We start from the raw sequence: 54,237 nt of genomic DNA, 5'->3' as shown, positions 1-54,237 counted from the left end.
GAAACATCCATGCGTTCAGCTTAATTATTAATATGTCCAGGATTCTGGGTACATATCACCTGAGGATGGTTCTTTTTTATTTTCTTAATTGGTGAGTGAGTTGGTAACTGGATTCTAAAATTTCGTTTTGACGGCGGTCGTCTTTTTGGAGAAGTCCAAGATACAACAAGTCGATTAAGAATAAGGAGTCGTTTCGGCTGGTAATCGCAGCAGAACGAATAATATTCTCATGTCGAGGGACCTTTAAGCTATACGTGCTGAGGGAATCCAGTTGATTGTTTCCTAAAGCGGTAATCGAAACGGTTGGAATTCCTCTAGAATTTGCAATTTCAAAGGCGCTTGTAACTTCTTTGGTTTGGGCCGAATAGCTCACCCCAATGACAAGATCCTCCGGTGTCGCGCTACCCAGGCTGGCTAATTGAATATGCGAATCGGTATGGTACAGGATGTTTTTACCAATCCGGCTTAATTTAAAATAAAGGTCACTGCAGACCATTCCAGATGCCCCTACCCCAAAGGTATAAATTTTACGCGCATTTTTCATGAGGTCGATGACTTTATCCAACACGATATCATCCACAAGTTCCAAGGTCATTTCATAAGAACGAGTGACCGTACTAATTAATTTGGATTGAATGGTTTTGATGGAATCATCTTTTTCGATTTGCTCATCAATTGTTTGAGCATTTTTTTGAGCAAGGTTTACTTTGAAACGAGAATAAGAGCGGTATCCAATCTTTTTAATGTATTTACTAATAGAAGAAGGCGAAACGCCAATATGTTCTGCTAATGTATGAATGCTAGAAGAGAGTACAATCTCTGAATGCTCTGAAATAAAAGCTTCAATTTTTTTGTCGGTGACGGTTAAATAGTTTTTCATATATAACTCCTTTCGTAGAAATAATGTTTCCAAAAATATTATACTACAAGAAATATTTTTTTAAAAATATAAAGAAATTTCTAAAATTCTATTTCAATGGTAACGCTTTTATGATAAAATGATTTCAGAAGGAAGTGGGAAGATGACAGATTTAATTAAGTTAGATACTGAAAAAAATAATCAACGAACAATAGATATCGATATTTTATCAACACAAGAAATCCTTCAAAAAATCAATGATGAAGATCAAACTGTTGCTTCTATTGTTTCTAAAAGTGTTCCCCAAATATCAGCTTTAGTAGACCAGATTGTTGATCGTATGCAAAAAGGTGGACGTCTATTCTATATTGGAGCTGGAACGTCGGGGAGGCTTGGAGTATTAGATGCGGCGGAATGTCCTCCAACATATGGAGTAGATAAAGGTCTAGTTGTTGGGATTATGGCAGGTGGAGATAATGCGATGTTTATTGCCCAAGAAGGAGCGGAAGATTCTCTTGAGCTAGCTCGAGGCGATTTATCTCAGTATCAAATAAATGAAAATGATACCGTAATTGGTTTAGCAGCTAGCGGTCGAACACCTTACGTGATTGGGGGATTACGTTATGCAAGAGAAATTGGGGCTTTAACTGGAGCCATCTCTTGTGTACAAAATGCAGAAATCTCTAAATTTGCAGATTATCCTATTGAGGCGGTTACAGGTGCAGAAGCGATTATGGGCTCTACACGAATGAAAGCTGGAACAGCTCAAAAGTTAATTCTCAATATGATTTCAACGAGTGTCATGATTAAGCTCGGTAAAGTGTATAAAAATTATATGGTTGACTTAAAACCAACGAATAAGAAACTTGTCGTTCGTTCTAAAAATATGATCCGTACTTTAACGGGAGTAGATGATGAGTTGGCAGAGAAGCTTTATGAAGAGAGTGGCCATAATGTAAAAAAAGCACTCATTATGGAAATAATGGATGTTGATAGGCAGACTGCCGAAGAAGCTTTAATGAAGGGAAATGGGCATATCAAGCGCGCCATCCAAGTATTAGGAGGTGATATTTAATGCAAGATATGGAACTAATTATTTTTGAAATCATCAGTAATGGTGGAAATGCCAAAGCTTTAGTATATGAAGCGATGGAAGAATCTGAAAAAGGAAATTTTGAAGAGGCTAGAAAATTACTTGAAGAGGCTGATACATTTTTAAATAAAGCACATCAAGTACAAACAGACTTAATTCAAAAAGAAGCAGCAGGTGAAAGAAATGAAGTTACAGTACTTTTTGTACATGCTCAAGATCACCTAATGACTTCTATAGAAGTTAGAACTCTAGCAGAAAACGTCATTCGAATGAATGAAAGACTTTGGAAGTTAGAACATAAAGAGTAAGGAGAAAACGATGGTTAAATTCAGAAAATGGACCGTTAAGAATGTGGACCAAAAAAAGCAATATAAAACGGCAATGGGAACCACAGATTATGATATTCCGATGTTTGGTTATAAGAGCGTACTGCTGATTATCGCTAGTATCGTATTATCAATGTTTGTGATTCCGGCAATTTGCGATTTGGTTCATATTGACTTTAAATGGCCTTTTGTCATTTGTGGAGGGCTCGTTGCAGGTTTTACAGTTTCATTTTCTCAATTCTTTGTGAATTCAAAAAAAGGAATTACTCAAGCCTTTTGGTGGGTTGGAGGAATTTGGAGCATCGTTATCGGAATTATTTATTATTTTATCGTAATGACCGGAGTAATTTTATAATGAGTGGAGGTGAAAGTGATGAAAATTTTATTAGTTTGTTCAGGGGGAATGTCTAGTGCTATTGTTGCAAAAGCATTGCAAGATGCGGGCACAAAAGAAGGGTTAGATATTCAAGTAGATGAATGTGGTACACAAGCTTTTGCAGAAAAAGTAAAAGAGGATTATCAAATTTCTCTTGTAGCACCTCAAATTCGTCATCGTTATGATGTATTGAAAGCTAGCGCAGATGAAGCAGGTGTCCCATGTTTATTAATTAAACCACAAGGATACACTCCTCTAGGAGGACCAAAACTACTTCAACAAATCAAAGAGGAATTAGAAATATAATAATAAGGAAAGTGGGGATATCATATGTTTGATAAAATCACAGAGTTTATGGATACGAAGCTGTCGACACCGATGGCTAAATTAGCAGAACAACGCCATTTAAGAGCGATTCGTGATGGTATTATTGCAACTCTACCAATTATTGTTGTTGCATCGATGTTTTTAGTAATTGCCTTTCTTCCAAACTCAATGCCAAAAGATTGGGGAATTACACAATTTATTCAAGCGAACCAAGCTAAAATCTTATTGCCTTACCGTGTTTCAATGTACATTATGACATTGTACGCAGTTTTCGGAATTGGATTTTCTTTAGCATCTTCTTATGATCTAGATGGATTATCCGGGGGGATTCTAGCTGAATTAGCTTACTTACTAACTATTATTCCTAAAGCAATTCCAGCTGCTTCAGCAGAAGTAAAAGCTTTAGCAGATTCAAGCGAACCTTTAAAAAATTATTTATCTTCATTGCCTTCGGGATTTGTTCTCCCGATGAGTAATTTGGGGTCCGCGGGGATGTTTATAGGGATTCTATCAGCCTTTATTGCTGTTGAAATTTATCGTTTCACTCAAAAGAGTGGATTCAAGATTTCAATGCCACCTCAAGTTCCAGCATCAGTTGCGCGTTCTTTTGAAGCTTTAACACCAACAGTTATCGTACTATTACTTGTTTCAACTGTTACTATGTTTATCGGTATCGATGTTCATAAAATTGTAGGTAGTATCGTTGCTCCACTGGTACAAGCGACAGATTCCATTTTCTCAGTTATTGTGGTGATTTTCTTATCACAATTCTTCTGGTCGTTTGGTATTCACGGTTGGTCAATCGTTGGATCTCTTGCAAGACCGTTATGGTTAGTATTGTTAGAAGAAAATACTTCAGCTTTCGCAAGCGGCTCTGCAATTCCTAATATTGCGGCTGAACCATTCTATCAATGGTTTGTAATGATTGGTGGTTCTGGGGCTACGATTGGTCTAGCTATTTTATTAATCTGGCGTTCTAAATCTGCATATGGTAAGTCTTTAGGTAAGACAGCATTTATTCCAGCAGTATGTAATATCAATGAACCTTTAATCTTCGGTACTCCTATTGTATTAAATCCACAATTAATTATTCCGTTTATTTTAGCACCATTAGCAAATGGGATTGTAACATGGTTTGCAATGTCTGCTGGATTAGTGAATAAAGTTGTGGCAAGTGCACCTTGGACTCTTCCTGGACCTATTGGAGCGTTCTTAGCTACTGGTAGTGACTGGAGAGCCATCGTATTAAACGTTGTATTAATTGTATTGTCGATTTTAATTTACTATCCATTCTTTACAATGTACGACAAATCATTATTGGCTCAAGAACAAGAGCAATAAAAATGAAACTTTGAGCCCTGTTCTAGTAGCAGGGCTTTTCTATACTAAATTTTAAGGAGAAAATGAATGAGAAGATTAGGAGTATCTATATATCCAGAAAAAAGTACGGTAGAAGAAATCAAGAACTATCTTGAAGAAACGAGTCGTTTAGGCTTTTCTAGAGTTTTCTCTTGTCTATTGTCTGTGAATAAGCCTGCAGAAGAAATCAAAAAAGAATTTACCAAAATAAATACTTTTGCTCACGAACTAGGTTTTGAAGTCATTGTAGATGTTTCGCCACGAGTATTTGGAGAGTTAAATATTTCATATAAGGATCTATCGTTTTTCAAAGAAATTGGGGCAGACGGAATTCGCTTAGATGCCGGCTTTTCGGGATTAGAAGAATCTATTATGACCTATAATCCAGAAAATTTAATTATCGAAATCAATATGAGCAATAATGTTCATACGATTGATACCATCATGGATTATAGACCTAATAAATATAAATTATATGGGTGTCACAATTTTTATCCACATCGTTATTCCGGTTTAAACTTAGATTTCTATAAAGAATGTACAAAGCGTTTTAACAAGTATGGATTAAAGACAGCAGCATTTGTCACCTCACATGATAAAGGGGCGTTTGGACCTTGGCCAACTACAGAAGGATTACCAACGCTAGAATTGCATCGAGAGTTGCCATTAGAGGTTCAAATAAAACACCACATTGCAATGGAATTAGTGGATGATATTCTCATTTCTAACTGCTATCCAACGAAAGAAGAATTTTCTCGCATAGAAGGACTGGATTTGGATGTAGTGACTTTTGATGTTGAACTTGTTGAAGGCATTCCTGAGATAGAAAAGAAAATTGTATTAGAGGAATTTCATTTCAATAGAGGAGATCAAAATGATTATTTCATCCGCTCTACTCAAAGTCGTGTGAAGTATAAAGAACATCGATTTGAAGTGTTTAATGCTCCTAATCAGATTAAGAGGGGCGATATTTTGATTGAAAGTAGTGAATATGGTCATTATGCAGGAGAATTACAAATCGCCTTGAAGGATATGGAAAATTCAGGTAAGACCAATGTTGTCGGAAAAGTAGTGGATATTGAACACTTTATTTTAGATGAAATTAAACCTTGGCAAAAATTTAAATTTAGACTTAAATAAGCAGAATGGAGAAAACAATGAAGATATTATGGGGCGGAGCAACAGCAGCTAGTCAATATGAGGGCGGATTTACTCTGGAAAAAGGCCTAGATACACAAGATTGTAGACCCTATTTACCTCGTACTTCGAATGCCACAGAAGAAACTCGATTATTAACAAGAGAAAAAATAGAAGAAGCTAAAAATGAAGCGTCTAAACAATACTATCCTTTTAGAAATGGAACAAAAGGGTTTGAACACCTAGAAGAGGATATAGAGTATTTTGCCGAATTAGGGTTAGACTTATATAGATTTTCGATTAGCTGGTCAAGACTTTTCCCTAAAGGAATTGAAGAAGAACCTTCCCAAGAAGGTGTTGCCTATTATGATAAAGTGTTCCAGTTGTTAGAAGAGAAAAAAATCAAAATATTTCTAACATTAAACCACTATGCAATGCCTATCTATTTAGTAGAGCAATATGGAGGATGGAAAGGAAGAGAATGTATTGACCATTTTCTTCACTTTGCAGCCTTTGTGTTTGAGAGGTGGGGACATTTAGTCGAATATTGGCTACCGTTTAATGAAATCAACGCAGGGTATTTTAGTCCTTATAATGGCGTTGGTTTATTAAAAGGAGAAAATGGATATCAATTGTCAGATGTTTTCCAAGCGTTACATCATCAGTTTGTAGCTAGCGCTAAAACCATTCAACTAGCAAGAAAAATGAACTTACCAGGTCGTTTTGGTTCCATGATCGCTTGCTTCTGCTATTATCCATTAACGAGCAAACCTGAGGACAATTTGAAATTGGTGTTTGAAGAACAAATGAACCAGTGGTACTGTATGGATATTTTATCAAAAGGTGAGTACCCATATTACGCAGAAACATTTTTCAAAAACAAAAATATAGTGCTACAAATTACAGAAGAAGATAGAAAATTATTAAAAGAAAATACATGTGATTTTGTATCTATTTCGTTTTATACTTCCTCAGTAATTACTGTAGATGAAGCAGACAAAACCGCTGGAAACTTAGTTGTTTCTACTAAAAATCCATACTTGAAAGCAAGCGAATGGGGGTGGCAAATAGATCCGGTAGGATTAAGAACGTCTCTTCATAGAGTTTACGAACGATACGGGAAACCGGTGATTGTGTCTGAAAATGGGTTAGGCGCTCGAGATGTATTAACCGAAAAACATCAAATCCATGATGATTATCGCATTGAGTATATGAAGTCGTATTACGAGCAAGCTCAATTAGCACTTGAGGATGGAGTCCCTCTTGAAGCGTTTATTGCATGGGGGATTGTGGATATCGTTTCAGCGGGTAGTTGTGAAATGGATAAACGTTATGGAGTGATTTATGTAGATGCTGACAATCACGGAAATGGTAGCTATGCAAGATATAAAAAAGATAGTTTCTATTGGTATAAGGAGTTTATTCAAAATTATAAGAAAGAAGACTGATAGTATGGTAATTGTTGTTAGTCCTTTAATGCATGACAAGATTATTAAAATTATTGATGAGATACCAGGTACGAATTATCAATTTATCAAAAAAGAGGGAATTAATTTGTATTTTGAAGTAGCCCCTTCGTCGGATGAAGAGGCTGCTCAGTTGATTAAAAGTACTTTAAAGGCAAATCCTATTAGCAAAGCATTAATGTTCAAAGTGTTAACGAAAGAATATATATAGGAGATGAGTTCAAATGGATAAGTTAACGAGCTTTGTAGAAGAAAAAATTGCACCACCACTCATTAGATTTTCACAAATTAGATATGTACAAGTAATGCAACGGATGGGTTTAGGCATTATGAGTTTATTGATTATTGGATCATTATTCCTCATTCTTGCTTCCTTCCCATATCAACCTTATTTAGATTTTTTAGGAGATTTTAGAAAGACATTAGCTGCTGGAGCGGGTATTGGTACAGCATTTATTGGAGTATTTACCGTAATGACGGTTTCTTATGGGTTAACCGAATGGTATAACGAAAATAAAGGCATGAAGATGGATATTATTCAACCTGTCGTTTTATCTACAGCAAGTTATCTATTATTAAATCCTGCTAAAACTGTAAATGTAGTTGTTGATGCTGGAGCAAATCCTGCTAAATTTACAGGGGTTCCAACTCAGTACCTAGGAGCTCTTGGCGTGTTTACAGCGATTATTGTAGGGATTGTTTCTGTAGAAATTTATCGATTGATTATTCAAAAGAAAATTGTCATTAAATTACCTGAAAATGTTCCACCAATGGTATCTCAAGCATTTATTGCATTGATTCCAAGTTTTGTAGTTGTAGTTTTCTGGTGGTTTGTCGGTCATGTATGTGGTGTAGAAATTCCAAAAATGATTCAAAAATTATTTGAACCATTAGTGTCTATTGGGGATACTCCAATTGCAGTTATCCTAGCCTCCTTACTTAACCGCGTGTTATGGGCAGTAGGGATTCACGGTGGTAATATTGTAAGTAGTGTCGGCGGAACGATTTGGCAACAAATGGTAGCAGCAAACCAAGAAGCTTTTGCGGCTACACAGTCATTCCAAGGTCTACCATATACATTTACTTCTCTTTATATGGATAACTATATTTGGACAGGGTTGTTCCCATTAGCCTTAGTTATGACATTCTCAAAATCTCCACGACTAAAAGCGCTTGGTATTCTTGCATTGCCTGCAACTTTATTCAATATTGGCGAACCATTAATTTTTGGTATTCCAATCATGATGAACCCAGTCTTAATGATTCCGTTCGTATTAAGTTATGTTATGTTAGCGATTATCTCAGTAACGTTAACTAGTTTTGGTATTTTGCCAACTCCTGTATTATCTGTTCCTTGGATTATGCCTGCACCAATTAAAACATTCTTGGCAACAAATGCATCAATTTGGCCAGCAATCTATGTTCTCCTTGGATGGATTGTAATGGCAATTATTTTCTATCCATTTGTAAAAACAATTGAGAAAAAAGATCTAGCAGAAAAAGCAGAAAATGGAGAATTGTTATATTCGTAATGTGATGATGCGAAGACTGATGTAGATTTCTGCATTAGTCTTCTTTTATAGGAGGAAATGTGCATGTTAGGAGCATCCATTTATTTTTCAACGCCATTAGAAGAAAACGAAAGATATTTAAAAGAAATCAGTCTATTTAACGTAAAATATATCTTTACTTCTATGCAAATCCCTGAAGAAAAAACGGAGCAACAGTTAAAACTATTGAAAAAATTTATTTCAGTAACGAACCGCTTAGGAATGAAATTAATGGTGGATATATCCCCGGAAACTTTTCGTAAATTTAATGTTCAAAAGGAAAAAGCGATTGATTTCTTGAAAAGTTTGGATGTGAAATGCGTTCGAGTGGATTATGGATTTGATTATTCAGAAATAAAAGCTTTTTCGAATGAGTTTGAAGTAGTGTTGAATGCAAGTACTATTGATGAAGATTTTTATCAAAAGGGATTAGAAAAAGGGTTAGATTTCACTAAATTAATCGCTTGCCATAATTTTTATCCTCGCAAAGATACAGGTTTAGACAAGGACTGGATTATTCAAAAAAACAAAAAACTGAAAACTTTTGGCTTGAAAGTAATGATGTTTATTCCAGGAGATGAGAAAAAAAGAGGACCCGTTTTTGAAGGCTTGCCTACTGTGGAAGCTCATCGAAGTCAGTCCGTGTTTACAAGTTTTGTTGAATGCCTGGAAGATTTGCTTGCAGATGAAGTACTTATTGGAGATATCAAGGCTTCTCATAAAGAATTAGCGAAAATTAAAGACTATATTGACAATGGTGTCATTACACTGGAAGTTGAGCATCTAAGCGACTTGGAGTATATAGATAGATGTTTATCGAATAGAAAAGATGTAGCAATGAATGTCGTTCGTTGCGTGGAGTCCCGAACAATACTAAAGAAACAAGATATTGTCCCTTATAATACCGTCCAAAGAGAAATAGGTACTATAACGATGGATAATGAGCGTTACGGTCGTTATCAAGGAGAAGTGCAAATTGTTAGACGACCATTAGAAGCTGACGAGCGTGTAAATGTGATTGGAGAAGTATGTGAAGCCTCTAAGGGACTTTTGCAGTATATAAAAGATGGGACAAAATTTAAGTTTGTAGGAGTGGATAAAGATGAAAACAATCATGTTAGTTTGTAATGCAGGGATGTCGACAAGTTTATTAGTGAATAAAATGAAGGCTGCGGCATCCGAAATCGAAAATGAAACTTTTGATATTTTTGCAACTCCTTTAAGTGGAGTAAAGAATGAATTAGAAGTGAAGTCGGTAGATATTATACTAGTAGGACCACAAGTTCGATTTAAATTAAAAGAGTTGAAAGAAAAATATGAGCCCGTGATTATTGTAGATACGATTAATGTTCAAGATTATGGTATGATGAACGGAGCCAATGTCTTAAAGGCTGCGTTAAAGAAACTACAGTAACAAAGTGAGTGTATAACATGAGTGTTTTATATAAAATAAAAAGTTCAATGGATGTTTTTACCGAAACAGAGAGAATTATTGCTGAATTTATTTTTAAGAATAGACAAGTTGTATTAGACTCGAATGCAAAAGAGCTCGGGGAAAGAACGAAAACCTCTGCTTCAGCATGGGTGCGATTTTCTAAAAAAATGGGATATAAAGGGTTACCTGCTTTTAAAGTGGAGCTAGCAAAAGAAAAGGTCTCCGACCTAATTGGAGACGATATTGAGACATTCTTGAATCCACATGATTCTTTAATGACGCTACTTCAAAAAACAGAAAACATGCTATCTCAAAATGTAAAAGAAACCTTCAGCTTGCTAGATTATCATGAATTGGAAAAAGCAATAGAGTTAATTAGTAGTGCAAAAACTGTTTTTCTGTTAGGAATCGGAGGAAGCAGTATTGTTTGCTTAGATTTCTATCATAAAATGACTCGAATTCATCAGAACATCATTTATGATCGTGATCTACATACTTTAATGGCACGTATTGCTCAGTTAGATAAAGACGATGTCATTATTGTTGTGAGTTATAGTGGAGAAACGGAATCCATTAATTCTATTGCGAAAGTTGCGAAGAAAATTGGAGCAAAAATAGTAGGTGTTACAAAGTACAACCTTAAATCAACACTGTCGACATTATCTGACTTAAGATTATTTGTACCTGTAGAGGAAAAAGAAATTCGTTTAGGGTCGATTACATCTAGAAATAGTTTATTAACGATTACGGATTTACTATATTATGGAATCGCTAAAAAAGACTTTAATTTAACAAAAGACTTACTGGTTAGAACGAGACAGTTTATCAAGGAGGTTCAATGATGCTAGCAGTTGGTTTAATGTCAGGAACATCCTTAGACGGAGTCGACGCGGTGCTCTGTGAGATTACAGGAAAAGACGAAACCACTACCGTTAAACAATTACATTTTAAGACCTATGAAATCCCAGAGAATCTTAGAAATAAAATTAGAAAATGCTGTAGTAGAGAATGTATCCCAGTCGATTTAATCTGTTCATTGAATTTTGAATTAGGGTATCTTTTTGCAGAAGCGGTGAAGAGTTTATGTCAAGATGCCCATGTTGCTTTAGAAGACCTTTCATTTATTGCAAGTCATGGGCAAACGATATTTCATATTCCAAAAGCTTATGCAGACTATGTGCCAAGTACTTTACAAATTGGAGAGGCTGCTATTATAGCGAATGAATGCAAAACAACAGTCATTTCTAATTTTAGAGTGATGGATATGGCAGTCGGAGGGGAAGGAGCTCCTCTCGTTCCGTATAGTGAATACTTGCTTTATAGCCGAAGTCAAGAGTCTGTAGCTTTGCAAAATATCGGTGGGATTGGGAATGTGACCGTTCTACCTAAAAAAGGAGATAATAAGCAAGTTATAGCTTTTGATACGGGTCCAGGAAATATGATGATTGATGAAGCAGTTCGCCAATTACATGGAGAAAAATATGACAAAGGCGGCTTCTTTGCTAGACAAGGCCAAATCATCCCTTCATTAGCAGCGGAATTAACAAACCATCCATATTTTCAAATGGACATCCCGAAAACAACAGGAAGAGAAATGTTTGGTGAGCATTTTACGAAAACCATTCTCGAACGATACAACAGCGAAGAGCCCAATGATATCATCCATACATTCACATGGTTTACGGCTTATTCTATTGCGTTTCATTATAAAAAGTATCTCGTAGATGCATACAAGCTTAAAAATTGTATTGTTGGTGGCGGTGGGGCCTATAATTCTTTTTTACTAGAATTGATTCAAAAAGAAATGCCAGATATTGAAGTGTCTACTCAAGAGTCGCTCGGTTATTCCTCAGACGCTAAAGAGGCGATTGCGTTTGTCGTTCTTGGAAACCAAACGTATCACAAAAGGCCTTCCAATGTTCCTTCTGCTACAGGGGCTAGTAAAAGTGTCATATTAGGTCAATTGACCTATCCTACCTTATAAAAACAAAAAATCCTATTGCTGATTCGTAGCAATAGGATTTTGTTTTTATAGATAAAAGACACTTTCGTTTGCGGGTCTGGAAGAAACGACTTGAACGTTTTTTTTGGCGGATTTCATCTCGTTGATAAAGGAATTAAAGACAAAAGCATTTTTTTGAATAACACTGCCTTCAAAAGCAACGACTACATCGGTATCTTCATTACAAGATAATAAAGTCTTGGCGATATCCCGTCCGGCTTGAATCGCAAGCGATTGTAAAAATTGATTCCCTTCAAAGGAAGTATACAAGGTTGCTAGTTTTGCGACTTCAGTTTTTGGTTTTGAATAGACCGTTTGAATGATAGAACTTCGATCAGGAAAACGCTCTTTAAGTGTAGGTACTAATTCCATAAAGTCTAGAGGACTCTCTGAAAAATCAATATAATGGATATATGCTTTTAAAATCTCTTTTCCAAGCCAATAACCACTGCCTTCGTCGCCTAATATATGTCCCCAACCGCCTTTTTGAACAAACTGCCCTTTTTGACGAGAAAGAAGGGAAGAACCAGTTCCTGCAATAAAAAGATTACCATCATTGTTTTTAAAGGTTGCGATATGGCTCATTTTCAAGTCGGAATCAACCGTAAATCGACATTGTATTTTATGTTTGAAAGTAGCATTTAATTCCGAAAGAAGCGTTCCTGCTCCTGCCATTCCGATAGAGATAGAAGAAATATCAGAGTATGACAGACGATTTTTAGACAGTAATGTCTCTATGACTTGCATGACATTAGAAACTGCTAAATCAAAGTTCACAATCGGATTACCCATTTCTCCAGTATATTCGTCTACTTTTTGTGTTTGTTTATATAAGATTCCTGTTGTCTTTGTTCCGCCAGCATCTATCCCAATTTTCATCGAATCCCTCCTCTTGTTTGTTACTATTATCGTAAATCAAATAGGGAATGAATGCAATCTCATTTTTATTATGAAGCTTTGTTTTTTTAGGTGTTGTAACAGTGATTTTTCACTAGAAGCTTCTATATTAAAATAGAAAAATCACAAATTTTGTGATACTCTAGATAAGTATAAATTTTAAAGAAAGCAAAGGGGGCCTTTGGATGATAGAGCTGATTGCAACAGTTGAATCAATCCAACAAGCAAAAGATTTGCTTGAAGCAGGCGTGGATACGATTTATTTCGGGGAAGACCAATTTGGGCTTCGTCTTCCGATGTCGTTTACACGTGAGGAACAAAAAGAATTAACAGAATTGGCGCACCGATATGGAAAGAAAGCAAGCGTTGCGGTAAACGCGATTTTCCATAATGAAGGGATTGCGCTCGTTCCGGAATACTTAACCTTTTTAAAGGAAATTGGTGCGGATAACATTGCGGTAGGAGATCCAGGAGTGGTTCAAATTATGAAGAATCCTGAGTATTCGATTCCGTACCGTTATGATGCAGCCGTACTAGTGACAAGTAGTCGTCAAGTCAACTTCTGGGGAAAACGTGGTGCCGTTGGTGCGGTCATTGCGCGCGAAATTCCTCGTGAAGAGATGAAAATCTTGGCGGCGGGTGTAGAAATTCCAATTGAGGTTCTTGTTTATGGAGCAACTTGTATCCATCATTCAAAACGTCCACTTTTAAATAACTATTTCAATTATATTGAGAAAAAAGAATCAGTTGAAAAACGCCGTGGTCTGTTTGTGTCAGAACCAGCAGATGACGATTCTCACTATTCCATCTACGAAGATATGAATGGAACGCATATTTTTGCGAACAACGACGTGTTATTAGCACCATATTTGTTAGAATTAACAGAAATGGGGATTCCGCAATGGAAGCTAGACGGAGTACTCGCTCCAGGGGAAAACTTTGTCGAAGTGGCAAAATTATTCGTGAATGCTCGTAATGAAATCGAAGCAGGAACATGGACTACTGAAAAGAGCGCCAGTCTTGAATTACAAGTGCGTGCCCTTCATCCAGAAGTTCGTGGCCTTGAAGCAGGGTTTTACTTATTAAATCCAGAAGATGTGAAATAGGAGAGAGTCAAATGGGAAGAAAGATATTGAAAAAACCTGAAGTACTTGCTCCAGCGGGTACTCTTGAAAAATTAAAAACAGCTATTTTATACGGAGCAGATGCCGTTTTCCTTGGTGGGGAAGCGTACGGACTTCGTAGCCGTGCAGGGAACTTCGACTTTGCGGAAATGAAAGAAGCCGTTGATTTTGCCCATGCACATAACGCAAAAGTATATATCGCAGCCAACATGGTGACGCACGAAGGCGACGAAAAAGGAGCGGGAGATTTCTTCCGTACCGTTCGTGACATCGGAATCGATGCAGCCATTATTAGTGACATGGCCTTAATGGATATCTGTGCCTCAGAAGCACCAGGATTACCTATCCATTTATCAACACAATCTTCAGCAGCTAACTATGAAACGCTCAACTTCTGGAAAGACGAAGGATTAGAACGTGTCGTATTAGCGCGTGAAGTTTCAATGGAAGAAATCAAAGAAATGCAAGAAAAAGTGGATGTCGAAATTGAAGCATTCATCCACGGTGCAATGTGTATTTCTTATTCAGGACGTTGTGTATTATCTAACCACATGGTACATCGTGATGCGAACCGTGGTGGATGTGCGCAATCTTGTCGTTGGAAATACGGTCTGTTTGATATGCCATTTGCTGGTGAAAAGAATATGGTTGGTGCGGGTGAAGAAGGAATCGAAGAGAAATTCTCTATGAGTGCCGTTGACCTAGCGATGATTCAGAACCTACCAGATTTAATTGAAGCTGGTGTAGATAGTTTGAAGATTGAAGGTCGTATGAAGTCCATTCACTATGTTTCTACGGTTTCAAATGTTTACCGTGCAGCGGTGGATTCTTACTGCGAAGATCCAGACAACTATGTATGTAAACAAGAATGGATTGACGAGTTATGGAAAGCAGCCCAACGTGAATTAGCAACTGGGTTCTATTACCAAGTTCCAACCGAACATGAGCAATTATTTGGCCCACGCCGTCAAATTCCTCAATATGCGTTCGTTGGACAAGTATTGGAATATGATCCAGAAACACAGATGGCTACCGTTCAACAACGAAACAATTTCAAAGTCGGAGACCAAATCGAGTTCTACGGACCTGGAATGCGTCATCACGAAGAAGTGTTAACTCAGTTGTGGGATGAAAATGGGGAAGAAATCGAAGCGGCCCCTCATGCCATGATGATTTGTAAAATGAAAGTAACGGAACCAGTAAAACCGTTAGATATGATTCGTAAACGTCGTTAAGATGAATTTTGAATAGAAAGAAGGAATGTAAATGTCATTACCAAATTGCCCTAAATGTGGTTCAGAATACACATGTGAAGATGGTGTATTATTAGTATGCCCTGAGTGTGCGTATGAGTGGGAACCAGGATCAGAAGTTGAAGAAGGTCCTGTAGCGATCGATGCAAACGGAAATAAATTACAAGATGGCGATACTGTAACAGTCATCAAAGACTTGAAAGTAAAAGGCGCTCCGAAAGATATTAAGCAAGGAACACGTGTGAAGAATATTCGCATCGTGGAAGGCAATCATAATATCGATTGTAAGATAGATGGTTTCGGCGCAATGAAACTTAAATCTGAGTTTGTTAAAAAGATTTAATGGGAGTCCCTCGACTCAGTGAAATTTACCAAACTCAGTAATAAGTTTTATTGCTTCTCAGTGAGAGAAGGGCTTCGGAGTGTATTGAGCCAAGGTCTCAATCCTACCGAGCCTCAAAGATTCTCTAGAAAATCAATTTTCAAGAGAATCTAATTCGCATCGGTTACTGGTCGCTATTGTTGTTATTATAGAATCCAAAGGGCTTTTTCTGTAGTCCCTCTAGAAAACTGGAACTTTATACATGCTCATATTAAGTTTCTTGCTTCTCAGGAAGAGGACCGGCTTCGGCTTTTTAGTGCTTATTAAAGAGGGGGCTTTTTTTTCGTCCCTCGACTTAGTGAGCTTCACCAAACTTAGTGATCAGTTTTATTGCTTCTCATGAAGAGCAGGATTCGGCTTTGTGGTGCTTTTAACTATAAAAGTAGGGTGCTTTTTTCGTCCCTCGACTCAGTGAACTTTAGCAAACTTAGTAAAAAGTTTGATTGCGATGGATTATTATAATGCGACCGTGCAGGTGTTTTATGGAATCATCGTTTTACTCATTACGGCAGCAACATTAGTGTTCTTTAGAAGTATTTCTGAGGTGAATCCATCTGAAGAATTTCATGAAATGAGTGCAAAGCGTAGCAGGTGGATCAAGTGGGATGTTTTGTTTAAAGTAATCGGGCTTGTTTGTTCAGCAACTATTTTTCCGATTGGGGAAAGTTTGGCAGTGCTCATTACACTCTGCGGATTAGTCATTCCTAATCAGTTCCGTAATTAAAATTTAATAAATAAGGATTGTATGCATAGGAATCGTTTTCTTATGCATATTTTTATGACTTATTTTAGACCAGCGTTCTTGAAATTTGATTTCTACTGTGTTACATTCAAACTAAGGAGTCGAAAACGCTTTTGTGTAGGCGTTTCTGTGCTTTTTTTCACATATTTCAAATAGGAGAAGTGGCAGTTTTGGAACAGTATCATACAGGTACCATTCGATTGATGGGAACCGTCATCGAATTGAAAATTGCGTATCCAGAAGGCGAGCGTTTAGTGGCTGAAGTTTTCGAGCAATTGAAGCGATATGAGCATCGTTTTAGCGCGAATGACCCAACTTCAGAACTGATGGCTGTAAACTTGGCAGCTGGGAAACATGCAGTCGCTGTTCATCCAGAGATTTTTCATTTGGTGAAATTGGGGCTGGAGAATAGTCTAGCTGCAGGAAGTCGGATGAATATCTTGATTGGTCCAGTTGTTCAAACATGGCGCGTGGGCTTTAGTGATGCAAGAGTACCAACGGATGAGGAAATTAAAGCCAAACTGCAACTGACCGATGCAACGAAAGTCGAATTGGATGAAGCCAGTCAAACGATTTTTCTGTTGGAAGAAGGAATGCGAATCGACCTTGGCTGTATTGCCAAAGGATACATTGCTGACTTAGTGATGCAACAGCTGAAAGAGCTTGGAGTGACCTCTGCGCTCATTAACCTTGGTGGGAATGTTCTCACGCTAGGCCCTGCTATTCATCATGAAGATGGGAATTGGTGGATTGGGATTCAAAATCCTAAACTCCTGCGTGGAGAAAATGTGGCGCTTCTTCCGATTCAAGAGGAGTCGATTGTCACATCAGGTGTCTACGAGCGGGTACTTGAAGTGGATGGGAAGAAATACCATCATATTTTGGATCCTAATACAGGATACCCAGCAGAAACAGATGTTGCTAGTCTGACGATTGTATCGAAACGTTCGGTTGACTGTGAGATATGGACAACAAGACTCTTTGGAAAAAAAGCACATGAAATCTTATTCGAAGTGGAACAAAACCCTAACATCGAAGCTGTGTTGATTTTAGACGATGATCGTATTTTCTACACATCAGGACTCGCTTCAAAGATTCAATTACTCGAAAGGAAGTACTCAAATGGTTAAATTAATCGGTTTAGTCGGAACAAACTCAAAAAAATCAACAAACCGTCAACTATTACAATACATTCAAAAACATTTTTCAGAACAGGCGGAAATTGAACTTGTCGAAATTAAAGACTTACCAATGTTCAACAAACCAACTCCAAAAGTAGTGCCACAAGAAGCACAAGTAATTGCAGATAAAATTGCTGCAGCAGATGGAGTCATCATTAGTACACCAGAATATGATCACTCATGCCCAGCTGTATTAATGAACGCTTTAGCATGGTTATCTTATGGTATCTATCCATTATTAAACAAACCTGTCATGATTACAGGGGCATCTTACGGAACACTCGGATCTTCACGTGCACAAAGTCAATTACGTCAAATCTTAGACGCACCAGAAATTAAAGCACGCGTTTTACCAAGTGATGAATTCTTATTAGGTCACGCCTTACAAGCATTTGACGAAGAAGGCAACTTAAAAGATGCAGCAACTGTTGAAAAATTAGAAAAGATTTTCGCAGATTACTTATTATTCATTGAAATTACAGGACAATTAGTTCGTGCCAACGAAGCTCGTGCAAAAGAAGCGAAAAACTTCTCATGGGACAGTTCTAAAAAATAAGGAGTGACAGTAAAGTATGAAAATTATTGGTATCGTAGGATCAAATGCGGAATTTTCGCATAACCGTTTATTATTACAATTTATCGAAAAGAAATTCGGTGACTTATTCGAGTTTGAAATCTTAGAAATTAAAGATATTCCAATGTTCAACCAAGACGAAGATCAATCTAAGAGCTTCCCAGTACAATACATGTACAACAAATTAATCCGTGCAGATGGTGTGATTATCGCAACACCTGAACACAACCACACCATTACAGCTGCGTTGAAGAGTACATTAGAATGGATGTCATTCAACTTACACCCATTCGAAAACAAACCTGTAATGATTATGGGAGCTTCTCACTATGATCAAGGAACTTCTCGTGCGCAAGTGCATTTACGTAAAATCTTGGACGCTCCAGGGGTAAACGCATATGTATTGCCAGGGAACGAATTCCTATTAGGAAAAGCAAAAGAAGCGTTTGACGAAGAAGGAAATATTAAGAGCGAAGGAACTGTTGCGTTCTTACGTTCATGCTTAGAAAACTTCGTGAAATATGTGGAGGTTGTAAAAGTGTTACGCAAACCATTACCAACTCCTCCAGAAGATTTAGACTGCACAAACCCAATTTCTACAACAGTTCAAGGCGTAGATCCTGATGATCCAGAATGGGTTGAAAAAGCAAGTGAAATCGTTGGAGCGGCTCAAGGAAACGACTATGTTCGCTTAGACCACGGTTTATTAACCGTTGACCAAATCGATATGTTCTTAAAAGCTTTACCATTTGAAGTAACATATGCCGATGACAACAACCAATTCTTGTACTATAACTTCAACAAACCAGCAAACAAAATGTTGGCTCCACGTGTGCCATCTCAATCTGGTAACCGTTTAGGAACTGTTCACCCACCACGTACCTTCAAAAATGTGGAATACCTCATTGCGAACTTACGTGCAGGAAACGTGGATTACTTCCGTACAATCGTTCCGAACACTCCACCAGAAATCATCAACGTACACAACTATCAAGCAATGTACTATCCTGATGGTTCTTACGCTGGAATTAACGAAATCGTATTTGACTTCAAACCATGGTTAGATTGGTACTTACAAACAACTGGCCAACGTTTAGTCAGCGCAAATGGGGCAGCTCCTGTAGCTGACGCAACAAGCGGCGCTTCAAACAGCGGACACTCAGCTCCAGCTCCAGCAGCAGATGCGACAAGTGGTGCTTCAGATAGCGGGCATTCAGCTCCAGCTCAAGCACAAGCAGTAGATGCTACAAGTGGTGCTTCAGAACATTAAGAGGTTCAATGAAAAAACTAGGCATTTTTTGCCTAGTTTTTTTGATTTTAGAGACAAATTTTAACTCTGTTTTCCCCACAGAAACAATTGGAAATGATTTTCTCAAAAGTAATTAAAATGTAAAGTTTATAGTATCCAAATGTAGCCGTTTTGGGATATAATGATGACGAATAGAATGAATGGAGAATTTCAATGGAGACTTCAAATTATCAAACGGGACTTTCTAAGTCAAATGCGCATCCACATCCTCCTGAAAAACAAAAACGGAAGAGGAGCGCAGCTTTAGATGGCTTGAAAGGTTTTTTTATACTTGCAATTATTTTATATTATTATTTTCAACATTTATTGCCTGGGGGCTTTTTGGCGGTAAATGGTTTTCTTGTAGTTGGGGGCTATTTAACCTTTAGACAGAATAAGAAGACTTTTGCCGAAGATTATCAAGAGAGATTCTCGTGGAAGAGTCTAAAAAGAATGTTTTTCCCGATGCTCTTTATGATTATCACGACCGTTGCTACGCTTTTTTTAATCGCACCGCAAATGTTATCCAATATTAGAGGAATGGCGCTATCCGCACTGTTCTTTGTCAATAACGATTATCAAATCTTTAGTCAACAATCTTATTTTGTACAGTCTGCTAATCCGAGTCCTTTTGTCCATCTTTGGTACGTTTCGTTATATGTCCAATTATTAATTGTTGGATTCTTGCTGAGAAAATGGATGAAGAAGATGAACTTTCTGCGGATGCAAGAGTTCGCACTGTTAGCATTTCTAACGATTGCTTCAGCAGTGGGGATGGCAGCTTTATATTGGTGGGAACAAGATCCATCGCATGTGTACTATCTTGTGTCAACTCGACTGTTCTCATTCACTTTAGGTGCTTCACTAAGCTATATTCATGAAGGAAAACTCTTAATCCCAGAAGACCATTCGAATAAGGGGAACTTGAATATTGCCAGCATCATTAGTATGGGGGCGCTCATTTGGATGCTCGTGACCTTCAATGGGATGCAAGCGGAAGTGTATTACATGATCATGCTAGTGTCTTCCATTGTCATGACATTACTGGTTTCATTTGCCATTCGTGAAGGCGTATGGCTTCACTATATCATTAGTTTTAAAGGCTTTACTTTCTTTGGAAAAAGAAGTTACTCTTATTACTTATGGTTTTATCCAATTCACTTAATCTTGCCATCCTTTTTACGGGGGGTTGAAGATTACTGGTTGAATGTTTTGATTCAATGGATCACGATAATTGTACTAGCTGAAATCACTTATCAATTATTTGAAAAAGAACGGATTCTGCTTCCGATTGGACAAGCGCATAGTCCGTACCGGTTAACGGCGTATATGAAATCCAACCTTCCAAAAGGCTTGAAACACTTCGGAATTGCTTTTTCATTAGTGTATCTGGTCTTTGCGGGATTAGCAGGAATTGGATTTGCGCAGGAAAAAGACCAAACCAGTGTGGTTCATGAAGTAGAAGAAAAAATTCGCAAAAATCAGGAATTGCTTCAAGAAACAACTGTGGAACCTACTACGGAAGCTGTCACAACCGTAAATTCGGAAGTAAAGGCCAATATAGAACAACAAGTTCGACAAACGCCAATTACTTTTGTAGGAGATTCCGTCTTATTAGCTTCTGCCAATAAATTAAGAGAAGTCTTTCCAAATGCTTATGTGGACGGTGAAGTGGGACGTCAATTGTATTACAGTACTCCTGTCGTTCAAAAACTAGTGCAACAAGGAAGATTATCTCAAACGGTCGTATTTGTACTTGGTTCAAACGGAGCCTTTGCAAGTGCGCAAATCGATTCTCTCATTCAAGCAGCAGGCAACCGTGACATTTTCTTAGTAACGGCAGGATATGAAATTAAATGGGCAAAAGAAGTAAACGATCAGCTGAAAGCAGCCGCTGAACGGTATCCAAATGTGCATTTAATCGACTGGGGAACTTATGCGAAAGGACGCACGAAAGAGTTGCTCTTCGAGGATGAAATTCATCCAAATGATACTGGAGCAGCCGAGATGGCGAACTTAATCTTGCAAGAAATGGTGAAATTAAATTTACAATAATGTTAAAGACGACTCAAATGGGTCGTCTTTTTTATTTTCTAAAAATATTTTTGAAAACGCTATTGACAAATGAGTGTACTAAGCGCATAATACAGTTAAAAGAAAGTGTATTATTCGATTAATACACTGATACAATCGAAAGAAAGGAGAAGCCGATGATTGTATTTGATAAAAGAAGTCCGGTTTACGAGCAAATTGTCGCGTATTTCAAGGCGGAAATAGTATCCAAACGGCTAAAACCCGGACAAGAAATGCCAAGTAGACGAGAACTGGCTCAGGTGATGCAAGTGAATCCGAATACGGTTCAAAGGGCATTTCATGAAATGGAGGCTATCGGTCTTGTGACAACGGGAAATAATGTAATGAGTAGAGTGACAGAAGATGAGGATAGAATCGAACAGCTAAAAGAAGAAATGTTGGAAGAAGCTATTACGAGTTTTGTCGATGCGATTGCTCCGCTTCATCTCTCTCAAAAAGAGATTATCGACCATCTGAGTCAGAAATTGTGATAGGAAGGAGAGTTCTAAATGTTAACGGTACAAAATTTAAGTAAGAAATTTGGAAAAAAACAAGTGTTAGATGATATTTCGTTTAACGCGAAAAAAGGGGAAGTCACAGCGCTCATCGGTGTGAATGGGATTGGGAAAACAACCATTATGAATTCTATTGCGGGCTTACTCCCTTATGACAAAGGCGAAATCGTGATTGATGATATGCCAGTGCGTAAGGTGTTTGCTGAGAAAGTCAGCTACATTACGGATAGTTCTATTATCTCTCCAAATCAAACGGTAGATGAAGCGATTGATTTTATGCGTACCTTCTATCCAAACTGGAATCGTGCGAAAGAAAAACATTTATTGAAGTTCTTCCGATTGAACTTAAAAGACGAAGTGAGGTCTCTTTCGAAAGGGAATGTAGCTAAGTTGAATTTACTGCTTGGAATGGGACTTGACACAGATTATATTTTGATGGACGAACCATTCTCCGGAATTGACGTCTTTACACGTGAAGAGATTGCACGCGTGTTTACGAGTGATTTATTAGACGGACGTGGCGTACTAATTACAACACATGAAATTAATGATATTGAGTACATTGTAGACAAGGCGCTCTTGCTAGATGGAGGAAAAATCGTTAAAGAATTTTATCCAGAACAAGTTCGTGAAGAAGAAGGAAAGTCTATCGTAGATGTGATGAGGGAGGTATACTTACAATGAGAAAAGTCATTCAACTAACGCTTTATAATTTAGGGCAGGCCAAAGGATTTATTCTCGTTACGGCACTGCTTCAAGTATTGATTCAAGTCGGTCTTCAGTTTTTTACGATAGTAACTTCTGGGCTGCTGAGTGGAATGAGAATTTTAACTGAAAAACAAGAAATTCTTCGAGTAGTTCTCGTAGAAATCAATATTGGATTACCTGTATTTTTTGCAGGAGTGGCCATTCTTGTCTATAGTGCGATGATTTGGTCGAAAGAGTGGAGTACAAAGGGTTCCTTCATTTACCGATTATTGATGTTGCCAGGGTCCCGCTTTAGTGTGTACTTATCGAAGTTACTAACAATGCTGATCATCACGTTCTTCCTACAAGGTGTTCAAGTGATAGGAGTATTCTTAAATTACACTCTTTCAAAACTATTTATTCCGAGTCTTGATTCCTATCATGTGACACCATGGTCTCTTGTGACGAATTCCATTGCTATGCAGACGGTTGTTCCGAAATATGCGACTCAATTTTTCTTCTTCTTTCTATTTGGGATAGCGGCTATCGTAACCATCTTCCAAATCACCTTATTAGTGGTGGGAGTTGAAAAAAAATCCACAACAACGAAATTAATGAGTATCATCGGATATATCTTACTCCTTATCATTTATGTAGGAACCGTCTCTCGTTACCAATGGAGTTTCTATTTCATCGGGTCAGAAACCATTCTCTATTTAGGAACGGGAATAATCGTGTGGATTATCGGCAATTTATTACTCAGTGATTATTTATTAAATCATAAGGTCAGCGTATAAGGAGGTTTGGACAATGAAATCAAGAAAATTTGCAACAGTCATCTTTGCGCTCGGTGGTCTCATGTTCCTTAGTAGTGTAGGATTTGCAGTCTATAAAGATGTCAAATCTGCTCCTGTCTCTCTGCAGTTATCACAAGAAGAGAAAAAACTCGTTGAAGGAGCGACGTTTCAGTTTACGCCCTATACACAAGATATTACCGATCATAATGGTGCTACTCACGCACTTTTAGACGGAGAAGTGAAGCGAATTGGTTTTGGAGATCATCTCTACTCGTACAGTTTACGAAATCAAATGAAAGATTTTTCAGTACTTGATAGACCCCATTACGGAACTTCTATCACTTTCAAAGGATATAAACTCTATTACGGATCACAATTCAATGTGTATCAGACGAATTCTGATCCAGTGATTGGGTATACATTGATGAATACCGAGACGAAAGAGTTGGTTTCCAATACGGTATCCATTCCAAAAGAAATCCGAGGGGACCGTACGTATATTGAAACTCCTACCTTCTACAGAGATGGGGATACTTTATACGCAGTTATGCAATGGAGCGATGCTGATAGAGAGCATTATCTATTAACGTTTTCGATTGACTTGAAGACGGGGACTCCTTCTAAATTGGAAAAAGTCAATTTACCAGGAAATCTACAAGAATTCCACTGGAGAGTCGCTTCAAGCGAGAAAGTCTATGATCCGCAAAGACTCATCATGGGGTCTTCTTATTCGAAAGAAAACCAATTCCATTGGATAACTTTTGATGCGAAGAAGAAACAATTCAATGAGATTGAATCGACTGAGACGATGGCTTTTGAAAACACAAGTGTATATGTAGTGGAGGATCAAGTGTATTTAATCTCTACTGAAAAATCGAAAGAATTGTCTCAAAGTCCAGGATATCAAGAGCCAAGTGAACGAAAGAATAATAAATTGACTCTATACAAAATTGGTGCCAATCATCAATTAGAACTTAGTCAAACGATTGAAACAGATCCATATGCTCCACTTCCATACTTAAATCAAGGGAATTTGGTGATGATTTCTTTAGTAGACGGAAAACCAACACTACGAGTACAATCGCTCAAAACAAAAGAAATATTATTATCCAAACCGATCGATGTGATTGAAAAAGTGTTCTTTACGAATGCCAATAGCTATCGTGGTGGGGATCGCTAAAATAAAAAAGCTACGTTAGGATTTCCTAACGTAGCTTTTTCGTTTATGCTTTTTCTTCAGTTTTCAAGTGTGGGTTTGGAAGAAGATGGTTCACTCCGATAGCAATCAACGCGCCGATGAGGGTATCCAAAATTCTTTGAATCGCATAGGCGGTATTTTGTCCTGCCTCCACATTAAAGAAAATGACTAGGAAGGTTGAACATGAATTAATAACGCCGGTTTTATTGAATTGATTACAAAATAAAATGATTAAGATAATTCCAATCGGTGCTAGTAATAAATCCGTATATTCTTGGTACGGAAGAATTGCTCTTAATTGGAACAGCAGAATAGCGACCACCCCACCTGTAGTGTTACCTACAAAACGAGAAAGCGCAAATTTAAAGGTTTGTTCGTGGTCGGTTCTTAGGCTAAAGATGGCGGACAGTGCAGCCAGCATCGGAGAACCACGATGTAATACTCTAAATAGCACAACGCAAAGAAATACAGATATAGCGGTTTTTAAAGTACGTAGTCCGATATGAAATGGATTTTTTGAAGTTTGGGACACGCTCTCACCTCTCTTTAAAGATACCGTTATTATAATATACGATAGTGAAAAATGACAAAAATTTGAAAAATGAACCTAATAGGTGTATTATAGTGTTAAGAGGTGATGAAGATGCATGAAGCATTTGTATTAATTGTTGTAAATGCCATTCGAGAAAGATATCTCTCAGAAAAAGCATTTTACACACAAGAATTAGGTATTAGTGGGCAAAGTTGGACAAGATGGAAGAATGGAGAGAGAGGATTGAAATCTGAAAATATGCAGAAGATTTCAATGCTATTTACGGACTACGAGTGGATGCTGGCACATAAAATTGCCAGAAATGCGGAGGTTCTTCCTGAAGTGGCTTCTGATCCGGTGGCAGAGTATTTAAGATTAAAAGTTCAAATTGCTAATCATTGGATTCGTCAAGAAAATGTCCGAGTAGAGTGGAAGACAGCGGCTGTTAGTAAGGGAAAATTCAAAGAGAATGTGACCATCTTACGCATTGCGACGAATTATGGAAGTTGGAGTTATCAAGATATTATTGAAATTCGAATTGTGGGGATTACGCATAAACAAATTGGAACGAAGAAACAAGGATTACTCGAGTGGATCAGGGACGAAAAAGCCCAACAAAAATATTTAGAATACGGTAAAAATGTATTTATTCCAGAAAATGATTCAGCAGAAAAATTTAATGTTTAAAATCACGGATACTCTCTTTAAAAGAAGGGGGTATCCATTTTTTTATAGGGTATTTTATGATAAAATTGAAAGATAAAGAAAGTGGTGAAATTGTGGCGAAAAGAAAGAAAAGAAAAAGTAAATTCGCGTTTCATCTTGTAGAGTGGTTTAAGTCATTATCTAAATTGACGGCGCTTCTCCTCGTAGCTGTAACGAGTGTTCTTTTAGCCGGTACCATCACATGGTTGTCTGAAAATAAACCGCAGCACAAGGCAGAAACGTCTACAAGAGAGACCTTCATAGAGACGCTTGCTCCAGCTGCACAAAAAGCGTATCGCGATTATGGAGTATTGCCAAGTGTCAGTTTGGCTCAGGCCATCCTCGAATCGAATTGGGGCGAGAGCTTATTAGCGAGCAAATATTATAATTTATATGGTGTAAAAGCGACGACCTCGCAACCGAATGTAGTGCTTGAGACAGCGGAATTTGTCAATGAAACATGGATTACGATTAATGGTCGTTTCCGCGTGTATGATAGCTGGGCGGATTCAGTAGAAGCTCATGCGCAACTATTGGCCTATGGGGTAGATTGGGATCCAACGCTCTATCATAAAGTGCTAGGGGCTAGAAATTATAAACAAGCAGCTCAAGCCTTACAAGATGCAGGATATGCCACCGACCCAACCTATGCACAAAAGCTGATTCAAATGATTGAAGAACATCATTTGGACCAATATGATAAATTGCCAAGCGAAGAAACGACTGTATCTGTGAGAAGAGGTTCTTAAGAAATCAAATTAATTTTAACGTATGCAAAAGGAGAGGATACACATGAGTCAATTATTACCAGGATCCATTGTCGGAATCATTGGGGGAGACGAGCAAGTTGCATCAGTTGCAATTGCTGCTAGAAAGATGGGGTATGTTGTATATAGCTACCATCAATCGAACGAGGCTGCTATTTCGATGGCAGAATACGAAATTGTGTCTTCTTATGATGACCGTGCATCCTTACTTGATTTTGCTGAGAAAGTAGATACTCTCCTTCTGATGACGAATTTAGTTTCTGTAGATACATTAGTGGCCTTAAGTAGTAAAACAAGATATTACCAGTCATTGGAGCTGGCCGAAATTTCTCAAAATCGTACGGTTGAAAAATTGTTTTTAGAAGAACATGCAATCAATGTAGCTCCTTATGGGATCATCACTCATATTGGAGAGTTACCGACTTTATTAGAAAGTATTGGACTTCCCGCTTTTCTAGAAAGTAATCAAGTGAACAGTCGATACGAAGAACCTATCGAATTATATGATCAAGATATTGACGAGCGAGTGTTGGGAAAAATCGAAGTAGGGCCAAGTATGTTGACTGCCTTTGTGCCAGCTCAACGCCATTTTTCATTAACCGTTGTTCGCGACTATGAGGATCGTGTAACGATTCTACCAATTACAGAAGATGTATATATCTCTGGAAAATTAAAGTATAGTATTGCTTCACGCCGGATGAATCCAGAATGGGTTCAAGAGCTGAAGAGAATCGCTTTTAAAGTTGTGGATTATCTTTCAGGGTCAGTGGTGCTATCGATTCAAGTCTTGATGGGAAATAATGGCATTTTTTATGTGAAATCGATTAATCAACTACCTTTAGTCCAACAACAATTTGGAAGTGCACAACTAGGAAAAGGATTATCGGACATCATCGCACGAGTAGCCACAGGACTTCCAGTGGAATACAAAGAACCTACGGAAGAAATGATTCTAGTGCCGATTTATGAATCCATGCTTGAAAAAGCAAGTTTATTAACATTATTAAAACCAAAATGGGATTTTGAATTCTTCCAAACCTCACCTAAGAGACAAACAGACATCTTAGGAGTGATTCGATTAAGTGGAAGATCCAGTGTGGATTTACTTGGAGAGATTGAAGTTTCAGATTTATTCTTTAATGGAAAATAGTTCCTCAAGGAAAGGAAAGAGTGAGTGAAAAATTCAAGTGAATTAATTAAGGGAATGAACCCTCGCCAAAAGGAAGCGGTCATGCATACACAAGGACCGCTTCTCGTAATGGCGGGTGCTGGAAGTGGAAAGACACGCGTGTTGACGCATCGAATGGCTTATATATTAGCCGAGGAAGAAGTGCAACCGTGGAATATTCTAGCGATTACGTTTACGAATAAAGCAGCTAGCGAGATGAAAGAACGTGTGAGTGCTCTAGTGGGCGAACAAGCTAACGATATGTGGGTCTCCACGTTCCACTCGATGTGCGTCCGCATTTTACGAAGAGATTGTGAACGCATCGGTCTTGCAAAGTCGTTTACGATTATCGATTCTGGGGATCAACTATCCGCTATGAAACGCATTATGCAAAAGTTGAATATTGATTCGGATAAGTTTGATGCGCGTGGAATCTTAGCAAGTATTAGTAATGCTAAAAATAATTTTGAAGATGCGGAAACCTTCGCAAAGACACATGCAAACTTCATGGACCAAATAACCGCGAAGTGCTATGTCGAATATGAAGCAGAAAAACGCAAAAATATGACCGTTGACTTTGATGATTTAATCATGTTAACGGTGAAATTGTTTAAAGAGCATTCAGATGTCTTAGCGTATTATCAACAAAAATTCCACTATATCCATGTGGATGAGTACCAAGATACAAACCATGCACAATATCTACTGGTGCAACTGCTAGCGGATAAGTTCAAAAATATTTGCGTGGTTGGGGATGCCGATCAAAGCATTTACGGTTGGCGTGGAGCCGATATGGAGAATATCTTGTCGTTTGAACACGATTATCCACAGGCGAAAGTGGTCTTACTAGAACAAAATTATCGTTCAACGAAGACAATTTTAAAAGCAGCCAATCAAGTGATTGAAAATAATCAAAATCGTAAACCAAAAGAGTTATGGACCGAAAATGAAGCAGGGGACAAGATTACCTATTATTGTGCGGCTTCCGGTTATGAAGAGTCTCGTTATGTGATGAGAACCATTCAAAAGATGGTAAATTTTGATGGGTACGATTATAGTGATTTTGCAGTTTTATACCGTAGTAATGCTCAATCACGGACCCTTGAAGAAGATTTGTTAAAGGCGAATATGCCTTTCAAAATGGTCGGGGGCCAACGATTCTACGAGCGTATGGAAATCAAGGATTTACTAGCCTATTTACGTTTATTAGTGAATCCGACCGATGACTTTAGCTTTAGACGTGTTGTGAATGCACCAAAACGCGGTATTGGTGGAAAGAGTATTGAAAAATTAGAAGACTTTGCTCAAATGCACGGCTTTTCTCTTTTAGAAGCTTCCGCTGAGACGACTCTTAATGGAATTAGTGGGAAAGCAGGAAAAGGATTAGCCGATTTTGCGAAGCTCATCAGCGATTTAACGAAGATGCAGGAGTTCGTTTCGCTAACGGATTTAATCGAAGAAGTCATGATAAAATCAGGCTACATTGCCTCTCTTGAACAGGCGCACACCATGGAAGCTGATGCGCGAATCGATAATATGCGCGAATTTCTATCCGTAGCCAAAGAATTCGAAGAAAAACGGTTCGATTCTGAAGCAGAGGAATCAGTTTTAGTTCAATTCTTAACGGATTTATCCTTAGTAACGGATATGGAAAATGAAGAAGAAACGAGTGCTTCGCAAATTACATTGATGACCTTGCATGCGGCAAAAGGGTTAGAGTTCCCAGTCGTTTTCCTTGTGGGGATGGAAGACGGAATTTTCCCTTCTGCAAGAACCTTACAAGAAGGTGATGAAGAAGAGGAGCGTCGATTGGCCTATGTGGGTATCACACGTGCAGAGAAAAAGCTCTTTATGACGCGTGCGTATTCAAGACTGCTCTATGGAAAAACGCAACATTACCGCGAATCTCGTTTTATGCAAGAAATTGATGACAAACTTCTTCAAAAAGAAGGAGAAACGATTAGCGACTCTTATTATTCAAGTAGTTTCTACTCAGAAAAGCCAAGTTATAACAGAAGTTCTTCTGCTGCAACGGGTGGGGGACTATTTGACCGTTACCGCAATACTAATGCGCAAAAGAATGAGGGATATTTACAAAAGAAACCTCACTCTTCTGCAAGCATTCAGCGTGTAGAAAAACCAACTCCAACGTCTGCTTCAACCGATGGATGGACGGTTGGTATGAAAGTATCTCATAAGAAATGGGGCACGGGAACTGTAGTCCGTATTACCGGTGAAGGAGATCGTCAAGAACTTGACGTGGCTTTTGCAGGGATGGGGATTAAACGACTCCTTGCAAGTTTTGCCCCAATTGAAAAAATCGAAGAATAGAGGATGAAGATGAATACAACGATTCAACAAAGAATTGAACAGCTTAAAGAACAATTAAATCGTTGGAGTCATGAGTATTATGTGGAAGATAAACCCACCGCAACAGACGCAGAGTACGATAAGGCGTATCATGAATTACTAGCTTTAGAAAAAGAACATCCAGAATTTGTGACGGCTGATTCTCCTACGCAAAGGGTGGGGGGAGAAGTGCTCGAGCAGTTCCAGAAGGTCACGCACACCAATCCGATGCTCAGCCTTTCAAATGCTTTCTCAAAAGAAGATTTGGAAGAGTTTGATGCGCGTCTTCGTAAGTTAACGAACCGTGCGATTGAGTATGTGTGTGAACTAAAAATCGATGGACTTTCTATTGCGTTGACGTATCAAAACGGGCAGCTTCAACTTGGAGCAACCCGCGGAGATGGGACGACAGGTGAAGATGTAACGGGCAATGTGCGCACGATTAAATCAGTACCTTTGTCTTTAAAAGAGCCTTGGAATGTCGAAGTGCGTGGGGAATGTTATATGCCCAAAAAATCATTCGTGGCATTAAATGAGTCTCGCGAAGAGGAAGGGCTAGAAGTTTTTGCTAACCCAAGAAATGCTGCGGCAGGAAGCCTCCGCCAGCTCGATCCAAAAATTGCGGCGAAGCGAAACTTGTCCGTCTTTTTATACAGCAGCCCTAGTGTGGAAGAACTAGGTGTTTCAACCCAAGAAGAGTTGTTGGAGAAGATGGCAGAGATGGGCTTTGTGACCAATCCTGAGCGATTAAAATGCCAAACGATTGATGAAGTGTGGAATTACATCGAAACGATTGGTGCGAAACGCCAAGAATTACCATACGAAATCGACGGTATGGTGATTAAGGTCAATGATTTTGCCGCTCAAGAAGAAATTGGCTATACGGTCAAAGCACCGCGTTGGGCCATTGCGTATAAATTTCCAGCGGAAGAAGCGCAGACAGTGGTTCGCGATGTGGAGTGGACGGTTGGGCGTACTGGAGTAGTCACACCGACTGCGGTGATGGATCCGGTTCAATTAGCGGGAACAACGGTGCGCAGAGCCAGTTTGCATAATATTGATTTGATGAAAGAAAGAGATATTCGCTTGGAAGACACCGTTGTGATTCATAAGGCAGGAGACATTATCCCAGAAGTCACACGTGTGATTTTGGAGAAACGTCCAGCAACAAGTCAGCCGTACGAGTTCCCAACAACTTGCCCGGTCTGTCATGAAAAGTTAGAGCATTTGGAAGATGAAGTAGCGATTCGCTGCTTGAATCCAAAATGTCCAGCCCAACTGACAGAAGGCATGAGCCACTTTGTTTCACGGAATGCGATGAATATGAGTGGGATTGGGCCAAGTATCATTAAGCAACTCTTTGAAGAAGGTCTAGTTCTTGATGTGGCCGATTTATACAAATTGACTTTGGATCAGCTATTAGCATTAGACAAAATTCAACAAAAGAGTGCAGAAAATATTCTTGAAGCTATTGAACAGAGTAAAGCCAATTCCTTGGAACGCCTTCTAACAGGGCTGGGTATCCGTCATGTAGGAACCAAGGCTGCTAAAGAACTGGCACAACATTTTGGAAATATGAAGGCTTTACAGGAGGCGAGCATTGAACAATTGTTGGAAATTGATGGTTTAGGTGATATTATTGCTTATAGTGTAAAAACTTATTTTGAACAACCATCCGTTCAAGAACTTATCCAAGAATTACAAGATCGTGGAGTGAATATGAGCTATCTTGGAAAGACAAAAGCAGACAGTGAAGCTTCAGGACATATCCTAAGTGGAAAGACTGTCGTTTTAACAGGGACATTAGAACAATTAACAAGACAAGATGCAAAAGAAAAATTGGAATCGCTTGGAGCAAAAGTAACAGGCTCTGTTTCTAAGAAGACAGACGTTGTGATTGCTGGACATTCAGCCGGAAGCAAGTTGGATAAAGCCAATGCGCTAGGGATTGAAGTGTGGAGTGAGCAACAGTTTCTGGATTCTCTTGCATAGAAAGGAACTCACATGAAACATAAATTACGCTTGGGATTATTAGGGTTAATGAGTGTATTCACTTTAGCCGCCTGTGCAGATATTACTCAAGCCAATCGCCAAAATACAAATACGAAAAATGATGCCAATACAAAAGTGGTTCAGTCGACAACCAATCAACTGTCGAATAATTTTTATCGCGCCTTGATGACTAATGGGAAATATCAAGTGAGCCAAAACCGTGGAGCTACTTTAAGCTTGAATACGGGCTTTAATTTGAAAAACTTTGAGACAGGTTTAATCGACCTTTCTAGAAATGTATTTCCTACGAATCAATATTTCTTTAGAGAAGGACAGATTATCGATGCTGATACAACGGCTAAATGGATTGCTCGTAAAAGTGATAAAAATCCAGAAGGACTCAATCCTGCTGATAATGGAGACACATCCCCAACAGGACGTGCCCCGCTTTATTTAGCGCAGATTTTGGAACAAGACTACATGATTCAAACGGAAAATAACTTTGAATTAGGTGGGATTAGTATCGGGGTTGCGATGAACAGCGTTGATTATTATACAAATGGCGATCGTGATGCAGAAACTGAAATTTCAAAAGAAGTCATGATTGAACAAGCGAAAACAATCGTGAACCAAATCTTAACAAGACTGCGTCAAAATGATGCGCTTAAAGCTGTGCCAATCGTCTTTGGTGTCTTTAGACAAACTTCAAAAGATGATATTGGTGGAGGCGTTTATGTCTTAGAGGCGACTTCTGTAGAAGGAACTGAAATTACAAACTGGACGAATGTAAATCAGAAAGTGACCGTGTTACCGCTAGTAAACGAAGCAGCTACAGAAGAGTCAACAGCTTTTGAGAATTTCAAAACAGAAGTGCAAAACTTCTTCCCAAATCTCTCAGGAGTGACGGCTCGGGTGAAATATCAAGATAATGTGGCTAAAAAAATGGTCGTTGATATTATGACGCAATTTTATGGTGAATCAGAAATTATTGCCTTAGCACAGCATGTAACCGATGCAGCTAATAAATATTTATCGAAAACTACTCCAGTAGAAGTGCGTATTAGTTCGATTAATGGAATGGAAGCATTCTTGATGCAAGATTTAACGCAGGGTGTGTTCACTTACCATATATTCGATTAATATTGATAACAATGTTTAAAGTGTTTACAATAGAAAAGTAATGATTTTGAAAGCGAGGAAAAGAAATGGCCATTGAGGAAAAAGAAGTTAGACACGTTGCCAAACTTGCAAAGCTAGCTTTTGCCGACAATGAAATCCTTCATTTTACAGAACAAATGAGCGATATCATTGATATGGTGGAACAATTAAACGAAGTAGATACAACGGGTGTGCCTGTTACCACTCACGGTTATCCATTAGTAAATGTGATGCGAGAAGACGTTGCTGAAAAAGGAACAGACCGCGACTTATTAATGCGTAATGTGAAAACGAGCGAAGATGGATTTATTCAAGTGCCTGCAATTATGGGTGAAAACGAGGAGGGTGAAGCATGAGTATTATTGAAAACAAAACATTAGTTGAGCTTCACGAAGGTCTTCGTAATAAAGAATTTACTTCTGTGGAATTAACCAAAGAAACATTCGGGCGTATCCATGCTTTAGAACCTAAAGTAGAAGCGTTCGTGACATTAAACGAAGAAGAAGCGTTAAAACAAGCAGCCGCTGCTGACGAAAAAGGCTACGGAGAAGAAGCGTCTCTTCAAGGTCTTCCAATCGGGATTAAAGACAATATCGTGACTCGCGACCTTTTAACAACTGCTTCAAGTCGTATGTTAGAAGACTTCAACCCAATTTACGACGCGCACGTTATGGAATTATTAAAAGCTGAAGGTGCGGTGAACGTTGGTAAACTAAACATGGACGAATTTGCCATGGGTGGTTCAACTGAAACTTCTTACTTCAAGAAAACAAAAAATCCGTGGGACTTAACAAAAGTGCCTGGTGGATCTTCAGGTGGTTCTGCCGCAGCGGTTGCTTCTGGCGAAGTACTGGCATCTCTTGGTTCTGATACAGGTGGATCTATTCGCCAACCTGCAAGTTTCACAGGGATTGTTGGGATGAAACCAACTTATGGTCGTATTTCTCGTTATGGTTTGATTGCCTTTGCGTCAAGTTTAGACCAAATCGGACCATTTACACGTACGGTTCAAGATAATGCCTTAGTATTAAGCGCGATTTCTGGATATGACCACCGTGATTCAACAAGTGTGCCTCAAGAAGTGCCAGCCTACCATAAAGGATTAACAGGCGACATTAAAGGCATGCGTATCGCGTTGCCAAAAGAATATTTTGCTGAAGGCGTGGACCCAGAAGTTCAAGCTGCTGTATTAAAAGCGGCTGACCAATACCGCGAAATGGGCGCTATTGTAGAAGAAGTGAGCCTACCTCACTCTAAATACGGGATTCCAGCGTACTATATCATCGCTTCATCTGAAGCTTCTTCGAACTTACAACGTTTCGACGGAATCCGTTATGGTCACCGTTCTACAGACGCAGAAACATTAGAAGATTTATACGTGAAGAGCCGTTCTGAAGGATTCGGAATGGAAGTAAAACGTCGTATCATGCTTGGAACATTCAGTTTAAGTTCAGGTTACTACGATGCTTACTTCAAGAAAGCGGGTCAAGTTCGTACTTTAATCAAACAAGATTTTGCAAAAGTATTTGAAAACTATGATTTAATCTTAGGACCTGTAACAACTTCTGCTGCATTCGGATTGGGCGCACACAGTGATGACCCAATCGCAATGTACATGGCGGACTTATTAACCGTTCCTGTAAACTTAGCTGGCTTACCAGCCATCTCAGTTCCTGCTGGCTTCACAAACGAAGGTCTACCAGTCGGAATTCAATTAATCGGAAATTACTTCCAAGAAAAAACTATTTATCAAGCAGCGTATGCATTTGAACAAGCAAATGATTACTACTTACGCCGCCCACAATTATAAGGAGGAACAATGACATGAACTTTGAAACAATTATTGGTTTAGAGTGCCACGTTGAATTAAAAACTGATTCAAAAATGTTCTCTCCATCACCAGCTCATTTCGGTGCGGAACCAAATACAAATACAAACGTCATCGACTGGGGATATCCAGGGGTACTTCCTGTCGTAAATAAACGCGCGTTAGAATTCGGGATGCGTTCAGCTCTTGCGTTGAACTGTACTATTTCTCAAGATACAAAATTCGACCGTAAAAACTATTTCTACCCTGATAATCCAAAAGCGTACCAAATCTCTCAATTCGATTACCCAATCGGTCATGATGGCTGGATTGATATCGAAGTAGAAGGACAAACAAAACGTATTCGTATTGAACGTGTTCACCTTGAAGAAGATGCGGGTAAAAATACGCACGGAACAGACGGATTCTCTTATGTGGACTTAAACCGTCAAGGAACTCCACTGATTGAAATCGTATCAGAAGCCGACATGCGTTCTCCTGAAGAAGCGTATGCGTACCTTGAAGCACTTCGTCAAATTATTATGTTTACAGGTGTTTCTGACGTGAAGATGGAAGAAGGTTCAATGCGTTGTGACGCGAACATTTCAATTCGTCCTTATGGGCAAGAAAAATTCGGTACAAAAACTGAGTTGAAAAACTTAAACTCATTTAACAACGTGCGTAAAGGGTTAGCGTTCGAAGAAGTTCGTCAAGCGAATGTCTTACGTAATGGAGGAGAAATCCTACAAGAAACACGTCGTTTTGATGATGCGACTGGTCAAACCATCTTAATGCGTGTCAAAGAAGGTTCAAGTGACTACCGTTACTTCCCAGAACCAGATCTACCAAACTTCCAAATCTCAAATGAATGGATTGAAGAAGTGCGTGCGTCTATTCCTGAAATGCCAAGCAAACGTCGTGAACGTTACGTGAGCGAATTTGGCTTACCAGAATATGATGCAATGGTATTAACATTAACGAAAGAAATGTCTGATTTCTTCGATGCAACAGTTGCTGCGGGTGCCGATCCTAAACAAGCCTCAAACTGGTTAATGGGTGACATCTCAGCGCACATGAACAGCAAGAAATTAGAATTGAAAGACTTGAAGTTAACGCCAGAAAGCTTAGCAGAAATGATTCAATTAATTGCAGACGGAACCATCAGTTCGAAATTAGCGAAGAAAGTCTTCTTGTTATTAGCCGAAGAAGGCGGAACGGCGAAAGGCATTGTTGAAAAACACGGTATGGTTCAATTGAGTGATCCAGCTCAGTTATTACCGATTATTCAAGATGTGTTGAATAACAATGCACAGTCGATTGAAGACTTCAAGAATGGGAAAGACCGCGCTGTTGGATTTTTAGTTGGGCAGATTATGAAGCAAACGAAAGGGAAAGCAAACCCTGGCGTTGTAAACCAACTATTACAACAAGAATTAGCGAAATACTAAAAATATAAACTTGATGGCTATGAATTTTCTCGGATATCTTCATAGTAGCTGTAATAGGGCAACGGCTCGAGCCGAAGTCTCTCGCCTTTAAAGCCTCAAAGGGGGAGTAAGGAAATAAATTCCTAACTCCCCCTTATTCGTTTTAATGCTTTTCCTATTACTGCTACTATAGAATCCGAAAAATTCTCCGCCATCAAAAGCTTTTTTGAATTTACAAACCTTTTGAAATATGGATACAACATAGAGTTTGCTGGCCCTTTAAAAATTCAAAGAAGGTTGGATGGAGAAGAATGAGGTTGGGTACGTGGTAGTTAAAACAACTACATAAGAATCCGAAAGGTTCTCCCTCCCAAAAAGTTCCTCAGGATTCTCCGCCATCAAAAGTTTTATGAATTTAGAATCCTTTTTGAAATAGGGGATAAAGCGCAGAGTTTGCTTGCCCGTTAAAAATCCAGAAAGGATAGAAGAGAAGAAATAGGCTTGAGAGGGGGATGGAAGATGAAATTAACGATTGAAACGGTATTGAGTCAAGGCGGGGAAACGATGAAGCAACGTATGTTTGCGGATGCGACTCGTCTTCGTAAGGACTCCGGTTTTGTACTAAGCTATGTGGAAGAAGAAACTAATACGCGCGTGAAAATAGAAGTGAATACCTCAGAAGCTACTCCTCAGGTAACTTTACACCGTCAAGGAGATGTGCGTAGTCAAATGGACTTTCATCATACAAAGGCGACTAAAGGAATTTACGAATTAGGCGCAGGGAGACAAATGCATTTTGAGATTCAAACCAAACAAGTACACCTCGAAGAGACGGAAGAGATGGTGTTACTAGTACTGGAATACCAATTATTCCAACAAAAACAACTGATTACGAGCTCTTTAGTCACCTTTCAGCTTCAAATCAAGGAAAATGTATAAAAAATCTCGCTAAACTAGCATAAACTAAAAAAATTATGCTATACTGTGTAAGATGAACTGGAAAGGAAGTGTAACCATTGGAATTAAAGAAACTCGATGGCATTAACAAAAACGAATTATCAATGGTCGAAGTAGCGCATGCTATTTTAGAAGCGAAGAATGAAGTTTTAGATTTCAACCAATTATTAGTAGAAATTCAAGAATATATGGAATTAAGCGACGAAGCGTTAGAAGCTCGTATGGCTCGTTTTTACACAGATTTAAATATTGATGGAAGCTTTATCTCACTTGGAGATAATCGTTGGGGCTTACGTGATTGGTATCCAATCGACTCAATCGATGAAGAAATCGCAACATCAATGGAAGATGAAGAAGTGAAGAAACCTCGTAAGAAACGTAAGAAAGTCAATGCGTTCGGAACTGAAGATGATCTTATCGATTACAATGATGATGATCCAGAAGATGAAGAACTTCTTGATGACGAAGATCTTGATAGTGATGATTTAGATGATGATATGGATGTTGATTTAGACGACGATGACGAAGAAGATGAAATCGATGCATATCGTTCTGACTTAAATGAACTAGGTGCAGATGAAGACCTAGAAGATGAAGTGAGTGTGGAAGAAGATCTGATTATCATTGATGACGAAGACCTTGATAGCGACTTCGACGAAGAAGAGGAAGAATAATCTTTCTTTAATAACAACTATCAAAGCACAACTTATGATTTCATGAGTTGTGTTTTATTTTGCAGTTTATTGTATAATAGGATGAACTTGAGACTTGGGAGGCGAGAACGTGCAAGAAAAATTGAAAAAGGTGTTCGACAAGACCTTTCTAACCTTTATTGCAGTAGGAGTTGTTAACACACTATTTGGAATGACCATCATGTTCTTTTGTTACAACATTTTAAACTTGGGATACTGGTTTTCTTCGGGAATGAATTATGTTTGTGGAAGTGTTTTAAGTTATTTCTTGAATAAGAAATTTACGTTTAAAGTGGAAGAAACGACGAAAAAATCGATTATCCGCTTTATCATCAATATCACGGTTTGTTATATTATTGCTTATGGTATCGCGAAACCACTTGTGTTGTACTTGTTTGCAGGTCTTGGTGAAAAACTTCAAGGGAACTTGGCGTTAGTAGCTGGAATGGGCCTTTTTGTATTACTAAACTATGTGGGTCAACGGTTTTGGGCATTTAAACAAGACGAACCTACAAACGATTAAAGAGAAGTAAAACGAGCAGGTTTTCTGCTCGTTTTTTTGTTGGAGAAGGACCCAAAAAGAACATTAAAGAGAAAAACAAGGTAAATATTCGTAAAAATAGAAAAATGATTCTAAAAACAGTTGAAAAATAAGAACCGTAACTGTAAAATAAGAACTATCTCAATCCAGCAAGTTATTAACGTCCGTTTTTTAATCCCCAGGTTTAAGGAGGAGTTATGGAAACATTAGAAGCTCGTATTTTAAAAGATGGTTATGTGTTAGGTGAAAATATCCTTAAAGTAGACTCGTTTTTAACGCATCAGGTAGATTTACACTTGATGAAAGAAATTGGAGAGGTTTTTGCGGCAAAGTTTAAAAATGCTGGGATTACAAAAGTGGTTACTATTGAAGCATCAGGGATTGCTCCAGCACTGTATACGGCAGATGCCTTAGAAGTTCCAATGATTTTTGCGAAGAAATCCAAAAATATCACGATGAATGAAGGAATTCTAACAGCAGAGGTGTTTTCATTTACAAAGCAAGTGACCAATACAGTGTCGATAGCTAGTAAATACCTTTCAGAGAAGGACAGAGTGTTAATCGTGGATGATTTTCTAGCGAATGGCCAAGCCGCAAAAGGATTAGTCGAGATTGTTGAACAGGCAGGAGCCAAAGTCGAAGCGGTTGGAATTGTCATCGAGAAATCTTTCCAAGATGGAAGACGGTTATTAGAAGAAGCGGGAATTCCAGTCTTTTCTCTGGCGCGTCTAGAACGGTTTGAAAACGGAAAAGTTGTGTTTAAGGAGGCTGACCTATAATGCAGCAGGAAAAGCATTCCAAGGCAATGGTGCTGGGACTTCAACATTTACTAGCGATGTATTCAGGATCGATTTTAGTACCGATGATGATTGGACAGGCGCTTGGCTATAATAGCGAGCAACTGACATATTTAGTCTCAACAGATATTTTTATGTGTGGGGTAGCCACTTTTCTTCAGTTGCAACTCAATAAGTATTTTGGGATTGGGCTCCCTGTCGTGTTAGGCGTGGCGTTTCAATCAGTTGCTCCATTAACGATTATAGGACAGAGTCACGGAAGTGGAGCCATGTTTGGCGCGCTGATTGTCTCGGGGATTTTCGTTGTTTTAATTTCGGGAATCTTCTCAAAACTGGCGAACTATTTTCCTGCCATTGTTACCGGCTCTGTGATTACAACCATTGGACTCACGCTCATTCCGGTTGCCATTGGAAATATGGGAAATAACGTAGCGAATCCAACTCTAGAAAGTTTAACACTAGCTCTCATTACAGTTTTTATTATTTTAGTCGTTAATATTTTTACGAAAGGATTCCTCAAATCCATTTCCATTCTACTAGGATTAGTGATTGGGACTTTGATTGCTTCTGGAATGGGCCAAGTGAACTTTACACCTGTGATCCAAGCGCCTCTCCTTCATATTCCTACCGTATTTTATTTTGGAGCTCCAACTTTTGAATTTTCTTCCATTGTGATGATGTGTATTATTGCGACGGTATCAATGGTGGAATCAACAGGGGTCTATCTAGCTTTGTCTGATATTACGAAGGATCCAATCGATGAAACACGACTTCGCAACGGGTACCGAGCAGAGGGGTTAGCAGTACTCCTTGGAGGGGTGTTTAATACATTCCCTTATACAGGCTTCTCTCAAAATGTAGGCTTAGTGAAAATGTCTGGGATTAAAACACGTCTTCCGATTTATTACGCAGCAGGCTTTCTTGTACTCCTTGGACTCCTTCCAAAATTTGGCGCTCTTGCACAAATCATTCCAAGTCCGGTCATTGGTGGGGCAATGATTGTTATGTTTGGATTCGTATCGCTTCAAGGCATGCAAATGCTCGCTCGTGTGGATTTCGTTAATAATGAGCATAACTTCCTCATTGCAGCGGTGTCTATTGCAGTAGGAGTCGGGTTCAATAATAGCAATCTTTTCAATAGCCTCCCAACTGCATTTCGAATGTTCTTCTCGAACGGAATCGTGATGGCCAGCATCCTTGCCGTAGTCCTAAACGCGATTCTCAATCGTAAGAAGAAATAAAAAAAATCCGTTATCTCCACCCAAAGAGAAGGTCTCCCCCTTCTCTTTTTTCTATTCTCTCTTGAAGTTTCCTTGCCTTCTAATGTTTCCAACCACCCAAAAAATACGAGAAAATAATGTGGAGCAGAAAAAAATAAACTCAATTCAGTTGGATTTCAAGCCTTTCTATATAGAAGATTTCGGAGAAGCTTGCGGATTTTATAATCGCAGTAACGGGGAATCGCATCGAATGTGAGGGAGAAAGACAGAAATACTGTAAATACATTAATGTATTTACAATATTTCGTTTTCTTTCCCCCACAAAGTTGAATAGGAATGAGCAAGCTAGATATAGCGTAGCTCATCCCATTCAACCACTGTGCTTAGGCGGAGTAGGGACGTGTCCCGTACTCCGCGTTTGAAGCTTCGAAGGTGCAAGACTACAGGCTTGCACCGGTGCCCCCGTAACAGCGATTATAAAAAGAATCCGCAAGGATTCTAAGAAATCATCAGCACAAACCCAACTCCAGAAAACCCAAATTGAATCTAAGTACAATTTACATCCCAATCGCGCTCCACTTTGTTTTCACTTCTCGTATTTTTTTGATAGGTATGGTATACTAACCCTATGTTTAAAGAATTTCAAGGAGGCTCTTCCCAACATGGCTGAAGACAAAAAAACATTCTATTTAACGACTCCGATTTACTATCCGAGTGGTAATTTACATATTGGTCATGCCTATACAACTGTAGCCAGTGACGCAATGGTCCGCTACAAAAAATTGCAAGGTTTTGACACTTACTTTTTAACAGGAACAGATGAACACGGACAAAAAATCCAAGAAAAAGCGAAAGAAGCAGGCGTTTCAGAAATTGAATTCGTCGATAAAATCATTTTCGGCATTCAAGATTTGTGGAAAGAGTTAGATATCTCTTACGATGATTTTATTCGTACGACTCAACCACGCCATACGAAAGCTGTTCAAAAGATTTTCCAAAAATTAGTGGACAATGGCGATATTTACCTCGGTGAATACGAAGGTTGGTATTCTGTATCCGACGAAGAGTACTTCACAGAAACACAATTAGTCGAAGTATACCGCGATGCTGAAGGAAATATGATTGGTGGGGTTGCGCCAAGTGGGCACGAAGTTGAGCTTGTCAAAGAAGAATCTTACTTCTTTAGAATGAGCAAATACGCTGATCGCTTATTGCAATACTACGAAGAACATCCAGATTTCATTCAACCAGAATCACGTAAAAACGAGATGATTAATAACTTCATCAAACCAGGTTTGGAAGACTTAGCGGTTTCTCGTACGTCATTTGACTGGGGGATTCCAGTACCAAACGATCCAAAACACGTAGTTTATGTATGGATTGATGCCTTATCAAACTACATTACCGCACTAGGATATGGTAGCGACGATGAAACATTATTCAACCGCTACTGGCCTGCAGATGTGCATTTTATCGGAAAAGAAATCGTTCGTTTCCATACGATTTACTGGCCAATTATGTTAATGGCCTTAGATTTACCATTACCGAAGAAAATCTTCGCACATGGTTGGTTATTGATGAAAGACGGTAAAATGTCTAAATCGAAAGGAAACGTCGTAGATCCAAACACATTAATCGAACGTTACGGCTTAGATGCACTTCGTTACTACTTATTACGTGAAGTGCCATTCGGTTCTGACGGAATTTTCACTCCAGAATCATTCGTAGAACGTATTAACTATGACTTAGCCAATGACTTAGGAAACTTATTAAACCGTACTGTTGCGATGATTAATAAGTATTTCGATGGAACAATCCCTGCATACACTGCACCGGTTTCAACATTTGACCAAGAATTAGTCGATGCTTCAAAAGCGATGATTGTGGAAGTTGAAGAAGCGATGGAAAACATGCAATTCTCAGTAGCGCTGGCTGCAATCTGGAAATTCGTTTCTCGTACGAATAAATATATCGACGAAACAACTCCATGGGCCGCTGTGAAAGATGAAGCGCGCCAAGAAGAATTAGCACGTACAATGAATTACTTAGCAGAAAGCTTACGAATCATTGCCGTTGCCTTACAACCATTCTTAACGCAAACTCCAGGAGAAATCTTGGCTCAATTAGGAATTACGGACAGCGCGTTAATGGATTACCCTTCATTACACACATTTGGCGTGATTCCTGAAGGAACTAAGGTGGTTGAAAAAGGTCAACCAATCTTCCCGCGTTTAGATGTGGAAGAAGAAGTGGCTTACATCCAATCTAAAATGGGTGGAGCACCAGCTGAAGAAGAAAACACTGACTGGAACCCAGAAGAAGTGGAACTTTCAAGCGAAAAAGAAAGTATCAAATACGACGACTTCGACAAGATTGAATTAAAAGTCGCAGAAGTTATCGAATGCGGACCAGTAGAAGGAGCAGACAAATTGCTTCAATTCCGCTTAGACGCTGGAGATGCTGGAGGTCACCGTCAAATCCTTTCAGGGATTGCGGAATGGTACCCAGATCCAAGTATTTTCGTTGGTAAGAAAGTCGTGATTGTTGCGAACTTGAAACCACGTAAAATGCGTGGACAAATCAGCCAAGGTATGATTCTTTCGGCTGAAAAAGATGGCGTTCTTCAAGTGGTGTTTGCACCAGAAGGAATGCCAAATGGCTCAACCGTAGCTTAATTGAATAAAAACAAAAAGGGGACCCTTCGGATGCGAAGAAAGGCATTTGAAGGGTCTTTTTTTAGAAGGAGGACAAATGAAAAAAGGTGTATTAACAGGGTTGCTTCTATTTGGATTTTTCTTTGGAGCAGGTAATTTAATTTTTCCGCCAAGCTTAGGCTATCAATCTGCTGAGCAATTTTGGCCAGCAGTCATCGGATTTATCGTATCTGGAGTGGGACTTGCGATTGGAACGTTATTAATTGGAACAGTGATTAATGGTGGATTCAGAAAAGAATTGGACGAAAAGATTCATCCAATCTTCTCATTGGCATTTTTAGTAGTATTATATTTATCCATTGGACCTTTCTTTGCGATTCCGCGTACAGCAACGGTATCCTACAACATCGGGGTAGCACCGTTCTTGCCAGATTCTAATTCAGGTCTTCTAATTTACGCAGCGATTTACTTTGCTGTAGCCTTTTTCTTAGCGTATAACCGTTCATCACTCTTATCCAGCATCGGTAAAATCTTAACACCGATTTTTGCAGGATTAATTTTAATCTTAGTGGTCGTTGGAGCGTTTAAATATGGGCAAACGTCACCAGAATTAGCAGGCCAAACAAATCTAACCGTATCGACCGCTTTTGGAAATGGCTTTGTTGAGGGATATAACACACTCGATGCTTTAGCTGCCGTAGCCTTCTCAGTCGTTGCCGTAAACACATTAAAAGAGTTCCATTTCAGCTCTAAAAAAGAGTACATGAAAACGATTATGAGTGTGGGATTTGTAACAGCGATTGGATTCAGCGTTTTGTATATCGGCCTTGCTTTCCTTGGAAATCACTTCAATGTGGCAAGTGCCCTAGCACAAGATTCAACACTAAACGTAGGGTCTTACGTATTAACCATGGCTTCACGCGACTTGTTCGGGACATTTGGGCAAGCCTTCTTAGCGGTAATGGTAGTCATTACCTGCTTAACAACAACAGTAGGATTAATCGTATCTGTAGGGGAGTTCTTCGAAGAAACATTCCCACGCTTCTCTTATAAAGTCTATGCGACCGTATTTACATTCATCGGATTTGGCGTTGCGACCCTTGGACTTCAAACGATTATTGCCTTCTCACTTCCAGTATTAATGATTTTATATCCAATTACGGTTGTGATTGCGTTCTTCGTACTAGTGAATAAGAAAGTGGCATTCTCGAAGAGTGGAATGCAGCTAACAGTTGCGTTGACAACGATTATTTCAACGGTTTCAAGTGTGGCTTCTGCATTGAAATTAGAAGGATTAGTAAAAGCGTTGGAAATTCTTCCACTGCAAAGCTTATCGCTGGGATGGATGGGACCGGCGATTATCGGTATTTTAATCGCGCTCATCTTACCGGACAAAATCAAATGCGAAGCATTCGACTTCGAAGCGTTTCAAGCAAAATAAAATAGTGCATAGATGATTACTTCGTATCCCTACGGGGATTTTCATAGTAGCGGTAACGTTGCACCGGTTCGAGCCTCTTCGAGTCTCTCACCTTTAAAGCCTCAAAGAGGGCGTAAGACCAAAGATAAAAAAGGATTCACAGTGTGAATCCTTTTTTTCTTTAATGGTTTCAAATCCTTCGCACTGTGAAGGATTTCCGCAAGGCTGATTAGGATTAAGCGAATCACAAGTGATGAAGCTTAATTCAATCAGCTACTGCGCCTAAATCTATAAAGTTATTTACGTATGGATTAAAAATCCTACGCCCTCTTATTCGTTTTAATGCTTAGTCACGTTACTGCTACTATAAATCCCCTAGGATACTTCGTAATCACTATTTAGTTTGTGCTTTTTATTTTGTGGAAATGCTTTGAATTTGTTGGTAAGAGGATAGGGCTCCTAGGATTAGATCGTGCTTTTAAGGATATCTTCATAGTAATGGAAATAACTGTACCGGCAAGAGCCAAGGTCTCTTTGCCTACCGAACTTCAAAGGGCGTCATGTTGATAAAATCAACAGACGCCCTAATTCATTTCGGTTACACTCGTTATTTCCATTACTATAGAATCCGTAAGTTACTTCGTAATCATCTATTTTATTTGTGCTCTAATTTGTGTGAATGCTTTGATTTTGTTGGTAAGGGGATAGGGCCCTAGGAATAGATTGCGCTTTTAAGGATATCTTCATAGTAATGGAAATAACTGTACCGGCAAGAGCCAAGGTCTCTTTGCCTACCGAACTTCAAAGGGCGTCATGTTGATAAAATCAACAGACGCCCTAATTCATTTCGGTTACACTCGTTATTTCCATTACTATAGAATCCGTAAGTTACTTCGTAATCATCTATTTTATTTGTGCTCTAATTTGTGTGAATGCTTTGAATTTGTTGGTAAGAGAATAAAGGAATCTCAACTTATTGTTACGTTACGAAACCTTTGCACTGTGAAGGTTTCCTATAGAATCCGTAAGAACTTTCTTAGGCATCTATTTCATTTGGGATTTGTTCTTGTATAAAAAAATAAACAACCGACATTGACAGTTTGTCAGTTTAGAGTTATGATGTCCTTAGGAGGGATGATATGAGAGATGCAAAAGAATCGGAAGTGCGCCGTTTAGAAATTATGAATGCAGCAATGCAGCTCTTTATGGAAAAAGGGTATACAAATACAACTACCCAAGATATTGTGGATAAGGTCAATATATCAAGAGGGTTATTGTACTATCACTTTAAAAATAAAGAAGATATCTTATATTGTCTTGTCGAACAGTATTCGGAAAAATTATTGAAAGATATTTATCAGATTACATTTTCAAAAGATAAATCTGCAATAGAAAAAGTGAGAGGATTTATTGAAGCAACAATTATTTCTTCAGAACGTATTTCCGTCGAGGGGACTGAATTACAAAAGACCGTTGATTTAGAAGAAAATCGCTATATGATTGATAAATTATCTCATAAACTCATCAAAAAATTGACAATCTATTTTGAAAAAATCATTCAACAAGGGATAGAAGAGCAATCCTTTTTGGTTCAATATCCTTTGGAGACAGCGGAATTTTTGATGACAGCTTATGTGTTTGTCTCCAATAATATGAGTATAAAATATAGTGACAAAGAATCATTGGACGATTATTTAAGTGCCTATAAAATTTTTTTAGAGAGAACTCTAAACGCCAAAAATTTATTCGATTAAATTGAAATTATAGTGCCGATAGCGTAAGAAATTGTGCTATCGGTAAAATTTAAAACTAAAACTGACAATTTGTCAATAGGAGGTATTAATATGTTAGAAATCCGAAAGTTCACTAAAAGTTATGGGGAAAAGAAAGCAGTAGAGGGTATTTCTTTATCTATTCACTCAGGAGATATATACGGCTTTATTGGAGCGAATGGTGCAGGTAAAACGACGACGATTAAAGCGGTAGTCGGCATCCATGACTTTGATGGCGGAGAAATTATGATTGGAGGACATTCGATTAAGAAAGATCCAATTGCATGCAAAAAAATGATGGCCTATATTCCAGATAACCCTGATTTATATGAACATTTAACGGGTGCTCAATATATCCATTTTATTGCAGATATATTTGAGGTTCCAACAGAAATCAGAGAAGAAAAAATTAAAAAATATGCAGAAGTTTTTCATATGACCCAAAATCTATCTAGAGTCATTTCAACCTACTCACATGGGATGAAGCAAAGGACTGCTATTATTGCTGCATTGGTCCATTCACCAAAATTATTAATTTTAGATGAGCCATTTGTCGGATTGGATCCTCAAGCAGCTTTTGAGTTAAAAAAAATAATGAAAGAGTGTGTTTCAGAAGGAGGCGCCATCTTCTTTTCTACTCACGTATTAGATGTAGCGGAAAAATTATGTAATAAAATTGCTGTGATAAAAAATGGAAAGATTATTTGTAACGGGGATACGAATGAAGTTAAAGGGAATCAGTCACTAGAATCATTTTTTATGGAGGTACAAGATTATGAGCAAAATGATGACTTTAATGAAAGCTCAAATGAATAATCTCATTCCTATTAATGAGATAAAAGAAAGAGGAAGAAAAAAACAAACGTCCATTGCTATCTCTTTTTTTGGAATACTGACTTTGTTTCTATTTGTTGCAGTATATAATTTACTTACCGCCGAAACATTAGTGCAGATGGGTCAGGGAGAATTAATTCCTGCATATATGGTATCAGTTTCTAGTTATTCAATCCTCTTTTTAACCATCTTCTATTCCAATAGCATTCTATTAGATAGTCGAGATTTGGATATACTTTTATCCTTACCTATAAAGAATTCAGATATTATTACTAGCAAATTCTTGTTTATCTACATATTAAATGTCTTAATCGGAATAGTTTTTACGTTACCGGGTGGAATAATTTGGATACAAAACGAGGGACAACCTGTTTTCCCTATTGTTCTCTATTTTTGTTCAATGTTTATGGTTCCTTTCATTCCGATGTGTCTCGCCTCTATAATGGGGATTGGGATAGTGGTTACTTCGTCTAGATTTAAACACAAAAAGTATATGTCCATTCTATTCGCATTTTTAGCTATTAGAGGTATCGGCTTTTTTGCAGCAATAGCGATGAATTCTGGAGATAAAGGCAGTAGCGTAGGAATCATTCTTGCAAAACAAATCATGCAATTATATCCTCTTTCTCAGCTTTTTGTTCAGCAAATACAGAGCGAGGTAGGAATGAGTGTATTTATCTTTCTTTCTATAGTGGTTTTTGTAGCTTTTATAAAAATTGTTTCGAAAAAATTTAGTCAACTGCACTTGTTGTCTAGAAGGGAGACAAAATATGTCTGTTCGAGCACTTCTTATCAGCAAAAATCCGTGTTCTTAGCTTTGTATCAAAAGGAAATGGGAAGATTTTTTAGCTCGTATATGACGGTCTTAAACGCAGGACTTGGAGTGGTTTTATTGTGCGCATTTAGCATCTTTTTATTGTTCAATTCTGTGGAGCAAATTAAAGAGAGTTCAGGGGTGGAAAATATAACAGAATATATTGCTACTTTTGCTCCTCTTTTTATTGCTTCGATGCTTTCACTTAGTTGTCCTGCTGCGTCATCAATTTCTTTAGAGGGTAGAAATATATGGATATTACAAACTTCTCCAGTAAAGATAAAGACCATCCTAAATGCGAAGATAGCTTTGACGCTTACACTGCACTTTATAGGGTACATGCTTTCGATTCTTACTTTTCTCTTTAAAATGGAGATGGATAGGATGCAATTCTTTAATCTTGTTTTTGTACCTGTATGCTATTCTGTTTTTATAACAATAGTGGGAATATTTTTTAATAAAAAATATCCAAATTATGACTGGGATAACGAAATGATCATTGTAAAACAGAGCCTACCTGTTATTGTAACGGCACTTGTGGGGTTCATTTCTTTAATGATTCCAATATTCCTCAATTGGATATTCCATCTTCAAATGATTTATGTTCTGCCAATCATATCGATGGGGTTAGTAGTGATGAGTTTGATGATGTATCGCAAAATGAGTCAATCCAATTTTATTTAAAAGGGGGATAAAAAATGAAAAATAGAGCAGTGAAAGATATACTTGTGCTTGTTTTTATGGTAATAGTTATTTATATTATTTGCTTGTTTTTACCAGATTCAATACCTATTCATTTTGATTTTAGAGGCAATGCAGATATGTATGTTAACAAATTTTTTCTACTATTTGCGACAATTATTCCCTATTCAGCATATTGGAAATTCTTTCGAAAATAAATTAACGAAAAAAACACCGACTGGGATTCCAGTCGGTGCTTTTTCATCTAAATGGCTTCGATAAAGTGTTCGGAATATTCTTTCCACATATCTGGACTAAATCTAGCTTTTTCAGGATTAAGAATCTTCTGATAAAGACGGACCGTGCTTCCATCTTCAATTGTATACGAGTATTCATATAAAAAATCAGTACGTTTGGCAAAATCACAAGAGTCTTTATGGTCACTTGCGATTTGGATTAAGAGGTTCGGAACTCCTTGTTGAACAAGGTACGGCTGGATTAATTGAAAAGCTTCAATCAAAACATCACGTTGCCAGTATTCTTGCAATAATGCGAAATCCATTAGATTGTTTTGCTCTGTGGAGACTTTCATAAAGCCAATTGGAAGGTCGTAATTCTTCATTTCAATGATAAAAAAGTACGGAGAATTCGCGATTAGTCGTGTATAAAAGTTCTCTGCATTTAAGTGAGACGGTGCAGATACCCATGGAAGGTTAGATGTTGCTAAAGGATCGTTTAGCAAAGACTTGATAATCTCCATGTCAGTTTCGTGAAAGGGCCTAAGAGTGATACGTTGTGATTCTAGTGTAGGTACGTTCATAATCGTTACCCCCTTTCTCTACCTGCATTATAGTCGTAATCCGTTGGAAAGTAAAGGGCGCAAATTGCTTTTATAACAATAATGAAAAGGGTTCCGAAAATATCTGAAAGAAACGGATATTTTCCTATTTCTTTGATAGAAGTTGTCAAATTCTGTCGACATTTTTTATCGTGACTTTAGTCATGGTACTTCGTGACTGAAGGGCCTACAGAGTGACCTTGGTTTTTGATAAAGTTAAATCATCAAGAACAAGCACGGAGGCAGACCATGATTAAAGTACATCAAATTAGCAAACGTTTTGGAAACAAGACAGCATTAAACCAAATTGAATTCAATGTCGATAAAGGAGAAATTTTTGGCTTCTTAGGACCAAGTGGAGCCGGGAAGACAACTCTCATTAATATTCTAACAGGGCAATTGAAAGCTGATGAAGGAACGACGGAACTCCTTGGAAAAGAAACGAAGAACTTAGCGCCAGAAGATTTAGCGCATATCGGTTTAGTCGGCGATTCGAGTGGATATTATGAAAAACTTTCCCTCGAGAAAAACCTCATCGTTTATGCAAAAATATATGGACTTCCAAATAGCCGAGTCGATGAAGTATTAGAACAAGTAGGACTTCTGGATAGTAAAAAGGTGATTGCAGAAAAACTTTCTACAGGGATGCGCCAAAGAATGTTTCTAGCAAGAGCGCTTCTCAACAAACCAGAATTACTCTTTTTAGATGAACCAACGAGTGGTTTAGATCCAATGACCTCTCAAAAAATTCACCGATTATTAAACGAGCTGAAGGAAAGTGGAACAACGATTTTCCTTACAACGCATGACATGGTGGAAGCAACCGAGATGTGTGACCGCATTTCCTTGCTTAACCAAGGAGATTTAGTAGAAATTGGAACCCCACGTGATATTATTCAAAAATACAATAAAGAAAAACGAGTGAAAGTAACGTTTAAAGACCATACTGAAAAAGTAGTACCTTTTGAAGCGTTAAAAGAGCAAGACTTAACAACAGTGGAAATGATGCACTCGATGGAACCAACCCTTGAAGAAATCTTTATTCAATTGACAGGAGAGAAATTAAATGATTAGAAGAATTAGCGCCTTAATTTGGCTACGTACTCAAATGATTTTAAGCAATGGAGCAATGCTGTTCCAAATTATTTTCCCATATGCGTTACTCGTCCTTTATGACAGATTTTTAAACCCAGATCATGACCCAAGTAAATCTCTTCAAATTTTGTTTATTATGTTACCGCTCGCGTTTAGTATATCGATGGGAACCATGATTACAATTATGTTGGCGGAAGAAAAAGAGAAAAAGAATTTGAAAACTTTATTCCTTAGTGGAATTCACTCAGTGGAGTATTTAATCTCTATTTTATTCTATCCAGTTCTCCTTGGCTGCATTACGATTGTGAGCTTCCCGCTTATTTTAAATGTGAACCTTTCAAATCATCTAGTGGAATATGGAGTAGTGATGACAAGCGTTGCTATCTGTGTTATCTTAGTGAATTTATTGGTGGGGGCTGTAACTGATACTCAAGCAAAAGCGCAAGTGAATGGAGTCATTCCGATGATGGCTGTTGCATTTCTACCGATGTTCTCTCAATTTAATGAGTCTATTTCAAAAGTGGCTCATTACACATTCATGGGGAACTTCATCGATTTCTTCTTAGACAAAGAATTCACGTTGAATTTCCAAAGCATGCTCGTTCCAATCGCGTGGATAGCGGTGCTCATTGTGTTAAACTTCTTCTTATTAAAACCAAAAGCCCAAAATTAAAACAAACAACTTCAAAAAGAGTGGTTTTGCTTCATAAAGCAAAGCTGCTCTTTTTGCATTTCATGATTTTTCAGAGTGAATTAGCTATTTTTTCCAAAAGTTTACATGAATAGATGGTATGTTAAAAGAAACGGCACAATGAATTAGCGAATGAACGCCATTGAAATTGGGCCGAATCGATGTACATTTCTGATTTTTTCTATTTTATAATGAGGATAGAAAGGAGACATAATGATTGATTTAAAAGCGCTTGTCCTATTTATGACCTTGATGGACTATCAAGAATTATCATTGTATGAACTTTCAGTAAAAGTAGGATTCTCTATAAAAGAGGTCAAAGAGGCGATTGATTATTTACACGCTTATTTGGAGAAGAAAAATATAGACCTTAGATGCGCAAAAGGAAAATATTTTTTAGAGAAGAATGATCAACAACTGACGGATATTGTTCAGTCGAAAGAATTGGTCTTGCCAAAGGAAACAAGATTAGCCTTGATTTATCTTTATACGTTTTGCAGGATGGAATATATTTCCAACAGTCACTACCAAGACTTCCTAAAGGTGAGCAAAAATACAACATTGTCTGATATTCAGTCGCTGAGAAAACTAATGACGAAAAACGAACTAGAACTAGGCTATAGCCGTGCTAAAGGCTATACCTTAATCGGCGAGGAATGGAAGAAGCATCAACTGGCCTTCAAGATGGTGGGGGAACTCTTAAATTCCCCGATTGGGCTATGGGGATTGGATTATGTACTGACTAGTTGGGCGCATAATGTTCGCTATGAAGTCATTGAGCAAATTGTAAAAGATTATTATAATCATCTCCAATTAACGCCGATTGCAGACCAATTAAAAGAATGTATTTATGATGTGGTCTTTGTGCTATGTCGCTACCAAAGAAATGTAGATCCTGTCGTGTTTTCTAAGACGCTAGTTTCTCCAGCGATAGAAGTCTTATCGAAAATCTTATTAGAAACGATTCGCGATTTAGGAATTATCGACCGTTCATTTACAATCAACGACCGACAATATGTGGCGATTTTGCTTTCTAGCTGTTTTGAAGGAGAAGTCGATTCAAACTTTGAGTACTTTAATGAATTGACGGATAAAATTATCCAGAAAATGGAAGAAGTCTCACTTCTGCAGTTCCAACAGAAAAGGACTCTAAAAGAGAACTTGAAGAAACACCTCATTCCAGCTTACTATCGGTTGAAATTTGGAATCCCAAGTACAAACGATTATACCCAAACGATTAAAGAGAATTATCCAGACTTATTCGAGTTGGTGAAAGCATCCCTATCGCCACTCGAAGAGGATATTGGGACAGCTATCCCTGAAAGTGAGACCGCTTACTTTGTGGCTCATTTTGGTGGCTATTTGAAGGAAGACCATCCGAAGTCTTCTTTACACTATAAAGCCGTGATTATTTGTCCAAATGGTGTGAGCTCTTCTTTAATAGTGAAAGAACATCTTTCTTTCCTTTTCCCTCAAATTGAATTTGTGAGGAATATTAAACTAGAAGATTTGGATGAGAAAGAAACGAAGGACTTCGATATGATTTTCTCCACGGTTAAAGTTCAAACGACCAAGCCTAATTATTTAGTATCGGTAATGCCTTCCCAGGAGCAAAATATTCATCTTGTGAATCTAGTTCAAAAAGACTTCCCAGAAATGAGTTTTCAAGATGGAGCAGTAGAAGAACTGCTTGCTATTGTACGCCAATATGCAGTTGTGACGAATGAATCTGGCCTTGGATTTGCCTTGAAGAAATACTTGAAACATGACATTAAGAGAAAGGAGAATCTACCATTGTTAGATGAATTATTAACGAAGGAAACCTATCAATATAGCCAAGAAAAAATGGACTGGAAAGACGCCATTCGTTTTGCGGCAGCTCCGCTACTAGAGCAACAAAAGATAACCGCTCATTACCCAGAAGCAATGATTCAGAAGGTAGAAGAATTTGGCCCGTTCATTAATCTAGGGAAAGGAATTGCCATCCCTCACGCTAGACCTGATGATGGGGTCAATGAAGTTGGAATGTCCATGTTAGTGCTGGAACAGCCTACGTATTTATTGGATGACCCAACACAGGAAATCCGACTGCTCATCTGCATTGCTGCGGTCGATAATGAAACCCATTTGAAGGCATTAGCTCATTTGACGACCATCTTAAGAGACAATGAGAGCGTTCAAAAGCTACTAGCTTCCAAAAACTATGATGAAATCAAAAATATTATTAAACAGGAGGAGTAAAAGATGTTAAGAATCGGTACAGCTTGTGGTTCAGGTTTAGGATCTAGCTTCATGGTTCAAATGAATATTGAATCGGTTCTAAAAGAACTCGGAGTTACAAATGTAGAGGTGGAACATTACGATTTAGGAGGAGCCAATCCTAATGATGCGGATATTTGGATTGTCGGACGAGATTTAGCAGATTCGTCTGGTCACTTAGGGGATGTGAGAATCCTCAATAGCATCATTGATATGGATGAGTTAAAGGAATTAGTCACTCGTATTTGCCAAGAAAAAGGCCTTATTTAGAAGGAGGAAATGAAAATGAAATTTCTTTTAGATATCGTTAGTACTCCAGCCATATTGGTTGCCTTAATTGCCGTTATCGGTTTAGTGCTTCAAAAGAAAAGCTTACCAGATATTATGAAGGGCGGCATTAAAACATTCGTCGGATTCTTAGTGGTA

The 54,237-nt window shown here is 38.3% G+C and carries 54 protein-coding genes (1 of these 54 running past the window's edge); 50 read left to right on the top strand and 4 right to left on the bottom strand.

The window, feature by feature from the left end; genetic code table 11:
• Positions 1–76: 76 nt before the first annotated feature.
• Positions 77–880, bottom strand: a complete 804-nt coding sequence (locus HMPREF3103_RS09165) for a MurR/RpiR family transcriptional regulator (protein WP_070439492.1) — start codon at positions 878–880, stop codon at positions 77–79.
• Positions 881–1,022: 142 nt separating this feature from the next.
• Between HMPREF3103_RS09165 and murQ the strand changes: the two genes are divergently transcribed.
• The 13 genes from murQ to anmK all read left to right on the top strand — a co-directional run bounded on the left by murQ (position 1,023) and on the right by anmK (position 11,912).
• A complete protein-coding gene (gene murQ, locus HMPREF3103_RS09160; RefSeq protein ID WP_070439489.1) occupies positions 1,023–1,934 on the top strand; it encodes an N-acetylmuramic acid 6-phosphate etherase in 912 nt (303 codons plus the stop codon).
• The gene (locus HMPREF3103_RS09155; protein ID WP_005607782.1) at positions 1,934–2,260 is read left to right on the top strand and encodes a PTS lactose/cellobiose transporter subunit IIA; all 327 of its coding nucleotides are present in this window, start codon (positions 1,934–1,936) and stop codon (positions 2,258–2,260) included. Before murQ ends, HMPREF3103_RS09155 begins: the two co-directional genes overlap by 1 nt.
• A 10-nt stretch (positions 2,261–2,270) precedes the next feature.
• Complete coding sequence (locus tag HMPREF3103_RS09150) at positions 2,271–2,633, top strand: hypothetical protein (protein WP_005607780.1); 363 nt, start codon at positions 2,271–2,273, stop codon at positions 2,631–2,633.
• 18 nt (positions 2,634–2,651) lie between these two features.
• Positions 2,652–2,960 carry a PTS sugar transporter subunit IIB gene (locus tag HMPREF3103_RS09145; RefSeq protein WP_039849255.1) on the top strand — a complete coding sequence of 103 codons (309 nt, stop codon included), beginning with the start codon at positions 2,652–2,654 and terminating at the stop codon, positions 2,958–2,960.
• Between the two features lie 24 nt (positions 2,961–2,984).
• Positions 2,985–4,322, top strand: coding sequence for a PTS sugar transporter subunit IIC (locus HMPREF3103_RS09140; RefSeq protein WP_070439486.1), 1,338 nt, complete (start codon positions 2,985–2,987; stop codon positions 4,320–4,322).
• A 66-nt stretch (positions 4,323–4,388) separates the two neighbouring features.
• Positions 4,389–5,480: a DUF871 domain-containing protein gene (locus tag HMPREF3103_RS09135; protein WP_070439483.1), complete on the top strand. Its 1,092-nt coding sequence runs from the start codon at positions 4,389–4,391 to the stop codon at positions 5,478–5,480.
• Between the two features lie 17 nt (positions 5,481–5,497).
• Entirely contained in the window at positions 5,498–6,925 is a 1,428-nt protein-coding gene (locus HMPREF3103_RS09130; RefSeq protein ID WP_070439480.1) for a glycoside hydrolase family 1 protein, read from the top strand.
• 4 nt (positions 6,926–6,929) lie between these two features.
• Positions 6,930–7,154 (top strand): hypothetical protein, encoded by a 225-nt coding sequence (locus HMPREF3103_RS09125; RefSeq protein WP_070439477.1) that lies wholly within the window; start codon positions 6,930–6,932, stop codon positions 7,152–7,154.
• Positions 7,155–7,167: 13 nt separating this feature from the next.
• A complete protein-coding gene (locus HMPREF3103_RS09120) occupies positions 7,168–8,475 on the top strand; it encodes a PTS sugar transporter subunit IIC (RefSeq protein ID WP_070439474.1) in 1,308 nt (435 codons plus the stop codon).
• Positions 8,476–8,538: 63 nt separating this feature from the next.
• Positions 8,539–9,621, top strand: a complete 1,083-nt coding sequence (locus HMPREF3103_RS09115) for a MupG family TIM beta-alpha barrel fold protein (protein ID WP_070439471.1) — start codon at positions 8,539–8,541, stop codon at positions 9,619–9,621.
• Complete coding sequence (locus HMPREF3103_RS09110) at positions 9,596–9,907, top strand: PTS sugar transporter subunit IIB (RefSeq protein ID WP_070439468.1); 312 nt, start codon at positions 9,596–9,598, stop codon at positions 9,905–9,907. The genes HMPREF3103_RS09115 and HMPREF3103_RS09110 overlap by 26 nt, the downstream gene beginning before the upstream one ends.
• A gap of 17 nt (positions 9,908–9,924) precedes the next feature.
• Entirely contained in the window at positions 9,925–10,770 is an 846-nt protein-coding gene (locus HMPREF3103_RS09105; RefSeq protein ID WP_070439466.1) for a MurR/RpiR family transcriptional regulator, read from the top strand.
• Positions 10,770–11,912: an anhydro-N-acetylmuramic acid kinase AnmK gene (gene anmK, locus HMPREF3103_RS09100; protein ID WP_070439463.1), complete on the top strand. Its 1,143-nt coding sequence runs from the start codon at positions 10,770–10,772 to the stop codon at positions 11,910–11,912. The genes HMPREF3103_RS09105 and anmK overlap by 1 nt, the downstream gene beginning before the upstream one ends.
• Before the next feature lie 45 nt (positions 11,913–11,957).
• Here the strand turns inward: anmK and HMPREF3103_RS09095 are convergent, their stop codons facing one another.
• Positions 11,958–12,809, bottom strand: a complete 852-nt coding sequence (locus HMPREF3103_RS09095; protein WP_070439461.1) for a BadF/BadG/BcrA/BcrD ATPase family protein — start codon at positions 12,807–12,809, stop codon at positions 11,958–11,960.
• Positions 12,810–13,012: 203 nt separating this feature from the next.
• Here HMPREF3103_RS09095 and HMPREF3103_RS09090 point away from each other — a divergent pair, with 203 nt between their 5' ends.
• The 12 genes from HMPREF3103_RS09090 to HMPREF3103_RS09035 all read left to right on the top strand — a co-directional run bounded on the left by HMPREF3103_RS09090 (position 13,013) and on the right by HMPREF3103_RS09035 (position 24,623).
• Positions 13,013–13,933 carry a peptidase U32 family protein gene (locus HMPREF3103_RS09090; protein WP_070439458.1) on the top strand — a complete coding sequence of 307 codons (921 nt, stop codon included), beginning with the start codon at positions 13,013–13,015 and terminating at the stop codon, positions 13,931–13,933.
• 11 nt (positions 13,934–13,944) lie between these two features.
• Positions 13,945–15,186 (top strand): peptidase U32 family protein, encoded by a 1,242-nt coding sequence (locus HMPREF3103_RS09085; protein ID WP_005607759.1) that lies wholly within the window; start codon positions 13,945–13,947, stop codon positions 15,184–15,186.
• A gap of 31 nt (positions 15,187–15,217) precedes the next feature.
• Positions 15,218–15,547 (top strand): zinc ribbon domain-containing protein YjdM, encoded by a 330-nt coding sequence (locus tag HMPREF3103_RS09080; protein ID WP_070439455.1) that lies wholly within the window; start codon positions 15,218–15,220, stop codon positions 15,545–15,547.
• A gap of 487 nt (positions 15,548–16,034) precedes the next feature.
• On the top strand, positions 16,035–16,310 hold the full coding sequence (locus tag HMPREF3103_RS09075; protein ID WP_070439452.1) for a hypothetical protein: 276 nt from the start codon (positions 16,035–16,037) through the stop codon (positions 16,308–16,310).
• A gap of 221 nt (positions 16,311–16,531) precedes the next feature.
• Positions 16,532–17,458 (top strand): FAD:protein FMN transferase, encoded by a 927-nt coding sequence (locus HMPREF3103_RS09070; protein WP_070439525.1) that lies wholly within the window; start codon positions 16,532–16,534, stop codon positions 17,456–17,458.
• Positions 17,451–18,065, top strand: coding sequence for an NADPH-dependent FMN reductase (locus HMPREF3103_RS09065; RefSeq protein WP_005607755.1), 615 nt, complete (start codon positions 17,451–17,453; stop codon positions 18,063–18,065). The genes HMPREF3103_RS09070 and HMPREF3103_RS09065 overlap by 8 nt, the downstream gene beginning before the upstream one ends.
• A 16-nt stretch (positions 18,066–18,081) precedes the next feature.
• A complete protein-coding gene (locus tag HMPREF3103_RS09060) occupies positions 18,082–19,353 on the top strand; it encodes an NAD(P)H-dependent oxidoreductase (RefSeq protein ID WP_005607754.1) in 1,272 nt (423 codons plus the stop codon).
• A 192-nt stretch (positions 19,354–19,545) separates the two neighbouring features.
• A complete protein-coding gene (locus HMPREF3103_RS09055) occupies positions 19,546–21,426 on the top strand; it encodes an acyltransferase family protein (protein WP_070439449.1) in 1,881 nt (626 codons plus the stop codon).
• Between the two features lie 155 nt (positions 21,427–21,581).
• Positions 21,582–21,935, top strand: coding sequence for a GntR family transcriptional regulator (locus HMPREF3103_RS09050; RefSeq protein ID WP_049555093.1), 354 nt, complete (start codon positions 21,582–21,584; stop codon positions 21,933–21,935).
• An 18-nt stretch (positions 21,936–21,953) separates the two neighbouring features.
• Entirely contained in the window at positions 21,954–22,643 is a 690-nt protein-coding gene (locus HMPREF3103_RS09045; RefSeq protein ID WP_049555092.1) for an ATP-binding cassette domain-containing protein, read from the top strand.
• Complete coding sequence (locus HMPREF3103_RS09040) at positions 22,640–23,443, top strand: hypothetical protein (RefSeq protein WP_070439446.1); 804 nt, start codon at positions 22,640–22,642, stop codon at positions 23,441–23,443. The genes HMPREF3103_RS09045 and HMPREF3103_RS09040 overlap by 4 nt, the downstream gene beginning before the upstream one ends.
• A 13-nt stretch (positions 23,444–23,456) precedes the next feature.
• The gene (locus HMPREF3103_RS09035; RefSeq protein WP_070439443.1) at positions 23,457–24,623 is read left to right on the top strand and encodes a hypothetical protein; all 1,167 of its coding nucleotides are present in this window, start codon (positions 23,457–23,459) and stop codon (positions 24,621–24,623) included.
• Positions 24,624–24,666: 43 nt separating this feature from the next.
• On the opposite strand, the gene HMPREF3103_RS09030 is transcribed toward HMPREF3103_RS09035, so the two are convergent.
• Positions 24,667–25,173 (bottom strand): FUSC family protein, encoded by a 507-nt coding sequence (locus tag HMPREF3103_RS09030; RefSeq protein WP_039849251.1) that lies wholly within the window; start codon positions 25,171–25,173, stop codon positions 24,667–24,669.
• A 111-nt stretch (positions 25,174–25,284) separates the two neighbouring features.
• On the opposite strand from HMPREF3103_RS09030, the gene HMPREF3103_RS09025 reads away from it, so the two are divergent.
• From HMPREF3103_RS09025 to HMPREF3103_RS08930, 20 genes are all read left to right on the top strand, one after another.
• Positions 25,285–25,860 (top strand): hypothetical protein, encoded by a 576-nt coding sequence (locus tag HMPREF3103_RS09025; protein WP_070439440.1) that lies wholly within the window; start codon positions 25,285–25,287, stop codon positions 25,858–25,860.
• A gap of 92 nt (positions 25,861–25,952) precedes the next feature.
• Positions 25,953–26,627, top strand: coding sequence for a glycoside hydrolase family 73 protein (locus HMPREF3103_RS09020; RefSeq protein ID WP_070439522.1), 675 nt, complete (start codon positions 25,953–25,955; stop codon positions 26,625–26,627).
• A 43-nt stretch (positions 26,628–26,670) separates the two neighbouring features.
• On the top strand, positions 26,671–27,795 hold the full coding sequence (locus HMPREF3103_RS09015) for an ATP-grasp domain-containing protein (RefSeq protein WP_246826974.1): 1,125 nt from the start codon (positions 26,671–26,673) through the stop codon (positions 27,793–27,795).
• Between the two features lie 24 nt (positions 27,796–27,819).
• On the top strand, positions 27,820–30,144 hold the full coding sequence (pcrA, locus tag HMPREF3103_RS09010) for a DNA helicase PcrA (protein WP_246826973.1): 2,325 nt from the start codon (positions 27,820–27,822) through the stop codon (positions 30,142–30,144).
• 3 nt (positions 30,145–30,147) lie between these two features.
• Positions 30,148–32,154, top strand: a complete 2,007-nt coding sequence (gene ligA / locus HMPREF3103_RS09005) for an NAD-dependent DNA ligase LigA (protein WP_148128834.1) — start codon at positions 30,148–30,150, stop codon at positions 32,152–32,154.
• Positions 32,155–32,166: 12 nt separating this feature from the next.
• Positions 32,167–33,294, top strand: a complete 1,128-nt coding sequence (locus HMPREF3103_RS09000) for a CamS family sex pheromone protein (protein ID WP_070439432.1) — start codon at positions 32,167–32,169, stop codon at positions 33,292–33,294.
• A gap of 65 nt (positions 33,295–33,359) precedes the next feature.
• Positions 33,360–33,668, top strand: a complete 309-nt coding sequence (gene gatC / locus HMPREF3103_RS08995) for an Asp-tRNA(Asn)/Glu-tRNA(Gln) amidotransferase subunit GatC (protein ID WP_049555085.1) — start codon at positions 33,360–33,362, stop codon at positions 33,666–33,668.
• Entirely contained in the window at positions 33,665–35,122 is a 1,458-nt protein-coding gene (gene gatA, locus HMPREF3103_RS08990) for an Asp-tRNA(Asn)/Glu-tRNA(Gln) amidotransferase subunit GatA (RefSeq protein WP_070439429.1), read from the top strand. The genes gatC and gatA overlap by 4 nt, the downstream gene beginning before the upstream one ends.
• 14 nt (positions 35,123–35,136) lie before the next feature.
• A complete protein-coding gene (gatB, locus tag HMPREF3103_RS08985; RefSeq protein ID WP_070439426.1) occupies positions 35,137–36,567 on the top strand; it encodes an Asp-tRNA(Asn)/Glu-tRNA(Gln) amidotransferase subunit GatB in 1,431 nt (476 codons plus the stop codon).
• A gap of 498 nt (positions 36,568–37,065) precedes the next feature.
• On the top strand, positions 37,066–37,485 hold the full coding sequence (locus HMPREF3103_RS08980; RefSeq protein WP_070439423.1) for a YwiB family protein: 420 nt from the start codon (positions 37,066–37,068) through the stop codon (positions 37,483–37,485).
• 77 nt (positions 37,486–37,562) lie between these two features.
• On the top strand, positions 37,563–38,177 hold the full coding sequence (rpoE, locus tag HMPREF3103_RS08975) for a DNA-directed RNA polymerase subunit delta (protein ID WP_070439420.1): 615 nt from the start codon (positions 37,563–37,565) through the stop codon (positions 38,175–38,177).
• A gap of 109 nt (positions 38,178–38,286) precedes the next feature.
• On the top strand, positions 38,287–38,718 hold the full coding sequence (locus HMPREF3103_RS08970) for a GtrA family protein (RefSeq protein WP_239652308.1): 432 nt from the start codon (positions 38,287–38,289) through the stop codon (positions 38,716–38,718).
• A gap of 215 nt (positions 38,719–38,933) precedes the next feature.
• On the top strand, positions 38,934–39,515 hold the full coding sequence (locus tag HMPREF3103_RS08965; protein WP_049555080.1) for a xanthine phosphoribosyltransferase: 582 nt from the start codon (positions 38,934–38,936) through the stop codon (positions 39,513–39,515).
• A complete protein-coding gene (locus HMPREF3103_RS08960) occupies positions 39,512–40,774 on the top strand; it encodes a nucleobase:cation symporter-2 family protein (RefSeq protein ID WP_148128833.1) in 1,263 nt (420 codons plus the stop codon). Before HMPREF3103_RS08965 ends, HMPREF3103_RS08960 begins: the two co-directional genes overlap by 4 nt.
• 596 nt (positions 40,775–41,370) lie before the next feature.
• Entirely contained in the window at positions 41,371–43,428 is a 2,058-nt protein-coding gene (gene metG / locus HMPREF3103_RS08955) for a methionine--tRNA ligase (protein WP_256364719.1), read from the top strand.
• A 76-nt stretch (positions 43,429–43,504) separates the two neighbouring features.
• The gene (gene brnQ, locus HMPREF3103_RS08950) at positions 43,505–44,848 is read left to right on the top strand and encodes a branched-chain amino acid transport system II carrier protein (protein ID WP_070439410.1); all 1,344 of its coding nucleotides are present in this window, start codon (positions 43,505–43,507) and stop codon (positions 44,846–44,848) included.
• Positions 44,849–45,966: 1,118 nt separating this feature from the next.
• Positions 45,967–46,581, top strand: coding sequence for a TetR/AcrR family transcriptional regulator (locus HMPREF3103_RS08945; RefSeq protein WP_070439407.1), 615 nt, complete (start codon positions 45,967–45,969; stop codon positions 46,579–46,581).
• Between the two features lie 90 nt (positions 46,582–46,671).
• Positions 46,672–47,415 carry an ABC transporter ATP-binding protein gene (locus HMPREF3103_RS08940; protein WP_070439404.1) on the top strand — a complete coding sequence of 248 codons (744 nt, stop codon included), beginning with the start codon at positions 46,672–46,674 and terminating at the stop codon, positions 47,413–47,415.
• A complete protein-coding gene (locus HMPREF3103_RS08935; protein WP_070439401.1) occupies positions 47,375–48,931 on the top strand; it encodes a putative ABC transporter permease subunit in 1,557 nt (518 codons plus the stop codon). Before HMPREF3103_RS08940 ends, HMPREF3103_RS08935 begins: the two co-directional genes overlap by 41 nt.
• A 14-nt stretch (positions 48,932–48,945) precedes the next feature.
• A complete protein-coding gene (locus HMPREF3103_RS08930; protein WP_049555073.1) occupies positions 48,946–49,146 on the top strand; it encodes a DUF1648 domain-containing protein in 201 nt (66 codons plus the stop codon).
• A gap of 47 nt (positions 49,147–49,193) precedes the next feature.
• On the opposite strand, the gene HMPREF3103_RS08925 is transcribed toward HMPREF3103_RS08930, so the two are convergent.
• Complete coding sequence (locus HMPREF3103_RS08925) at positions 49,194–49,748, bottom strand: GNAT family N-acetyltransferase (RefSeq protein ID WP_049555072.1); 555 nt, start codon at positions 49,746–49,748, stop codon at positions 49,194–49,196.
• A gap of 267 nt (positions 49,749–50,015) precedes the next feature.
• On the opposite strand from HMPREF3103_RS08925, the gene HMPREF3103_RS08920 reads away from it, so the two are divergent.
• From HMPREF3103_RS08920 to HMPREF3103_RS08900, 5 genes are all read left to right on the top strand, one after another.
• Positions 50,016–50,840, top strand: a complete 825-nt coding sequence (locus tag HMPREF3103_RS08920; RefSeq protein ID WP_005607705.1) for an ABC transporter ATP-binding protein — start codon at positions 50,016–50,018, stop codon at positions 50,838–50,840.
• The gene (locus HMPREF3103_RS08915) at positions 50,833–51,534 is read left to right on the top strand and encodes an ABC transporter permease (protein ID WP_070439398.1); all 702 of its coding nucleotides are present in this window, start codon (positions 50,833–50,835) and stop codon (positions 51,532–51,534) included. The genes HMPREF3103_RS08920 and HMPREF3103_RS08915 overlap by 8 nt, the downstream gene beginning before the upstream one ends.
• Before the next feature lie 231 nt (positions 51,535–51,765).
• On the top strand, positions 51,766–53,793 hold the full coding sequence (locus HMPREF3103_RS08910; protein WP_070439395.1) for a BglG family transcription antiterminator: 2,028 nt from the start codon (positions 51,766–51,768) through the stop codon (positions 53,791–53,793).
• A 3-nt stretch (positions 53,794–53,796) separates the two neighbouring features.
• Positions 53,797–54,081 carry a PTS sugar transporter subunit IIB gene (locus HMPREF3103_RS08905; protein ID WP_005607700.1) on the top strand — a complete coding sequence of 95 codons (285 nt, stop codon included), beginning with the start codon at positions 53,797–53,799 and terminating at the stop codon, positions 54,079–54,081.
• A 15-nt stretch (positions 54,082–54,096) separates the two neighbouring features.
• Positions 54,097–54,237: the 5' end (the start) of a PTS ascorbate transporter subunit IIC gene (locus HMPREF3103_RS08900; protein WP_070439392.1), read on the top strand. Its footprint extends 1,203 nt past the window's final position; only the first 141 of its 1,344 coding nucleotides appear in the window; the start codon lies at positions 54,097–54,099; its stop codon lies off the right edge, out of view.

Source organism: Granulicatella sp. HMSC30F09, from assembly GCF_001806915.1.
Lineage (GTDB): Bacteria > Bacillota > Bacilli > Lactobacillales > Aerococcaceae > Granulicatella > Granulicatella adiacens.
The sequence above is the reverse complement of the archived record's forward strand: the minus strand, read 5'-3'. Positions and strand labels throughout refer to the sequence as shown.

What these genes read in the sequence shown, in the direction of transcription:
- HMPREF3103_RS09080 (WP_070439455.1), top strand. Translation starts at nt 15,218, where the DNA reads ATGTCATTACCAAATTGCCCTAAATGTGGTTCAGAATACACATGTGAA.
- HMPREF3103_RS08915 (WP_070439398.1), top strand. Translation starts at nt 50,833, where the DNA reads ATGATTAGAAGAATTAGCGCCTTAATTTGGCTACGTACTCAAATGATT.
- HMPREF3103_RS08965 (WP_049555080.1), top strand. Translation starts at nt 38,934, where the DNA reads ATGGAAACATTAGAAGCTCGTATTTTAAAAGATGGTTATGTGTTAGGT.
- HMPREF3103_RS09150 (WP_005607780.1), top strand. Translation starts at nt 2,271, where the DNA reads ATGGTTAAATTCAGAAAATGGACCGTTAAGAATGTGGACCAAAAAAAG.
- HMPREF3103_RS09060 (WP_005607754.1), top strand. Translation starts at nt 18,082, where the DNA reads ATGAAAATTATTGGTATCGTAGGATCAAATGCGGAATTTTCGCATAAC.
- HMPREF3103_RS09095 (WP_070439461.1), bottom strand. Translation starts at nt 12,809, where the DNA reads ATGAAAATTGGGATAGATGCTGGCGGAACAAAGACAACAGGAATCTTA.
- HMPREF3103_RS09145 (WP_039849255.1), top strand. Translation starts at nt 2,652, where the DNA reads ATGAAAATTTTATTAGTTTGTTCAGGGGGAATGTCTAGTGCTATTGTT.
- HMPREF3103_RS09125 (WP_070439477.1), top strand. Translation starts at nt 6,930, where the DNA reads ATGGTAATTGTTGTTAGTCCTTTAATGCATGACAAGATTATTAAAATT.
- HMPREF3103_RS08910 (WP_070439395.1), top strand. Translation starts at nt 51,766, where the DNA reads ATGATTGATTTAAAAGCGCTTGTCCTATTTATGACCTTGATGGACTAT.
- ligA (WP_148128834.1), top strand. Translation starts at nt 30,148, where the DNA reads ATGAAGATGAATACAACGATTCAACAAAGAATTGAACAGCTTAAAGAA.
- murQ (WP_070439489.1), top strand. Translation starts at nt 1,023, where the DNA reads ATGACAGATTTAATTAAGTTAGATACTGAAAAAAATAATCAACGAACA.
- HMPREF3103_RS09000 (WP_070439432.1), top strand. Translation starts at nt 32,167, where the DNA reads ATGAAACATAAATTACGCTTGGGATTATTAGGGTTAATGAGTGTATTC.
- HMPREF3103_RS09070 (WP_070439525.1), top strand. Translation starts at nt 16,532, where the DNA reads ATGGGAACCGTCATCGAATTGAAAATTGCGTATCCAGAAGGCGAGCGT.
- HMPREF3103_RS09025 (WP_070439440.1), top strand. Translation starts at nt 25,285, where the DNA reads ATGCATGAAGCATTTGTATTAATTGTTGTAAATGCCATTCGAGAAAGA.
- HMPREF3103_RS09085 (WP_005607759.1), top strand. Translation starts at nt 13,945, where the DNA reads ATGGGAAGAAAGATATTGAAAAAACCTGAAGTACTTGCTCCAGCGGGT.
- HMPREF3103_RS09135 (WP_070439483.1), top strand. Translation starts at nt 4,389, where the DNA reads ATGAGAAGATTAGGAGTATCTATATATCCAGAAAAAAGTACGGTAGAA.
- HMPREF3103_RS08930 (WP_049555073.1), top strand. Translation starts at nt 48,946, where the DNA reads ATGAAAAATAGAGCAGTGAAAGATATACTTGTGCTTGTTTTTATGGTA.
- HMPREF3103_RS09065 (WP_005607755.1), top strand. Translation starts at nt 17,451, where the DNA reads ATGGTTAAATTAATCGGTTTAGTCGGAACAAACTCAAAAAAATCAACA.
- HMPREF3103_RS09165 (WP_070439492.1), bottom strand. Translation starts at nt 880, where the DNA reads ATGAAAAACTATTTAACCGTCACCGACAAAAAAATTGAAGCTTTTATT.
- HMPREF3103_RS08920 (WP_005607705.1), top strand. Translation starts at nt 50,016, where the DNA reads ATGATTAAAGTACATCAAATTAGCAAACGTTTTGGAAACAAGACAGCA.
- HMPREF3103_RS09105 (WP_070439466.1), top strand. Translation starts at nt 9,925, where the DNA reads ATGAGTGTTTTATATAAAATAAAAAGTTCAATGGATGTTTTTACCGAA.
- HMPREF3103_RS08925 (WP_049555072.1), bottom strand. Translation starts at nt 49,748, where the DNA reads ATGAACGTACCTACACTAGAATCACAACGTATCACTCTTAGGCCCTTT.
- HMPREF3103_RS09040 (WP_070439446.1), top strand. Translation starts at nt 22,640, where the DNA reads ATGAGAAAAGTCATTCAACTAACGCTTTATAATTTAGGGCAGGCCAAA.
- HMPREF3103_RS09090 (WP_070439458.1), top strand. Translation starts at nt 13,013, where the DNA reads ATGATAGAGCTGATTGCAACAGTTGAATCAATCCAACAAGCAAAAGAT.
- anmK (WP_070439463.1), top strand. Translation starts at nt 10,770, where the DNA reads ATGCTAGCAGTTGGTTTAATGTCAGGAACATCCTTAGACGGAGTCGAC.
- HMPREF3103_RS08940 (WP_070439404.1), top strand. Translation starts at nt 46,672, where the DNA reads ATGTTAGAAATCCGAAAGTTCACTAAAAGTTATGGGGAAAAGAAAGCA.
- HMPREF3103_RS09155 (WP_005607782.1), top strand. Translation starts at nt 1,934, where the DNA reads ATGCAAGATATGGAACTAATTATTTTTGAAATCATCAGTAATGGTGGA.
- HMPREF3103_RS09120 (WP_070439474.1), top strand. Translation starts at nt 7,168, where the DNA reads ATGGATAAGTTAACGAGCTTTGTAGAAGAAAAAATTGCACCACCACTC.
- HMPREF3103_RS09130 (WP_070439480.1), top strand. Translation starts at nt 5,498, where the DNA reads ATGAAGATATTATGGGGCGGAGCAACAGCAGCTAGTCAATATGAGGGC.
- HMPREF3103_RS09115 (WP_070439471.1), top strand. Translation starts at nt 8,539, where the DNA reads ATGTTAGGAGCATCCATTTATTTTTCAACGCCATTAGAAGAAAACGAA.
- gatA (WP_070439429.1), top strand. Translation starts at nt 33,665, where the DNA reads ATGAGTATTATTGAAAACAAAACATTAGTTGAGCTTCACGAAGGTCTT.
- HMPREF3103_RS09035 (WP_070439443.1), top strand. Translation starts at nt 23,457, where the DNA reads ATGAAATCAAGAAAATTTGCAACAGTCATCTTTGCGCTCGGTGGTCTC.
- HMPREF3103_RS09110 (WP_070439468.1), top strand. Translation starts at nt 9,596, where the DNA reads ATGAAAACAATCATGTTAGTTTGTAATGCAGGGATGTCGACAAGTTTA.
- HMPREF3103_RS09055 (WP_070439449.1), top strand. Translation starts at nt 19,546, where the DNA reads ATGGAGACTTCAAATTATCAAACGGGACTTTCTAAGTCAAATGCGCAT.
- HMPREF3103_RS09050 (WP_049555093.1), top strand. Translation starts at nt 21,582, where the DNA reads ATGATTGTATTTGATAAAAGAAGTCCGGTTTACGAGCAAATTGTCGCG.
- HMPREF3103_RS08945 (WP_070439407.1), top strand. Translation starts at nt 45,967, where the DNA reads ATGAGAGATGCAAAAGAATCGGAAGTGCGCCGTTTAGAAATTATGAAT.
- HMPREF3103_RS09045 (WP_049555092.1), top strand. Translation starts at nt 21,954, where the DNA reads ATGTTAACGGTACAAAATTTAAGTAAGAAATTTGGAAAAAAACAAGTG.
- HMPREF3103_RS09075 (WP_070439452.1), top strand. Translation starts at nt 16,035, where the DNA reads ATGGATTATTATAATGCGACCGTGCAGGTGTTTTATGGAATCATCGTT.
- brnQ (WP_070439410.1), top strand. Translation starts at nt 43,505, where the DNA reads ATGAAAAAAGGTGTATTAACAGGGTTGCTTCTATTTGGATTTTTCTTT.
- gatB (WP_070439426.1), top strand. Translation starts at nt 35,137, where the DNA reads ATGAACTTTGAAACAATTATTGGTTTAGAGTGCCACGTTGAATTAAAA.
- HMPREF3103_RS08980 (WP_070439423.1), top strand. Translation starts at nt 37,066, where the DNA reads ATGAAATTAACGATTGAAACGGTATTGAGTCAAGGCGGGGAAACGATG.
- HMPREF3103_RS08935 (WP_070439401.1), top strand. Translation starts at nt 47,375, where the DNA reads ATGAGCAAAATGATGACTTTAATGAAAGCTCAAATGAATAATCTCATT.
- gatC (WP_049555085.1), top strand. Translation starts at nt 33,360, where the DNA reads ATGGCCATTGAGGAAAAAGAAGTTAGACACGTTGCCAAACTTGCAAAG.
- HMPREF3103_RS08905 (WP_005607700.1), top strand. Translation starts at nt 53,797, where the DNA reads ATGTTAAGAATCGGTACAGCTTGTGGTTCAGGTTTAGGATCTAGCTTC.
- HMPREF3103_RS09015 (WP_246826974.1), top strand. Translation starts at nt 26,671, where the DNA reads ATGAGTCAATTATTACCAGGATCCATTGTCGGAATCATTGGGGGAGAC.
- HMPREF3103_RS09140 (WP_070439486.1), top strand. Translation starts at nt 2,985, where the DNA reads ATGTTTGATAAAATCACAGAGTTTATGGATACGAAGCTGTCGACACCG.